The organism is Streptomyces hypolithicus (genome assembly GCF_052934925.1).
The window spans coordinates 1-54245 of the sequence record NZ_JBRFMQ010000002.1 but is presented as its reverse complement, the minus strand read 5'-3'; the positions used below and the strand labels follow the sequence as shown (position 1 = coordinate 54245).

The window sequence follows — 54245 nt, the reverse complement described above, 5'->3', positions numbered from 1 at the left end:
TAGGGATTCAGAGGCCGCGGGTGTCGGCGAGGTCGGCGGCCTGGTCGAGCATCCGCAGGGGGTGGCGGCCGTCTGCCCAGCTGTCGTTGAAGCCGGGCACGGAGTCGACGTGGTCGCCGAACTTGCGGCGGATCGCGTCCAGGACGACGGCGGCGGCGTCGGCTTCCACGCCGCTGTTGCCGCGGGCCTCGATCCGGATGGCTCCGAGCATGCAGCGGGCCCCGGCCTCGTCGACCAGGGCGCCGGAGCACCAGCCGCCGGTGAGCAGGCGGTGGTGCGCGCGCTGCAGAACGGCGGCGACCGGAGTCGGGTAGGGCGTCGGCGGCTGGAGCGTGGGGGTCAGCGGGAGGGTGACGACGTCGGCCAGGTCCACGGGCTCGATGTCGATGTGGGCGGTGTTGACCTCGTAGGCGACGCCGGCTTCCTCCAGCCGGACGGTCATCGCCGCGTTGATGAACGCCAGGCGTTCCTCGAGGGACAGGGCCGCCGGCGGCGCGGTGGCGGGGGTGGTCGGGGCGGGGGAGAGCGTGGTGTGAGGCATCGGCGCTCCAGGCAGGGCACGGCAACGGGCGCCACCGAAAGGGGATGTCGGTGACGTCCGTTGGGCAGGGAGGTGAGGTGCGCGGCCGGGTCTGTTGCAACTCGCCCACAGCGAAGCGTTGTTGCCGTTACGCGCGCGGGGCGGGCAGCCTGTACGCAGGCGGGCCGGACAGGGGAGAGGCCAGGATGAACTTCTTATTCGTGTGCGGCTGGTGCGACGAGGAGAATGTGGTGTTCTGCCCGCGCACGGGGTTCTGGGGAAACCGGTTCGAGGACCCCGAGGACTTCGACTGCTGGTCCTGCGGGGGCACGAGCACGACTCCCTACAGCCCGTGGACGCCCGCCGACTGACCTACAGGCTGGCGAGCAGTCCGGCGAGCGAGGCGAGGCCGGTGTTGATCGCCGGGGCGAGGCCGGTCGCGGCGAGGGTGAAGCCGAACAGGGCGCAGGCCGCGGCGGAGCCGACGCGGACGTAGCCGCCCTTGAGCAGGACGAACACGATGATGCCCAGCAGCACGGCGGCGGAGATGGAAAGGGCCACGACGGAGGTCTTCCTTCATGAGGTCGGGCGGGGGCCGGCCTGCTCGGGCAGGCCGGCCCCCGCCGGTGATGGGATGGTGATCAGGCGTTGTTGAGGCTCTTGATGGCCTCCAGCGCCTGGCGGGGCGAGACGACCTGGGACTCGCGGCTGCTCCCGGACTTGGTGCCGCGCTTGCCGCCACCGCCCTTGCCGCCCCCGCCACCGCGACGGCGAGAGCCGCCGCCGTCGTCGTCGTCCGTGGGCTCGGGCCAGAATTCGCCGGGCCGCACGGGCTCGTTCCAGTCGAACCACAGGCCACGCTTCTCCAGCTCACTGATCTCGTGGTCGGTGAGGTGGTTGACGTCGTCGGGAAACAGGGTGGCCAGGTCGGTGTCGAAGTCCGCGTAGAGCGAGCGCATGAGGACCGCGCGGCCGTTGTCGAGGACCATGACGGCGACGCCGCCGGTGCTCACGCCGTTCTCCGGGTCGGCCTCGCCGCGCATGGCCCGCTCGATCGCGGAACCTTCCTGCTGGGCGTAGCGGGCCGGGATGGTCGGCACGTCGTAGGCGTTCTCCATGGTGCCTTCCGCCGCCTTGCGGGTGGCGCCGGGCGAACCCATGTTGAAGATGGTCGGCCGGCTGTTCTGGCGGAGGTTGTCCTTCATCTCGGTGGAGAACCCGTTGTGCGCGAACGGTGACTGCCCGGCCGGGTTGAACCCGATGCCGTACTTGAGGCCGGTGACCGTAAGGTCATCGCCGTCGGTCTGGATGAACTCGCCGAAGTCGCTGTCCTGGGCTGCGGTCATGAACTCATCCGCGTACACGTTCAGCTGCCGGTAGGGGCAGCGGGAGTCGCCCGGCTTGTAGTCGTGCGGCTGCCCGTCGTGCGGCCAGGGCATCTCCGCCCTGATCTCGCACAACGCCTTCGCCGCGCGCAGCGAGCGGGCCATCCACAGGGCGTTCGAGCCCTGCCGGTCGATGTACTTCCCGAGCACGGTCGTCTTCTCGTCCTTGCGGACGGTGGAGAGCCACACCACCTGGCCGTCCAGGGACTGCGCGGCCATGTTGATCGCGAAGAACTGCGTCTTCCCGCTGCGGCTCACCCCGAGGATGAGGCCGTGGGCTGCGGCGTTCTTGTCGTGCTGGTACACCATGTTCTTCACCGGCTGGCCGGTGATGGTGAACCCGCACACGTACATGCCCTTGGCGTCGGGGGTCAGCAGCTCGCGGGTGGCGGGGAAGATCGCGGACAGCGGGGGCTTGTCGAAGGCGCTGATGAGGAACTCGGTGCCGTCGATGAGGACGAAGACGCACGAGTCGTCCTCGGGCAGGCCCAAGCCGCGGCAGACCTTGGCCAGGTCGATGCGCGGGCTGGCGGTGGAGTCGGCCATCTTCGCCCGGTAGAAGGTGACCCCGCGAACCTCGTCACGGGTGCGGTGCACCAGCTCGGAGCCGGGGGCACCGCCCTTGGCGGAGCCGACCTTGTCCGTCCAGCGCTCCTGGGGAGTCGGCTTGGTACGGCGCCGGGCATTGGCATCGGGGGTGATGCGGGCCTCCAGCCAGCCCGGCCCGCTCTGGCGGCCGGGCTGGACCGCGACGTCCAGGAGGACGACGTCGCTGGCGGGCACAGCGAACGGGGCGGCCACGGCCACCTCGGACAGACCGGTGATCGGCCGCCCGGTCTCCGAGGCGCGCAGCAGGATCGTCATGTCGTGCCGCATCCCGGGGTGCCGGGTGGCCTTGACGACGTGGGTACGGCCGGGCATCCCGGCGTTCTCCCACATCATCCGCACCTCGCGGGTGAGCAGGTCGGCGTCGTCGGCCACCGCCGCCTCAGCGGGCTCCGGGGCTTCGGCGGGCGCCAGCTGCGGGGCCGGGGCGGCGAGGGCCGGGCGGTGGCGGCGGCGGGCGTGCCGGGAGAACGGCATCACCAGGTAGCCGACCGCCGCCCATCCGGCGGCGAGCAGTCCGTCCAGCCCGTACGGGCCGAAGCCGGTGGTGTGTCCGGCGGCGGTGTCGATGGCGGCGGCCAGGACCAGCGGGGACCAGCGCAGGATCTTGCGTCCGGCGCCGTGCTCGTCGCTCTTGGCGGCCAGGAACCAGCCGCCGATCCCGGCGACGCCGGCCAGCTGGATCACCTGGTTGACGGGGTGGTCGGGGTAGAGGTTCGGGGCCACGGCCAGCACGGGCGCGGCGAGGGTGTAGGCGAGACGTTCGAGCACGACACTGCGCGGCGTGGACACCGTGGGCTCCTTCGGGAATGGGGACGGGCGGCCCCGCAGGAGTGCGGGGCCGCCCGGGGCGGGGTGGGGGAGGGGTGGGGTCAGCGGTCGAAGAAGCCCGGCCTGGGGGTCTTCTCACGCCGGTTGGAGCGGATGTCGTCCAGCGCCCCGTAGAGCCTGGAGTGGGTGCTCTTGGTCTCGTGGGTGAGGTCGGCGGTCTCCTGCGCGGTGTCGTGCAGCCGCTTGACCTGAACCGCGGCGCCGCCCAGGGCGACCGACACCAGGTTGGTCACCTCCACGAACCTGCCGTCCAGGCCGGCGTTCTCGATGTCGCGGGCGACGTTCTCGGTGCGGGTGGCGTTGGCCTGCATGCTGCGCCGCAGCGACTCCAGCTCGAGGGTGGCGTCGTCCATGGCCTTGCCGAGCTTGTCCAACTTGTTCTGCACGGCCTTGTAGCGGTTGTCGCCGTCGGCCGGGGCCGGGGCCGCGCCGGTAGTGCGGGGTGCGAGGTCGCTGCTCATCAGCGCCATTCCCTTCGTTGTTCTAGTCGTGGTGGGCGGCGGCCGACGCGTGCTTGAGGCCCGCGTCTTCCTTGGCGGCCATGTCCTGGCCGTAGACGCGGGCGACCTGGGTGGCCGCGAGCTTGGCGGCCTCCTTGGCGATGCCGCACTGTTCCGCGCACCGCTGCGCCTGCTCCTTCATCCGGGCCGCGGAGTCCGCGAGGTCGGTGATCAGGTTGGTGACGGCGGTGGAGATGTTGTGGTCGCCGACCAGGTCGGCGGCCATGTCCCGCAGCGCGTCGGCGACCTTGGCGAGCGCCTCCATCAGCGCTTCGGCGCGCTCCTGGTCGGAGGCGGCCTGGATGGCGATGTTCGCCATCTCCATCAAGAACTCGTCGAACGTGATGTCCGTGCGGTGCTGGGCGCTGAGATTGCCCTGTGCGGACGGCTTGCTGACCTGTGCGCTGCTCACGCTGCTCCCTTCGGTGCTGGTGGGTCGGCTGGTGGCGGGCCGCTCGGTGTGCGGCTCCGGTGCGGGCGGCAGGCCCTTGACGCCGGTCGTCACGGCCGCGGGGGCGTCGGGGACGGTGTCCGCGTCGACGATGTCGTCCTCGGTCTTGCCTGCGGGCTTCGGCGGGCGGGTCTCGTGCTCGGGCCACTCCACCGTCGGGGTGGGCGGCGGTCCGAACCGGCCCTGCGACGACCGGCCCGACCGGCCGCGCCGACCGGAACCCGCCGTACGACCGGCACGCCCCGCACGTCCGGTGCGGCCCGTGCGGCGGGTGCGACCCCGTCGTCCGGCCCGGCCCGAACCTCCGGCGCGGCGGCGGAACCGGCGGCGCTTCTTCGTGTCGCCGGACGCCCCGTCAGCGGCCTTGTCGTCCTTGCCGGGCTCACCGGCCGCCGGGGTGTCCTTTCCGGCCTTGGAGGCCCCGTCCGGAGCTTCCTTGGCGGTCTTGTCGTCCTTGCCGTCGGTGCCCTTTCCCTTGCTGTCCTTGTCCTTGGTCAGGCTCACCTTCTCCGTGCTGGCCTTGTCGGCCGTCGCGTCGGCGCGGCGCTTGTCCCAGCGGCGCTGGGCTCCCTCACCGACGGCCTGGCCCAGCGTGGTGCGGCCGGTGTCGGCCGACGCCGCGGCTTCCCGCTTCGCCTTCCGCGCCGTATCCCGCTCCGCCTTCTTCGCCCGGCGGTCCTCCCACTCCTTCTGCCGGTTGGCGCGCGCCTGGTCCCGGTTCTTGCCCCGGTCGGCGACACCGGCGGTGTGCCCGGCGCTGCGCCGCTCCTGACGCCCGGCCTGACGGACCCCGGCACGATCGGCGCGGCCACGGGCCCGCTCCGCACGGGCGTTGGACGCCGGGCTGTTGTGCTGCGCCCGGCCGCCGTCACCCTTCGAGCCGCCGCCCTTGCCGGAGCCGCCAGAGCCCGTCTGCGAGCCCTTCGAGCCCTTGGGTGACCCATCGCGCCCGGAACCGGGTGTACGGCCGCTGGAACCCCGGTCGGAGCCCTTCGAGCCGCCCTTGCCGCCCCCGGCCGCCCCGGACCCCGAACGCCCGGCGGATCCGCCGGAGTTGGAGCCGCGCGCCCCGGGCTTCGAGCCGGACCCCGAGTTGTTGCGGGACGGCCCGCTGCCGCTGCCGCCCCCGCCGCGCGGGGACCCGCCGCCACCGCCGGCCTTCGAGCGGCCCTTGTCCGCACCCAGGCCGGAGCCGGTGGACTGCATGCGGCTCGCGTCGGCCTTTCCGCGTGCCGCCGCCTTGTCGCCCTTCGCTTTCATCATCGCGGTGTGGAGCTTTCCGTTCTGCTCCATCATCGCGACTTCCTGCGCGGTGCGGCCCATCACCAGGGCCGCCTTCCGCGCTATTTCAGCCTCGCGGAAAGGCGCTTCGCTTTCGTGGTTGTACCGCGCCATTTCCAGCCGGAGTTCCAGCCAGTCACCGAGACGATCGGCGAGAGAACGAGGCTGGACGTATTCGCCTTCCTCGTATTCGCCTTCATCTTCTCCGGCTTCCGGCGGAGCAATTCCGTCCGAGCGCAACGCCATTGCCGGGTCCGGCGCGGCCGGAATCGTCGGCAATTGCATGGTCGTCTCTTCCGGCGACTCCGGGGGCGCGGCGCGAATGTCCTCCGGCGGTGGAATGGTGTCGATGAAATCCGGGATCGGCGGCAGCGTGTAGGTGGCATCGCCGCTCCAGGGGCCCTGGACCAGGGTTCCGCCACCGGTGTCGTCCGTTTCGTCGGACACGGTGCACCTCCCTTCAGGGGGTTGACAGATGGTGGGGTCTCGTGTGCACGCGTGTGCACGTGCACGTGTGCACGCATTACGCGAGGCGAAGGCCCCGCCGGAGTCCGGCGGGGCCTTCGTTGGTGGGGGTTCAGCTACGCGGGCCGTGCTGCTTGAGCACGGTGTCCGCGTACTGCATCAGGTGGTCGAACAGTCGCGGGTCGCCCGCGGCCCGCCTCTCCACCACGAGCTTGAAGAGGCGGCAGACCATCGTGAATCCGGCGATGACATCGCCGCGATTGGCCTTGACTTCCTTGGTGATTGCGGACCGAGTGAGGCGGAGCCAGAATTCCATCCGGCCGATCTCGCCGCGACTTTCGATCGCCTTGCGCTCTTCTTCCTGCAGCCAGTCGTTCCGCCCTTGAAGTGAGCGTTCGACGCTGCTGAGGGGGCGCGTCACGCCGACTCCCTGTTACCCAGGTCGTAAATCGACGTAGGAACACCATAGCCGGAATTCTGGCCCTGTCCACCCTGCTGCGGCGGATTCTGCGGAGCGGCCTGGAGCGACGGGGCGTTCTTCCGCTTCCTTTCCAGCTCCTTTTCCTTCCTCTTCGTGGCGGTATTCGAGACTGCCTCATCGTGGGCGCGGCGCTTGTGCGTGCTTTTCTCCAGGCCCTTGGTGACGTCTTCCACGCTCTTCAGCACGCCCTGGAGGGCGCGCTCGACGGGCAGGGCGCGCAGTCGGGCGTGGTAGAACCGGTCGCCGTCCACGCTGGTATTGCGGCAGTGGACGCGGGTCTCCAGGGCGAGGGCCTCCAGGTTCCTGCCGATGTCCAGCAGGACCCGCTGAACGTCGGCCAGGTACCGGGCGGTTGCCTCCGGGTTCTGCGCCACATCGCGCAGGGGTGCGTGATTCGGGTCGTTGCTGTTCATGCGGAAAGACCTCCAGGTCTCGGGGTTGCTGGTCCCCGAGGCTGTTGCGCGGGGTGGGGTGGTGCGGTTCGTGCCTGGCCCGCTGCCGCGCTCAGGGCGCGGTGCGGGCGAGCGGCCTGCCGGCCGTGGCCGTCACCGGTCCGCGCTCGGGGTGCGAGCGCGGACCGGTGGCGACTATGAGCGGCAGGGCGTCGTGCGGGCGGTCCGGTCAGCGGACCGTGTGCTGCTTGAGCGCGACGGCGATCTGTCCGGCGCGGTCCGTGGCGATGGACCCGCCCTCGGTCCGGACCGCCTTGGCGATGTTGGTCCGGTTCAGCGGCTCGTTCGCGGTCCGGAGCCGGTCCAGTGCGGTCCGCTCCAGGTCCGTGAGCGTGATGACCGTGCGGTCCGGACCGACTTCCTCCATCCGGTCCGGACCGATCGCGCCCTCCGGGGCCTCATCGACGGCCGGTCCGGACCGGTCCGGCTCCTGCGGCCCGGAGGTCACGTCGGCGGTCCGGACCGTCACCCCGCGCGCGCCCGTCGTGTTCTGCGTGGCGGGCACGGTCCGGGAACTGCGGTCCGGACCGGGGCCGGTCGGCAGATCAGCGGCCTGCGGTCGGTCCGGACCGGACCGTGGACCGCGTGACGGTCGGCCGGACCGGACCGGACCGTGTACCCGCCGTTCTGGACCGGGCGGACCGGAGTGAGGTTGTCCAGCGGTCCGTGCCGGTCCGTTCGGGTCAGGGTGAGGACGGCGGGGATGGCGGCCGGTCCGTGATCGTCGGCCCCGACCCGGGGCACGACGATCCTGTGCAGGGCCAGACCGGTCCGGACCGCCTTGCGGTCCGCGAGCTGCGCACCGGCTGCGGTCCAGGCCCGGTCCAGCGTGGTCAGCCTGGCGTCGGTGATCGCCAGGGACCAGGCGGTGAAGCTGTGGACCGGGTAGCGGACCCAGCGGACCGCCCCGATGGACGGGCGGGCCTTGGCGACCCGGCCGTCCTCACGGAGCTTGCGGCGGTGGATCAGCGAGGCGTACAGCTCCCACAGCACCATCCCGACGATGGACATCGCGGCGAACGCGACGGCCTTCGGCGTGAAGTTCCAGTAGGTCATCTGCTCCGTCCACGCCTGGGCGTTGACGTCCCAGACGCGGCTGCCGGCCACCGGCTCGCCCGAGGCGTGCCAGAAGTTCATGACCGCCGCGCCCAGAGCGAAGATCCACGTGCTGACGCGGTAGAGGGTTCCGGCGTCGCCGCCCTGGCGGGCCTGGTGGTACATCCAGCCGACGAACGCCGTCGACAGTTCCCAGGCGGCGGCGAACAGGATCGTGAACGGGACGACCCAGCCGAGGATGTCCTCCGCGAACCCGGCCTGCCCCGTCCACGCGACGGCCATCGGGGCGGTGATCGGACCGATCACCATCAACCGTTCCGCGTTCACCTTCACGAAGCTCTTGGCACGGTCGGCCACGGCCGGCTTCCCCGCGCGGGACTTCGCCTTCCGGGTCTCCTTCGTCTCCCTGCGCTCCTCGCGGGCCTGGAGCTTGAGGCGCCTGCGTTCCAGTGCCCGCTCGGTGCGGTCAGTGGCGCGCTTCATCCGGGCGGCGGCCTCAGCCACCATGTCGTCGGCGGCCTTGAGCGTGACGTCCGCGTCCGCTTCCCGCAGCCGGGCCTGAGCCAGTGCGTGCCCGGCCTCCTTGAGCTCCGCCTCCCGCTGGGTACGGGCCGCGGCCAGGATGCGGTCGGCTTCCTCACGGGCGGTGCGGGTCAGGCGCTCCGCGTCCTCGGTCGCTGTCGCCCGCAGCCGGCCGATGTCCTCCGTGGCCAGCGTGCGCGCACGAGCCGCATCCGCACGCGATGCCTCCCGCTCGCGGGCGGCATCCTCACGCAGCTCAGCGGCCACCTTCTCCGCCCCGGCCCGCACCTTCGCGGCCTGGTCGTCCGCGCTCGCGCGCAGCCGATCGGCTTCGCCCCGCGCCAGCTCCAGCGCCTGTTCGGCGTCGGTGGTGGCGCGGGTGCGGGTCTGGGCCGCGGTGCGCTCCGCACCGGCCAGCAGCTCGGTGCGCACACTCTCCGCGTCGGCGAGGGCCTTCGCTGCGGCCTGCGCGTCCTCGGTGCGGACCTGCTCCGCCTGGACGGCCGCCGTGGTGGTGACCTCCTGCGCCTGGCGGTTCGCGTCGGCGAGCAGTTGCTCGACAGCCGCGTTGGCGTCGGCGAGGACGCGTTCGGCCTCACCGGTCGCCGTCGCCGCGACGGTGTCGGCCTGGCGGCGCGCGTCGGTGAGCAGCTGCTCCGCCGTCGCGTCGGCGGCGGCGCGGACCTGGTCGGCGTCGGCGACCGCCGTGGTGGCGGCCTCCGTACGGACCCGGTCGGCTTCCTTCACCGCGTCAGCGATGATCTGCGCCTGCTCAGCGTTGACCGCCTCGGTGAACGAGGCGACCTCCGTACGGGCGCCTTCCATCAGTTCGGCGGCGAGCACCTGGCCGTCGGCGAGGATGCGGGCCGCGTCGTCGGCGGCCAGGTCCCGGAGGTCGGCGGCGCGGTCGGCGGCGTCGGCCAGGATCGGGTCGGCCTCCTCGAACACCATCGGCACGATGGTCTCGGGGGCGGCGGCCTGGGCGGGAATGGAGGCCGGCGTCGCCGGTGCCTTGGCGCGCCCGGCTCCTCGGGGCTTTGTGGTCGCCGCGGGCTGACGCCTGCGGCGGGTGGCGGGCTTGGTGGCCACGGGGTGTCCTCTCATACGTTCCGGCGCCTCCGTGCAAGAGGTCACCGCGGGTCGGCGTCGGTCGGTAGGGTCGTGACCAGGCCCTCCGGGGCCCCGGCAGCTCAAATGCCGGGGACTCGGAGGGCCGTCTGCGTGGAGCAGGTGGTCAGCGCGGGGCGGGCAGCGTGCTGCGGTCCTGCGCGAGGTGCTGGCGCAGCCAGGCGACGGCGGCCGGGGTCATCGCCCCGGTGTCCGGCTCGCTCAGCGGCGCGGTGTCGATGTCGTGCATCGCGTCCGTCGCCGGGAGCGGCCGCATGTAGTCGGGGGCGATCCCGGCGCGGGCCCGGTTGCCACTCAGCTCCGTCAGGTCGTAGAGGAGCTTTCCGCTGTGGACGTTCGTCCAGGACCGCTCCACCCGGCCGACGAACGTGTGGCCCGGCAGACCGAGCCAGAACCGTTCGACGTCGCGGAACAGGACCAGGTCGCCCTTGATGTAGTGGGTCTTCGGCTGAACGGCCTGCGTCTGCGGCTGCTGTGCCATGGGCTCTCCTCGTATCGCGTGCACCGGCGCGGGGCCGGGCGTCCGGGCTGTCCGGCTCTCAGTCACCGCCCGTCCCGGCCGCCAGAGGTTCGGCGGTCGGTGCGGGCGGATCAGGCAGCCGTCAGGCCGCGGCGACCGCGAGGGGCCGGTGCGGGGCGATGATCCGGCCGTCGGGCAGCAGCTCCCCGGTGTCCTCAAACAGCAGCAGGCCGTTGCACAGCAGGCTCCAGCCCTGCTCCGGGTGAGCCGCCACGATCTGCGCGGCCTCACGGTCCGAGCTGTCGGCCGACGGGCACTTCGGCGTGTGCGTGCACAAGGAGGACGGCAGCCGGGTGGTACCGGCTGCGGCCGTCGCGGTGTCGAGCTGGGTGCTGCTACGCATGGGCTCTCCTGCGGGGGTGCGGGCCCGAGACTCTCCCGGGCTGGAGGCGTGCGAAAGGTTGGCCGCCCGTCGTGCGGGCGGCCGACCTGGTCGAACAGCGTGGTGCGGGATGGAAGTTGGGTTTCCGTCCTGTGGTGCGGGCCGCTCAGCCGTGAGCACGGCGGCCGAAGTCGTGGTTCTCGTTGGTCCGGCGGAGCTCGTCTTCCAGGCGCTTCTGGTCGGCGTCCGTCATCCCGTCGCCGCCTTCGACCTCTGGGCCCGGTTGCGGGCGGCGCGGCGCTTCATCGCGCGCCGCTCGTTCTCGGTCAAGCCGCCCCAGACGCCCTCGTCCTGTCCGGACTCCAGCGCCCACTGGAGGCAGTGCTCCATGACGGGGCAGCGACGGCAGACAGCTTTGGCTTCCTCGATCTGCAGGAGCGCCGGGCCGGTGTTGCCGATGGGGAAGAACAGCTCGGGGTCCTCTTCGCGGCACGAAGCCTGGTGGCGCCAGTCCATGCCGATCACTTCCCCTGCCGGACGCGGCGCAGGGCCTCGTCCATGATCGGGTCGGAGTCTCCATCGTGCCGTGCGATGCTGGGCTGCATCAGGTCCTCCAGTTAGGTCCTGGACAGCCCCGGAGGGTCTCAAGTCACCGGGGCTGTCGTGCTGTTCAGGCTGTTCGTACGAGCAGCCACGGCCCCGGCCGTCCCGATCACTCGGGATGGCCGGGGCCGTGGGCGTTCGTCCGGGGTGGCTCAGCGCGCGGGGCGCTTGGGGTGGAGCGTGTCCAGCGGAACCGCGGGGCCCTCCGTCGGAGCGTCACCAGTGGGCACCACCCGGCGATTCTTGTCTGCGGCGGCCACGCGGGGCAGCACCGCGTTCCAGTCGGCCACGCGTCCGGCCGGCGTGCGCTCTGCACGAGCCCGCAGGGTCCGGTCGGTCTGCGGGCTGAACGCCTTGGGCAGCACCGCGGTGGCCTGGCGACTGGCGGCTTCCGTGATGGCGTCGGCCAGGGCCTGGCGCCATTGGGGGATCGTCAGGTCCCACTCGATGCGGCGGTTGCTGCTCCGGCAGTGGAGTGCGGCGGCGACGTCGGCCTTGCCGGTGTGGTGCGGGACCAGTTTCTGAACCTTGCTGTAGATGCCGGTGATGAGCACCCAGGTCTTGCAGTCCGTGCAGACCAGGACGGCCTTGAGCGGGTTGCGGAGGTCGATGTGCGAGGGCGGGAGCTGGGAGAGCTTGAGGGCGGGGAGGGTGCTGGCCCGCTTCCTGCGGGCTCGGTGGGGGCGTTCCTTGGCTGTGGGCATCGCGGCGGTGATGGCCATGGGGGATCTCCTCAGGTGCGAAGGGGATGGGGTGCGTTGCGGTGCTCTCTCCGCCCGTCAGGCCGCGCGGGAAGGTCCCGGCGTCCTGACGGACGGACAGCGCATAGCGCTGCGACGTGCAGTAGAGAGTCGAGAACCCGGGGATTTGCTCTTGCCATCAACCCGGCCCCCTCTTGCGAGGCGGACAACTTCCTACGGTCTTGCGGCCGGCGATGTGCCCAAAGGTGCAGGTACAGCACCGGCTACGCCCCGCATCCGGCTACTCACCGCTTGCTGGGCACTTCGATTAGAACCCCGCTATGCCCCCTCGGTCAACCTGTCTAGCTAAGTTGTTTTCAACACCCCGTCTGACCTGCATGTTTCTGGGTGTCTTTAAACGACCGCGAGTCTCGGCTTTCGAGGAACAACTAGACATGCGATGCTGTGCGCACCGGGCAGCGAGATCCGCTAGCCGCTCGACGCACACGGGAGGGGGAGCAGTGGCCACCAAGCAGAAGGAGCCGGGGAAGGTCGAACGGATCGCATCTGGGATCCGGGACAAGATCGAGCGAGGCGCACTCGCACCTGGGTCGCGCCTGCCTGGCGTGCCTCAGCTCCAGAAGGAACACGGCATCGCCTACCAGACCGCCCGGGAGATCTACGGCGCGCTGGAAGATGAGGGCCTCGTGTTCTCTCGCCGCGGCAAGGGAACCTACGTCTCGCTGGTGATCGACAAGATCGTGTCGGATAGGACCAGTCGGTACCTGCCCGGCTTCCGCGATGCCGGCGGTGCCGTCGGAGCGTTCGAGGCCGAGATGCGGGCGAAGGGTTTCGACATGAACAACGTCGTCACCATCGCCAAGGACGTGCCACCGAAGAAGGTGACCAGCATCTTCGAGATGCACCACCGGGCGAAGACCGTCAAGCGCGAGCGAGTCATGTCCGTGGGGTTGCCCGGCAACACCGAAGCACTCGAGGTCGTCCAAGTGGCGACTTCGTGGTTCCCCCCGGACGTCGTCGACGCCTGTCCCACACTCGCCGAAGCGAAAACCGGCGTAGGCGGCAGCAAGTCCCGCATGGCAGAGGCCGGATTCGCGCAGGTCCGCCTCCGGGAAGAGATCGAAGTACGTTCCCCCACCCGGGAAGAGGCGGCAGCTCTCGGCATCGCTGCCGAGCAGGCCGTCATGGAGATCACCCACATGGGACTGACGGCCGAAGGCCGGGTCGTGGAGATCTGCCTCCACGTACTGCCGCGCGCCAAGTGGCGACTGGCCTACGAGTGGGCCATAGACACGCCGGGAACCAGCTGACCAGCAAGAGACACCCAATCGCCCGACAAGACACCAGCAAGGAGCATCCAGCACATGGCTAGCAACCGAATCGACGACAGCGGCCTGATCCTGCGGGACGCGCGCACCCGGTACACCAAGGGGCAGCGCGAAGAGAACGGCGCCCACGGTGCGTTCGACGCCGAACTGCGCCGCACCGGCCGTAGCCCGCGCACGGAGGTCACCGTCAGCCGCGCCTCCGCGCCGGCTGACGTCGCTCAGCTCCTGGGCGTCGACGGCGACGTCGTTGTGCGCGCTCGCGAGATGTTCGACGGCGACCGCATCATCCAGATCGTCACCACGTACATCCCGGTCGACGTTGCGGAGGCCGCCGGCATCGAGCAGGAGGACACCGGCGTGGGCGGCATCATCAGCCGCATGAAGGAAGCCGGGTACGACCAGGGCGACACCGCCACCGAAGACGTCGAGCTCCGCCTGGCGACCTCCGATGAGTCCGCCCGTCTCGGTCTGCCCGAGGCTGCGGAGGTCCTGACCATCAACCACATCGGTGCGACGGCTGACGGCCGCGTCGTCGAAGTCACCCAGCACGTTCTGGGTAAGGGCTGGAAGCTGCGCTACGCCGCTCCGCTCGCCTGACACGTCTTCGCGAGCGGCGCCCCGGTCTCGCCGGGGCGCCGCAGCCGGCCCTTCTGGACTCCTGGAAACGGACCCCCGAATGAACACCGAGCGGCGCCTCAGCGCCTCCGAGCTGGTGGAAGAACTCCGCAGCTCTCTGGACGCGGCTAACGGGTGGATCCCTGCGCTCTCCGGCGCCGAAGTGCCGGTCGGGCTACTCAAGGACGCCGGACTCGCGGAAGTGGTGAGCGCCTTGCAGGAGTTCGCCGCCTCACCCGTCCCGGCCCCCGTGCGCCGCCAGCTGGAGTGCGCCGCCGAATCGGCGGCTTCGGCCCTTACTGGAGATGACGGCAGCGAGTACGGACACCTCGGGCTGGCGTACGCATACGTGCTCCAGGCCCGACGGGCCGCTTCGGAGATCGCTCCGTAGAACTCAGCAGAGCCCCGCTGATTCCGAACCTCGTGACCACCGTGAAGGAGAAGCCGTGAAGCATCTGCTGCACTCGGCTCCTCACCGATTCGACGGCCTCGGATGGAACTGGGCATGTGCCGTTCGCCTCCCCCTGGGACGTGGATCGACTCGTGTGAACGGCACACACCGTGCGCCCCCTGAGACGCTGCGCAAAGTGACGAGTGCCGGTGACATCTGGAATGTCACCGGCACTTGTCACCTCCGTGCGATCAAGGGGCCGTGCCATGCTCGGCCGCACAAGGGCCGGCCTCCGCTTCGCGGGCAACACCTCGGCGAAACGCAGGCTGCGCCGCTGGACCGTACGGGGAAGGGAAACGGCGATGGATGAGCGTCCCGACTGGGCACGCCGGATGATCGAAGAGCGCGCGGCACGCAACTGGTCGCAGGCCGACGCGGTACGTGCGCTGATGGTCCGGCTCCCCGACGACCAGGTCGTGAGCGAGCAGGACCTGCTCCGGCAGTGGAAGCGATGGGAAGCTGGCGACGCTCAGCCCGTCAAGTACAGGTCGGCCATCGCGCAGACCTTCGGCACGACGACCGGCGCATTCTTCCCCGAGCGATCCCGCCGTGACGGACGGGCAGAGATTTTGCAGGTCAGCGGCATGGACACCGTGGACATCATCGCCAGGCTGCGCGCGTCCGACGTCGATGTCGCGACGCTGGATGCGCTGCGGATCACGGCGGACCGGCTGTGCTGCGAGTACGCGTACCTGCCCGCTGAACAGCTGCTCCTGGAGGGCAAGGCGTGGCTCGCCCGCGTCGCCGGTCTTCAACACCAGCGGGTCAGCCTCGCGCAGCACCGCGAGATCATCGCCCTCGCCGGGAAGCTCAGCCTTCTGGTGGGCTGTGTCGAGTACGACTCCGGCCGGCCCCGCGACGCGGAGGCGACCCGGCAGGCCGCGCTGATGCTCGGTCAGGAGGCCGGGGAGCTGAGCGTGCAGGGCTGGGCGCACGAGATGCGCGCGTGGTTCGCGCTGACCCGGGGCGACTATCGCGGTGTCATCGCGGCCTCGGAGGCCGGCATCGCCGTGGCGCCGACCGAGGGCGTGGCCGCGCAGTTGTACGCACAGCAAGCCAAGGCATGGGCCCGGCTGGGCGACCGGTCGCAGACCGAAGTGGCGCTCGACAAGGGACGCCAGATCCTCGAACTCCAGCCGTACCCCGAGAGCATTGAGAACCATTTCGTGGTCGACCCCGCGAAATACGACTTCTACCGCATGGATGCGCTCAGGAAGTCTGGCGAAAACCGGCTCGCGGAGCAGCTGGCCAATGAGGTCATCCGGGCGGGCACGGATTTCGACGGGACGGAGCGGTCGCCCATGCGGATCGCGGAGGCCCGCGTCACTCTCGGCGTGGTCGCCGCGCGCGAAGGGGACCTGGACACTGCACTCGCCTACGGGGAGCGGGCCCTGGCGGGGGAGCGAAAGTCGCTGCCCTCGCTCGCGATGGTGGCCGCCGACCTCGGTCAGGCCCTCCAGACCCAGTACGCGCACGCGTCCGAGGCCCAGGCGTTCGTCGCCCATCTCCGCGAACTGCGAGGCGGCCAGTGACCCATCGACCGGCCCTGGCCCGGGGCCCGCTGACGGGCGCTCAGGGCTCGCCTCCCGCGTGGCGGGACGGTTCACGAACCGGCTTCCCGTCAGGTGGGAGGACCGGGATTACGGGTCGGCGAGCGCTGGATCTGCCGCTCGAAATCTGTTCCGGTTCAGGGGCACCAAGGGGTTCTACCTGCGCGTTCTCACGTCAGGAGCGGGACCGTCGTCAGCGGAGGGAGGGGAGCCGGATGGGGCCGATCGGTGTCTTGTGCGACGACACACTGGTTCTCGTTACCGAAGATCGTCGGGATCATGTATCTTTTTGGGAATCATTGCCTACGGTGGAGGTCCCGATGTCTGATCCGCTGAGGCGAATTGACGCCCTGGTGGAGGAGGACACCCTCCCCACACTCAAGGTCCGGCAGCAGCTTCGGCTCGCCGCCGGCCTCACCCAGACCGAAGTCGCTGAGGCCATCGGCGTCAAGCGTCTTGCGATCGCGCGCTGGGAGGCCGGAGCCACTCAGCCGCACCGCGGGAATCGCCGCGCGTACGCGCATCTCCTTCGGAAGCTCGCCGCGAAGTATCCGGATGCCGCCATCGAGGGGGCGTCTGATGAGGGATGACCTCGCGGTGCCGGCCGTTTCCGGGTTCGCCGACTCCGCCTTCGGTATCGAGGGGGTCGGGATGACCTAGGCCATCGGCCGCGCGCGCCAAAAGAGTGGACAGGAATCCACTTCGGCCTCGCGCGGCCCGTCTCGCCGCCCGGTCTCATAAACCAGGTCGGCCGCCCAGCCCCGGGTGACACCGGTTCCGGGCTCCAGCTCACTGAGCTGATGTTTCACCTACGCAGTACCCCGCCTTGGTAAGCGGGTCGCACCACCGGTCCGCGAGGACCGAGCAGTACCGCAGTCGCCCCTTGCCGGGGGCTTCCGCACCGTTCCACCGGCCCCGGGAAGGGCCGCGGAACAAATCACGTCCAGCGCGAGGGCTGTCCGCATCACCCGTCCGAATCGCCTCAAGGAAGGAAGCCCGCCTCTGGTTCTTCGTCCGGGGCCCGCTCCTCACGGAGGGGGCCCGACAACCACACGAACGGAAAGGCCGACCTTGAGGGCTCGGTCGGTCCACGCATATGGAAGCTGGTCTCTTCATAGTGCCCGATCTGGTGTCCCCCTGTCAGCTTGACTTTGCCCGTTTCACCCCGGTTCGGGGGTGGTGGGCTTCCCGCGTGACGGGATCACAGTCCGCTTCATTCCCCTTTATGCAGTTCGTACCGGAAGTTGGATTTCCGGTACGAAGCTACAAGCGCGGTGGTGTCGGCGCGGTCTCGCCGAGCTCGGTCGCGGCGTCGGCCGCCCGGCTCGTGCGCCCGCTCGCGGAGGTCGTCCACAACTCCGTCGACGGCAGTGTCCACGAGGGTTCCGTCCCGTGGGGCGGGACGGGTTCCAAGATTTCTGCCCGCCATGCGGGAGCCCGGGGGGTGATCCGGGCTGACCGGGCTCTGTCCACAGGCAGTTCGCTTGAGGCTGCCGGGATGATCTCTATCAACATTTCTTCGCCCGGGCAGGGGAGCGCCGGTTCGTCGTCGGCCGCCGGCCTGGAGGGGCTGCTGGTGACGCGTACCGGCAGCCGGAGCTGCCGGTGGCGTGGTTCTTGGTCAGCTTGCCGGGGCGGCCGCTTTCTGTTCCACGAAGGCCCATTGGCCTCCCGGTGCGGAGTACGGGGTGCCGGGTGGGATGGTCATCCACAGGGATCCGTCGTCCGCGATGAGGAGCAGTCCCTGGGCGTGCAGGGAGTGCAGGGAGTCCCGGGTTTCGTCCGGTTCGGCGCCCATGGTCTTCTTGGCGAGCCTGGTGAGATCGGTGTGGGCCAGGATCTGCTCGAGGTGGCGTGCGGCTGCGGTCGGGATGTTCGAGCCGTAGAGCTCGCGGTAGTCCAGCAGCGTGCGCATCGTCTCGGTCGGTCCGGAGTCCGGGCCGAAGGTCTCTGCGACCTTGGCGATGAGTTCTTCGTCGGTGCCTACGGGTGTGTTCCAGTCCTGGTAGTAGGCGCCGGGTGGGGCCAGGTCGTAGAGGGTCTTGGGCTGTCGTGGCCTGGGGGTCTTCACAGGGCGCGGGCCGATGCGTTCTGCGGCGGCGGCCCGGCGCACGGCTTCGCGGGCCCGGCGGGCTGCGGGGTCTTTCTTCGGTGCCATGCCCAGCACAACGACCGGTGCGGATGCCGGTTTCCGTCTGCCCGGCCGGTGTGCCGTGCACGTGGGGGAGTGGCCCTGTGATGGCGCGGGCCGCAGCGGCCGCGACGCTGCCGGACACGATTGCCCCGGCGCCGGATGCGGTGGCCGACGAGGTGGTCTTGCTGCCGGAGTTGTGGGTGCCGGAGGCGTCGCAGTGGCTGTCGTCATCGGCGGGCCGGGTCGCGCTGGACGGCTACTCCTGGATGCAGGCCGTCCACTGGGTCGCCGGGTCCGGGCTCTACGAGCCGCGGCGGCACCGGTCACACGGGCCTCGCAGCTTCGGGCCGACGACGGTGCGCGTCGCCCAGGAGCTCGCGGAGCTGTTCCCGTGCCGTCCGGGGATCGAGTACCTGGTGCGCCGCACCGGTCTGTCCGAGCGGTCGGTGGAGTACCACCTGGGGATGCTGCGGGAGGCCGGACTGCTCGCGTACGTGGTGCGCGGCACCCGGGTGCGCGGTGAGTCGGCGCAGGCGTCGGAGTTCGCGCGGATGGTCCCGCTCGAGTTCGACGTCGCGCTGGGCATCCGCACGGTGCTGCGGGACGACGCCGCGCCGCAGTACACGCGGGCGATGACCGGGATCGCTGAGGCGGGCCGCGAGCTGATGGCGAAACTGGCGAAGAAGGCGTCGCGGAAGGTCCGCAAGCCCCGCTCGAAGACGTCCTCGAAGACCCCGGCCAAGGGCGCCAGGAAGGGGGCTGAGCAGGGGGTTGCGACGCCTGTTTCGGGTGAGGCCCGTTGCACCCCAATGCAGGTGGGTTCCTCTGCGTCTTCCTCTGCGGGTACTACTTCCTTCCCCCCTGAGAACAAGCTCGCAAGCGGGCAGAGCGATTCCCCCACCCCGAAGAAGGTCAAGCGCGGCAGCCGAAACCTCAACAGCGTCGGGCGCCGTTTCCAGCTGGCCTCGGAGCTGATCCGACAGGTGCCGTGGATGGGCCGCGCTGCGGTGCCCCGGATCGCCTGGATCCTCAAGGAGGTTTCCGACGCGGGCTGGACGGCGGATGAGGTGATCGCCTTCCTGGACTCCGGCGACGCCCCGGGCACCGTGCACCGGCCGTCGGGGTTCCTCGCCGGCCGGCTCAAGACCGCGACGGCTGAGTGGCCGCACGCCGAAGGCCGCGCTCGCGCCGTCCAGGCGTACCGCGACTCCCGCCGCGCGGAGAAGGCCCGCCACCAGGAGTGGGAGGGCGACTGGACGCCGCCGCGCAGCGAGTCCGTCCGCCGCCTGGTCGCCGACGCGTTCACCCCCCAGCAGCCGCAGTACGACCTCCCGGACGGCCACCAGGACGCGGGCGAGACCGGCCCCGATGTGCCCGGCGAGGAAGAGCTCGAGGAGTTCCGGGCCACGGCCTGGCAGGAGTTCATGCTCGGCAGGCCCGACCAGGTCATCACGACGCTCGACACCCTCGGCCCGGCCGCCGCTGCGCAGATCTACGGCGCCGACCTGGTGCAGCGCGTACGCAAGCTGCTCAGCGGCACCTCACTGATGACCGTCGGACGCCGGTAGGAGGCCGTGATGACCGAGACCCTGAACACCACCACCAGCTGCAGCGAGGCGCCGGAGCTGTCCGGCGTCGACCTGGCCCGGGTCGCGCTGCACCAGGCGCGCGAGGCAGCCAAGGCCCGCGGCGAGGGCAGCACCCGCAAGACGAAACGCCGCACCCGCACCACGACGGTCCGGGGCGACGGCCGGGAGCCGACCGGGTTCGCCGCCGTGCTCCAGGGCCTGATGGCCGACCGGGCCTGGGACGTCCCGGCCGCCGGCGGGAGCATCCTGGACCAGTGGCCGGCCATCGCGGCCGACCTCTCACCGAAGCTGGCCGCGCACGTCACCGCCATCGCGTTCCACGCGGAGACGGGACAGCTGGACCTGCGCCCCGACTCACCCGCGTACGCCACCCAGCTGCGCCTGCTCGCCGCCCGGATCATCACCGTGGCCAATGAGGTAGCCGGAGCACAGACCGTCCGAACCGTCCGGGTACTGGCCGCCGGCCCAACCACGCTCCCCGCGCCCCGCACGACCGCCCCCGCACCCGGGCCCGCCGTACCGGCGAGGACCCGGGACATGGCCCCCGCAGGCTTCCACCGGGCGCTCACGGCCCACCAGGCCGTCCCGCGCACCAGGAAGATGCCCCCGGACATCGCACAGGCCGCACCACGGCAAGCCCACGTGCCGCGCGACCTCAGCCGCCGTGCCTGCCCAGAACCGGAGGCGACCCGTGATGACCAGCCAGCCCTGATCGATGCCGCCCTCGCCCAGCGGCGCCGTGACGCCGAAGCGGTACGCCTGCGCGCGCTGCACCGGGCCCGAGCCGAGCGGGCCGGACTCGCCCAGCTGCCCGCCCAGGTCCATCAGGCGACACGCCAGCTGGACCGGCTCGGCTGAGAGCCTGTCGGGTGGCTGATCATGCGTGATGCGTGACGGTCAGGAGCTGCCTTCCGGGCATGGCGACGGCCCCGGAATGATCACGTGGTGTGTGCCAGTGCGACAACTCCGAGGCCGTCAGCGGCCCATGCTATCCGTCCAGCTTGACCGATGAGATGTGGGAGATCATCCAGCCGCTCCTTCCCGTGCGTGACCTGCGAAATGGCGGCGGGGTCCGCAAGTACGAAGACCGGCTGGTGCTCGACTCGGTCCTCTACGTGCTGCGCTCGGGCTGCCAGTGGCGGATGCTCCCGCATGATCTGATGCCGTGGGACGCGGCCCACCGCTGGTTCACCAAGTGGCGCCGGGACGGCACCTGGGACCGTATCCACGACGAACTCCGCCGCCGGGTCCGGATCGGGGCCGGGCGCGATCCCGAGCCGTCGGCCGCCGTGATCGACGCCCAGTCGATCAAGACCAGCGAGGGCGGCGAGGCGCGTGGGTACGACGCGGGCAAGCGAACGACAGGGCGCAAGAGACACGTGATCGTGGACACGATGGGCCTGCTGCTCGTCGTCGCAGTCACCTCCGCGTCCGTGCAGGACCGGGCCGGAGGCCGCACCGTCCTGGCCCGTAAGCCTTCAGGGGTGCCGTTGATCTGGGCTGTTGCTCACGGGTCGGATGGGTCCGGGTAGGCTGCTGTTCGTGTCGGATCCGAGTCAGCCCAGCGTGGCCGAAGTCGTCGTGTTGAGGCGGGCGTTGTCGGCTTCCGAGGCGCGTGCGGATCAGTTGGCCGGGCTGGTGGAGAGCCTGTTGGTGCGGATCACCGAGCTGGAGGCCGCGCTCAACAAGGACTCGAAGAACTCCTCGATGCCGCCGTCGAAGGATGGGCTGGCGAAACGGAAGCGGGCCAGGCCGCCGCGTTCGGGTGGCGGGCGCCGGCCCGGTGGGCAGCCGGGGCACGAGGGTCACAGTCTGGAGCGGCGGATCCCGGACGAGGTCGTCCTGGTCGGGCCTCAGGAGTGTGGTGGCTGCCGGACAGACCTTTCCGGGCTCGGTCTTCCGTCGGCGGACGACGCCGAAGTGGCCTCCATCGCTCAGGTGTTGGACGTGCCGCCGGTGAAACTGCGTTGTATCGAGTACCGCACTCTCGAGCTCATCTGTCCCTCCTGTGCATCGGTCACCGCTGGTCGGCTGCCGGACAAGGTGTACGGGCCGGTCTGCTACGGGCCGAACGTGAAAGCGGCCACCGTCCTGCTCGCCGTGCGCGGCCACATGAGTGTCGAGCGGGCCGGGCAGATGATGCACGCCCTCCTCGACGCGGAGGTCTCCACCGGCTTCACCAGCGGACTGACCCGCCGTCTTGCCGCCGAACTCGAACCGTTCATGACCGAGTTGATCAGTCGGCTGCGGGCCGCACCGGTGCTGCACGCCGATGAGACGACGGCCACGGTGTCGGGGGATGAGGTCCGGTTCGCCGAACGGCAGGCGCTGTTGGCCGGGGAAACCCTGGACGAAGCACGTGCCGAGGCGGCTCCTGGATGGATGTACGTGCACACGGCGACCACCCCGGACGGGCTGGTCTTCCTCGGCGCCCACAAGCGTCGCTCGCACCAGGCCACCGACTCCCTCGGGATCCTTGGACACCATCAGGGTGTGCTGGTCACCGACCGTCTCGCGCTCTACGACAAGTACACCCGCACACCCGGCAGCCGGCAGCCGGCAGGTCTGCTGTGCTCACCTGCTGCGGGATCTGACCGGCATCATCGAGGGCGAACCCGCCACAGATCACGCCTGGGCGAAGGCGGCCCAGGACGCGCTCCGCGACTTCCACACCGCCGTCGAGATGGCCCGCACCACTGGCCAGACCGCGCTGGACGCGACGGTGGCCGACGAGCTCTACCAGCGTTACCGGCACGCCTACCTCGTCGGACTCGCTCAGAACACCGGACGCCGGACCAGCCAGAACAAGCGGCATCCGGCCTGGGTGATGGCCGAGACCCTCAAGAAGCACGTCGGCTGGACGAACAATCTCGCGGAGAGATCGCTTCGCATGGTGAAACTTCAGATGGCTGTCTCAGGCTGCTGGCGCCGAGTCGAGACCGCCGACTGGTACTGCACCGTGCGCTCCTACCTCGACACCGCCCGCAACCACGGCGCCAACCTCCTCGACGCCCTCCGCGACGCCTTCACCGGCAACCCCTGGATGCCCCCGCACCACGCATAACCCCTGAACACTTACCTTCCTGGGCTCTGTCGGATCGCTTCCCTGGCCTTGCGCGCTGAGCGGACGGGGGCCGCCGGAGCGGTGGCGGAGACATGGAGCGTCGGCGGCCACGGGCCGCCAGCGCGCGCGGCCCGCGTGAGCGGGCCGCCTTGATCCAGTAAAGAAACTCTTAACAGCTCCGTTGCCGCCCTTCATGGGCCCTGATCCGCGAGGCGTTCCGGCTTCTGCCTCCCCCGCCCATGCCGCTCCCATCTCCGTATGACCTGATCTAGTCATGAATGCGCCGATACGTTCCTCGGCTCGCCGGAAATTATCCACAGGGGCGCACTGATCTCAACACTGCGTCCGTCGTGCGGTCTGCACTCGATGCCTTGACGCTGCGCCTGGACGGCAAGCCCGCTGCCGACAACACGGTGAACCGGAAGCTCACTGTGTTCAGCAACTCCCTGCGGTACGCCGTGGAACGCGAGCTGCTGGCGGTGCTGCCGCTGGGCAAGGTGGACTGGACGGCCCCGGAGACGGATGACGAGATTGACTTCCGGTTCGTCCCCGGCCCCCAGTTGGCGAAGAAGCTGATCAGCGCTGTTGGCTCACAGGGCGGACGCGGCCCGCATCTGAAAGCATTCTTCGGCTGCCTCTACTACGCCGCCACCCGCCCGGCTGAGGCAACCAATCTCAAAGCAACGGACTTCGTCCTGCCGGAAGAGGGCTGGGGAGAACTCGTAATGTCCAGCAGCACACCTCGGGTCGGCTCCGGCTGGACGGACACTGGGGAGTCCTACGACTCACGCGGCTTGAAGAAGCGGGCGCGTAAGGCCACTCGTGCCGTTCCGATTCCGCCTGTTCTCGTGCGCCTGGTGCGCGAGCACATCAAGCAGTTCGGCACGGCTGAGGACGGCCGGCTGTTCCGCGCGGCGCGGGGAGGTCACCTGCTGTCCAAGGAGTACGGGGAGGTATGGAAGGTTGCTCGCCGCTCCGTACTCACCAAGGCCGAGGCGGCTTCTCCGCTCGCGGATGTGCCGTACTCCCTCCGCCACGCGGGCGTCTCCCTGTGGCTTGCATCGGGGGTCTCCCCGGCCGAGGTAGCACGCCGAGCGGGGCACAGCATCGCTGTTCTCTTCCGCTTCTACGCCAAGGCCATTCATCGCAACCAGGAACGCTCCAACCATCAGATCGAAAAGGCCCTCGACGAAGCAGATGAGGAGTAGAGGGGCCGTTAAGCGTCGTCGTGTGCCCAGTGCTGGCGGACGCGTCACAGAGACCGCAGTGCGGCAGTTCGCTGACAAGCGGATAGCGGAGGGGGGACGAAGCATGCGCTTCGTCCCCCCTCCGCTATTTCTTGCGTTGTTCTCGGCTCTCAGCGGTTCCGGCGCCGCCCGACGCCCGCCAACCACGCAGCGAAGAAGCCGCCTGGGATGGCGATAGCCGCAAAGATGACCACAGACTGGCCGAGATCACCATCTGCCGAGTTCAGCTGGTTATGGATGAGCATGCCCAGGAAGAAGATGAAGATCGCAGCCAGGGCCCCGATCGTCGTCGTTCCGCGACTGCTCATCGTTGTCCCAGCCCTTCCTAGTAGCACTTGACCCCGCGTGCCTTGCCCGCGTAGTTGAACTTCATCTCTACGCCGTGCTTGCACTTCTTGATGCCCTCGGCGCCGAGGGTCGCTATGTAAGCGTAGACGCCAGCAGCGACGGCGCCGCCAATGCCGCCGGTGATCGCGCCGATGAGGCCGGCCGCTGTTGCCGCTGTGCCGTAATTGATGGCGGTGGCCTGCGACTTGCTCATCTTGACGTAGACGTACCAGCCAAGGGTGACGCCTCGCTTGACCCTCGTGGGGCCGCCGTCCTCGGCCGGGATGTCACCCCGCACGACCTCGACGACGTCGGAGTTCTTGAACGCCTCGACAGCCTCCTCGTAGGTGTAACCCTGGGATGCCAGATCGAGCATGGCCCCGCCCTGGCTGTCGGTGGCCACAACCTCCGCGGGACGCTCCACAGGCTGCTCAGCGGCGGAAGCCGACGGTGCCACGGCGGCCAAGGTCGCCCCAGCAAGCAGGAGCGCACATGCCGACTTGAGCGTGCGGGACTTGGAAGTGAACAATCTTCCCCCTGAAAGACTTGCGCGGGATCGCCGCGCGTTCTTGGTCTCCAAACGTGGAGGTCAGCCACGCTTGAACGGATGCTGATGATCGCACAATGGTGATCACTGGTCATACTTACGCATCCACCCATGCGCCTGATCCAGCCATCTTGCTGGTGCGGAAGCCTCTCAAGGGCTGTTGTCGAGGGCGTCAGCTCCGCCCGCTCCACCGTCCCTTGACCAAAGAACTGGTGCTGGACACTGGCGGCATTGGAGCGTGTGGCCTGCCGTGCCGGACTACTGATGGGGGGCTCCGGGACAGGCCAGAATCTGGTCCACGCCTGGTCCACACACACTGGTCAACGGCGTGACAGAGGCAGATCAAGGTGAGACAGGAGTCATGCACAAGGGGTGCCCCTGAGACGGGACACCCCTTGTGACCTGCACCAGCTCTGACCTGGCGGTGGGTGTGGGATTTGAACCCACGGTGACATCGCTGCCACGACGGTTTTCAAGACCGTTCCCTTAGGCCGCTCGGGCAACCCACCTCGCGCCGCCGACTCGCGGTGGCGCGAGGACAGCCTAGCCGGTCAGCCGTCGTCGCCCTCGCGCTGGCCCAGGGTGACTTCGGCGGTCGCGGACTTGCCGTCGCGCTCGTAGGTCAGCGTGACCTTGTCGCCCGGCGTGTGGGTCCAGATCTCGCTGATCAGGGTCGGGCCGCTGTCGATCACCCGGTCGTCGAGCTTAATGATCACATCGCCCGGCTTCAGGCCTGCCTTGCCCGCCGGGCTGTTCGGCGGGACCGCCGCGGCGCCGCCCGTACCGCGGTCGGCGATGGTGGCGCCGTCGGCGCTCTTCGGGTCCATGGAGACGGTGGCACCGATCACCGGGTAGACCGGCTCGCCCGTCTTGATCAGCTGCTCCGCGACCGTCTTCGCCTGGTTGACCGGGATCGCGAAGCCGAGACCGATGGAGCCCGCCTGGGACTGGCCGAAACCCCCCGTGCCGGCCGACTGGATGGCCGAGTTGATGCCGATCACGGCGCCGCGGGAATCGAGCAGCGGGCCACCGGAGTTGCCGGGGTTGATCGACGCGTCAGTCTGCAGGGCGCTCATGTACGACGCCTTGCTGCCCTGGCCGTCGCCCGACGCCACCGGGCGGTTCTTCGCGCTGATGATGCCGGTCGTAACCGTGTTCGACAGGCCGAAGGGTGCGCCGATGGCGATGGTCGAGTCGCCCACCGCGACCTTCTCCGAGTTGCCCAGAGGGAGCGGGGCCAGACCGGAAGGGGCACTCTTCAGCTTCAGTACCGCCACGTCGTAGCCCTGTGCGCGGCCGACCACTTCGGCGTCGTACTTCTTGCCGTTGGGAAACGTCACGGACAGGTCGCCACCTTCGGCCGCCGACGCCACCACGTGGTTGTTGGTGACGATGTGGCCTTCCTTGTCGTACACGAAGCCGGTGCCCGTGCCGCCCTCACCGTCGCCGCCCTGCGCCTGAATGGTGACATCACAATGAGTGCCCAAAGGGCATCCACGTTGCGGAGCCCCATAAGAAACAGGGCCGGTTCCTGGCGGCGTATGACGCAGCACGATATGAGCTCTCGTCAGCAGCAGGAGGCGCCGCCAGCCTTCAGAACGCCGTTTTGGAAACGCCCCTCGGACCCAAAGGCAGCATGTGCTGGTCGGTTCTACCCACTCTGTCCCCACCCTCATTCGCCGTCCCGCACATACCGCCCCGGGGTGATCCGGCAAGGTTGCATAACCGTCGCCGCGAGGACGACACGGACGCGGCAGACCACAGCGCCTGACGACGGATCACTTTCCTCTGCCGCATCGCGCGGCGCGGGATTCGGCCAGGCCTGATGGCTTTGTGCCATTCACGGGCAACCCGCCTCCAACAGCACTGACGCCCGGCTACACAAGAAGGCTGCGGGTAGCGCACTGCCTACCCTGCGTGGTGAAGGCCGGTTGTGGGGGAGGTCTGAGGGTTGCTGACCATCAACGTGGCGGTGCTGCTCGCAGTCATCGTCGTCTTCCGGCTACGCCGGCGTACGGAGGCCCGGAGCCGATTGGACGAGAAGTTCACCGTGGTCATCGTCCTGGCGCTGGGCGTCCTCATCGCGCCGACTCCGGTGGGCCGGGGAATCCTGGACTTCCTGGGCCAGCTGGTGAGCGGCGCCTCGCAGTCTGGCCGCTGACCGCCGACCGGGCTGTCCACGGAGTTCTACCGGCGGTAGAATCGCTGGTATGAGTAAGCCGACGAGCATCAAGACCAGCGAGCAGGTGCGTGACCGGCTGCGCACACTTGCCGAGGAGCGCGGCACCACCATTACAGAGTTGCTGGAGGAGCTGGCGACCCGCGAGCCCACCGCTGTCGAGCGTGAGCAGCGCGCACTCCAGGCCGCCCGTGAGCTCGGTGTCGAGTACACGGAGCGGGTCGAGCAGGCTGGGCAGGATGCCTGGGCGAAGGTCCGCGCCCACCAGGATGGCGCCGCCGCGTGAATCTGACGGCCGTGCTGGACCACACCGCCTTGGCCGCCCTGTACCGGGCGGACCCGTTCTTCACCGGCTTGTACATCGAAGCCTCCCGCGGCACCGGTCGCGTGTTGATCCCCTCCCTGTCAGTCCTCGCCGCGGAGCGGCGGGTCACCGGCGCGGGCCGGCACGCCGCCTCGCTGCGGTTCGCGCAGGACGTGCCGTTCAGCACCGCGCACGCTGTGGACGCGATGGACTGGCCGAGCGTGGACTGGGCGGTGGCTCACGCGGCGGCGATTGCCTGGCAGGCGGTCAAGGCGGGTGAGCCCTTGACGGTTCTGTCGCTCGAGCCCGAGCTGTACGCGGGAACCGGCATCACCCCGCTGAACCCCACTTGACCGCGCCGCCCAGACCTCCAGCACCATCGAATGCCAGATGGCCTACGGCCGTTCCGGGGTGCCACGGCTTCCTCGATCTGGCTGCACGTTGGCTGCGACCGAACGCGGCACCCCGGCGGCGCTGTCCTTCACTCAGGAACGGCGCCGCCGTACGCCCCTTCCGGGGGAGCACTGCCACCGGATCAGCGGCAGCGGAGCGTCCAGCCCCGGACGGTGAGCCCGGTCGTGGGCAAAAGCGTCAAGTGCCCTGTGCCGGGGGCATGGATCCGCTGTGCTGGTACCCGTACAGCAGCGTCAATTTGGGGAGCGATGATGGCCGACATCCGTATGAGTGCAGACGTTCGTACCGTCCTGGGGCCGGACGGTGTCGCCCAGGCCGGCGCGGTCACCTCGCCAACGCGGTATGCCTGGTCTGCGAGACGAGGATCGACCCCACACAGCCGGCCAACGCCGTCGTCCGTCTCGGCGGCCCCGTCGCACACGTCCGGTACGCACATCTGCGCTGCCACGAGTCCGCCGTAGTGGAGATCCCCGCACCCCGCGGTCCGGCCCCGTCGACCGCCCCCGACGACGGCATGGCGATGCGGATGACCGCCGCGGCCATCGATCACGGCCGCGCCGTATTGCCCGTTCTCGTAGCCGAGATCGAGGCCCCGATCTTCATCCGTAACGGGGCCGGCTCCGAGCTCGCGGGAGCCTGACGCATCCGGCCGACCGGGCTGAAGCCGCGCTTGAGCAGGCGGGACGCGAGGACATCCAGTCGGGCTCCCTCCCGCCCGCCAGCCGCTGGGATGGCAGACCACGGGCGAACTGCACCCACGCATCACCGACGCGGCCCTCTTCCGCTGCTACGGCTGCCGAACGGGCATCGGGTGCGGCACCGGTTCGGTGTTCTCCGGGATGGCGAGCTCGTGCTGGCATGCGAAGCGCACGGTCCGGTCCAGTGGTCTGAGTACCGCCTGTCCGGACGTGCCGCACTGGGGGCATGCGGCGGCGTTCCCGTGCTGGTAGGCGAGGTGGAAGGCGGTCCACTCGGCACGGGTCAGGTTGCGTTGCGTGGTCATCTCTCCTCGCGTTCTACGCCGGTACTTCGGCGTGCAGGATGGTGGCGAACTTCTCCAGACCGACGGATTTGGACGCCTTCACCAAGACGACGTCGCCGCTCTTGAGCAGGTGGTTCAGGAGCGGCAGCAGCACGTCCGGGTCGTCGGCCGATTCGATGCGCAGCGGCGAGGACGGGCGCGCGGCTTCGGCGAGCGCGGTCATCTCCTCGGTGGTGCCCACAGTGACGAGGACGTTGATACCCAGGTCACCGACGAGTCGGCCGACGTCCGTGTGGGCCGCCTTGGCGGTGTCGCCGAGTTCCTTCATCTCTCCCAGGACGGCGACCGTCCGGCGGTCCTGGGCGAGGGAGGTGAGGGTTTCGAGTCCGGCGCGCATGGACTCGGAGTTGGCGTTGAACGCGTCGTTGATGATCGTCACTCCGTCCGCTCGCTCCAGGACCTGGAGCCGGCCCGCCGACACCGGCTCGGCGGCGGACAGCGCTTCGGCGATGCGCTCGGTGTCCATGCCCAGGGCGTGGACGGCCGCGGCGACCGCGAGGGCGTTGTGGACCTGGTGGGCGCCCAGCAGCCGCAGCTGAACGGGGGCCGATCCGCCCGGGGTGTGCAGGGTGAAGGACGCGCGGCCCGCGTTCACCTGGATGCCGATGGCGCGGACGGTTGCGCTCTCGCCCCTTCCGTACGTCACGACCGCGGCCGAGGTCCGGGAGGCCATGGCGGCCACCAGCTCGTCGTCGGCGTTGAGGACCGCGACACCGCCCTGGTCCGCCGCAGGCAGCGCCTCGACGAGCTCGCCCTTGGCCGTCGCGATCGCTTCCCTGCCGCCGAACTCCCCGACGTGGGCCGATCCGACGTTGAGGACGACGCCGATCTGCGGCGGGGTCAGCGACGCCAGATAGGCGATGTCGCCCTGGTGGCGGGCGCCCATCTCCAGGACCAGGTAGCGGGTGGACTCGTCGGCGCGCATCACGGTCAGCGGCAGGCCGATCTCGGTGTTGAACGATCCCGGGGTGGCGACGGTCTCCCCGTGATGGCTGAGGACCTGCGCGAGGAGGTCCTTGGTGCTGGTCTTGCCTGCCGAGCCGGTCAGCGCGATGATCTGCGCGCCGGTGCGGGTCAGGACGTGCTGTGCGAGACGGCCCAGGGCGGCGGTGACGTCGGGGACGACGACGGCGGGCACACCGACAGGGCGGGTGGCCAGCACGCAGCAGGCACCGGTGACCACCGCCTGGTCGACGAAGTCGTGGCCGTCCACGCGGGCGCCGGCCACCGCGACGAACATGCCGCCGACCCCGACCTCGCGGGAGTCACTGGCGCTGCGGCCGGTCACCCGCATCTGCGGGTCCGGGGCGTCGTGGAGGGCGCCGCCGGTGGCGTCGGCGATCTCGGCGAGCGTCAGCGTGATCACTGGGCGGTCCTTCCGGCGGTGAGCGGAGCGAAGGTGATGGCGCGTCCGGTGTAGGAGGCGGTCAGGCGGCTGAGCGGTACCCGGTCGTGGGTCTGTCCCCAGGCGGAGGGGTCGCGGATGAGGATGTCCGGATCGGCGCCGTCCTCGTAACCGCGGGCGATGACGAGGTGGCCGCCCTTGCGGCCGTCGTCGGGGAACTGCTCGGTGATCGAGATGATCAGCGGAGCGTCGGTGAGCCGGACGAGAAGGTCCCCGGCCGCGACGGGCTCCGCATGGCTGGGGACCTCGAAGCCGCCTGCCAGGTCGGCAATGCCGGCGTGGAGCCAACCCCGGTCGGTCAGGGCCTCGTGCTTGACGCCGAGCTTCAGAAGCTCGGTGACCGACGGCGCCTGGCGGCCGTAGGCGAGCAGGATCATCCGCAGCGCCGCCATGCCGCACGCCCGGTTGGACCACTCCATCCGGTCCCCCAGCGCCCACCCTCCATGGAGATCCCATTCGGCGGGATCGACGAGCTGGCGGACCATGGGCACATCGTGGGCGTAGGGCACAGCAGCAAACTCCTGATAACGCGTCAGGCAGCGGTCTCCCGCACGCCCGTTGACGCGGTCAGCACGGGAACGGGCAGGGGCACATCGTACGCGGGGCGGGTCAGCGCTTCGTGGAGGAAGGCCCTCACGACATCGGTGTGGCTCAACCCGCACAGGGCCGCGCCGGCGGTGAAGTTCGACTCCCGCGACATGCCCGGCGTGGTGTTCACCTCCAGCGCATACACCGTCCCGCTGCTGGTGACCATGAAGTCGATGCGGGCCGCGCTGCGGCAGCCCAGGCCGTCCCACAGCGTGCGGGCGTGCCGGGTCAGTGAGTCCAGCACCTGCGCGGGGAGGTCCGCCAGGGCGACGGACACGGTGCCCTTCGCGTCGGCGTCGAGCTTGGAGGCGGCGTCGTAGAACTCTCCGGAGTGAACTTGGGTGGCCAGCGGCGGGAACGCCAGCACCCCGCCCGGCAGCTGAAGCAGGCCGACGGTTACCGGCAGGCCGGTGACGTACTCCTCCACCAGGACCGGCGAGGGGTCCGTCGCCCAGGCGTATTCGAGAGCCGGCGCCAGCGCGGCTTCGTCGCGGACCAGGCTCATCCCCACACTGGAGCCGCCCAGAGCGGGTTTGACCATCACCGGCCGGCCGTCCCATCGCGGTGCCGCACCCGGTGTCCACGCCTGCCAGGCGGGGGTGGGGACACCGAGGCCCTCCATGGACTGCTTGCACAGGATCTTGTCGGCGGCGATGGCGGACGCGGCCACACCGCTGCCGCACAAGGGCGTGCGCAGGTAGTCCAGCAGCCCTTGGAGCCTGCCGTCTTCCCCGTAGGGGCCGTGCAGGTTGGACAGGGCCACGTCGAAGGTGAGGAGGTCCCGGATGAATCCCGGGTCGCACGGGTCGAGGATCTTGAAGCGCGCGCCGATCTCGATGAGCGATTCCGACAGTGCCGTGACCGACATCTGCTCGGTGGGGCTCTCGGCGATGTAGAGCCGGTCCTCGGCCGACAGGCCGCCGTAGATCAGCGCTACGTTCAGGCCCTCCGGGCGGCCGTGCTGCCAGGTCCGTAACACCTCGGCCTCACGGTTCACGGCCACGGTGTCGTCGGGGTCGATGAGGGAGGTCATACCAGTTCTCCTTGGTAGGTCTGCGTTACCGGGCCGCCGATCCAGAAGGCTTTCCCTCGGCGCTGGGAGTGCGGGCGCACCGTGAGCGGCGTGCCGGAGCGGTTGTGGACGGTGACCTGCTTGTCCGTGACGAGACCGCGCAGGGTCGCGATCACGACGGCGGCGACGGCTCCGCTGCCGCAGGACAGGGTCTCGGCCTCCACGCCCCGTTCGTAGGTGCGGATCTTCAGCTCCTGGACGCCTGCGGCCTGGACGAAGTTGACGTTCGATCCCAGCGGCGCGAGATCGGGGTGGTTGCGGACCAGGCGGCCGCACACTTCGGCGTCGATGCTGTCCACGTCCTCCACGACCGCCACCACGTGCTCGGTGCCGGTGTGCGCGGAGTCGAACCAGAACGGGCGGCCGTTCAGCACGGCCTGAACGCGCCGAAGGTCGACCTGGCCGGCTTCGGCAGTCACCCACACGCCGTCGTCACCCACCAGCGCCTCGTGCTTCACCCCGGCCATGACCAGGGTCATGGCCTTGAGGGAGTGGTCCGTGGCCGCGCACCAGGCAGCGCACCGCAGGGCGTTGCCGCACATGGTGGCGGTCGAACCGTCGGCGTTGAAGCAGGCGATGCCCAGGACGCCCGGCTCGGCGTGGAGGAGGGCGCTGATGACCAGCCCGTCCGCGCCGATCCCGGTACGCCGGGCGCACAGCTGTCTGGCCGTGTCCGACCAGTTCTTGTCCAGGTCCGTGCCGGTGCCGGTGAACAGGATGAAGTCGTTCCCGGCTCCGTGGACCTTGCGGAAGTTCAACACGGATCACTGCTCCTTCGATTGAAGCGGGTGAGGGGGCACCGGGTCCTGGGCCGCCGGTAGCGGATCGGGAGGTTTGTACGGGCGAGGGTCACGGCTGTGCCGTGACCAGGCACAGTTCGGCCCAGGTGCGCTTGCCCCAGGTGAAGGTGTCGGTGCCGGTGTTCGAGGCGAGGGCGGCGACGACCACAAGGCCCCGCCCGCTTTCGTCCTCGGAGCCGTCGGCGCGGGCCACTGCCTTCTTGGGGGACTTGTCGATGACGGCGATGCGTACGCGGTCGTCGGCGAGGCGGGTGACGGTGACACGAAGGCTGTGGCACCCGGTGTGCTTCACCGTGTTGCCGACGAACTCGGAGACGATGAGTTTTCCGTCGTCGCTCAGGGCGTCCAGATGCCACGTGGACAGCGCCAGGCAGACCAGTATCCGCGCCTTGCGGGCGCTCTCCGGCCGGCACGGCACGGTCTCGGTGTAGGCGGGGTGGCCGGTAGCCGAGGCGTGCACGGAAGCGTGCGTCATCGTCATGTGAGGGCCTTTGGACATGCGGTGTGGCCTCACCGGCGGGTGCCGGCGGGAGAGGGATGAAGGTGCGACGTGTAGTCGGGTCCGACGCACCAACCGATGGGCCGAACCCCGCTGCTGGGCGCCTGATGTTCAGTTCACCGCTCGTGAGCGTGGTGGTCGAGGCCGGATCAGCGGACACATCACCGGACACCGTGACGGGGCGGTAGTGTCCCCTCGCTGAGCGTGGCCGCAGTGACTACCGTGGTGGTCCAGGAAGCAGGAGTGCCCATGCCCGAACACGCCGCAGGCAACGAACGGTTGGTCGCCGCCCGGGTTCAGCACGGCTGGCACACCCAGGAAGAGTTCGCCGAGGTGTACGACACGACGGCGCGTGAGCTGCACGAGCAGGCCAGGATCTCGGTACGTCAGGTACGCAGGTGGGAATCGGGCGCCTCACGGTGGCCCAACCGCGACGCCCGGCGCGTCCTTACGGCGATGTTCGACTGCCCTCTGGAAGACCTCGGCTTCCGGCGCCCGGCCCGACCGGCGGGCCGGCGGGCGGCGGTACCCGGACCACAGGTGGAGTTGGAGGAGAACGTGCGTCGACGGACGTTCCTGGGAGGCGTCCTGGCGGGTTCCACCCCGGTGTTCGACCTGGCGGCCCTGGACCATCTCACCGCCGCGATGCGCGACGCCCGGCGCTACAGCGACGGCGAACTCCTCGAGCACCTGCGCACCGCACTGGACACCACGGCGCGCGCGGACGGCCGCACCGGACCGCACGAGGCGCTGCCCACCACGCTGGGCATCCTGGCCGCGATCAACACAACCGCCCGCGACGCCGGGGCCGGTATCCGCCACGACCTGCTGATCCTCGGCTCCCGCGGCGCGGAGCTGGCCGCCTGGCTCCACCGGGACGCCGGAGCCCCTGCCCAGGCCACCGCCTACTGGCACCACCAGGCCAAGGAATGGGCGACGCTGACCGGCGACGGTCCGATGCACGCCTATGTCCTGCTCCGCCAGGCGCAGGCCACCGACCGCGACGACCCCGCCCGGATGCGCGATCTGGCCCACGCCGCCGCGAACGGCCCCTGGACACTGCCCCCGCGCCCCCGCGCCGAAGCCCTCCAGCAAGAAGCCCGGGCACTCGCGCTGACCGGCGCCGACGTCGATGAGGTGAGACGGACCCTGGATAAGGCCCACGCCGCCCTCGACCAGGCCGCCCCAACCGCAGGCCCCGCCACCTGCACCGGACCGCTCGGTGACAGCTACACCACCGCCCGCCTCATGGTGCAAAGCGCGATCTGCTACCGCGAGGCGGGCGAAAGCGAACGGGCCATCACCCTGTTCCAGCAACACCTCGCCACCGACGCCTTCGCCCCACGCGACCGCGCGTTCTTCACCGCCCACCTGGCAGGCGCCCTCGCCGCGGCCGGCGAACCCGACGAAGCCGCGAACGCCGCGCTGCACTCCCTCGGCCTGGCCGCCGCCGCCCGCTTCGGCCAGGCCCTGACCGAACTGCAGCGCACCGCCACCAGCCTGCACCCGTACGGCGAGCGCCCCGCCGTCCGGGAACTCCACGAAAGACTCGCGGCGCTGACTGCGGCCTAACTGGTCAGGAACGCGCCGACCCGCTCGATGACCTCGCGCTGCCAGGCTTGCGACTGCGGGTCCAAATACTGCGGATCCTCATGGACGGCGAACCCATGCTGGGCACCGTCCAGCTCCACCAGTTCCGCGCCCGCGCCGAACACCGGCCGATACCGGCGGGAGGACTCGACAGGGACAAAGGTGTCCGCCGTGCCGTGCACCATCAGCACCGGTGCACGGACAGCCGCGAGGATGGCCGGGGTGTCGAGGTAGAACACCTCGTTGAGCAAGGCGCGGTTCAGCTCGAACGGGGACTTCTCCGTGTAGCCCTGCCGGCCCAGGACCTCCGCCGCCTCCTTGGACAGGTAGTCGCCGGTCCAGCCCGGGCGGGAAGTGACGTAGCGCTCCCGGTAGTCCAGCCGCGGGTTGAGCAGGACCAGCTTCGCAACGTCGCTGGGCCGGTGCGCGGCGTGCAGGGCGGCGGCGCCGCCGGAGAACGACGCGGCGATCACATGGACCGGTCCGGGGCCACCGGCCTGCTCCCGCAGGTGGTCGCAAGCCGCGCGGATGTCGTTGGCGACCGCGGCAATCGTCAGCTGCGACTCGGTTCCGGCGCTCGCTCCATGCGCACGCAGATCGAACCGCAGGCCGGCCACACCACGTTCGGCGAGGCCAGCAGCCAGCCGTGTGAAGAAGCCGCCCTCCTCGCGAGTGACACCCGAACCGTGCACCAGCACCGCCGCTCCCACCGGGGCCGGACCCGCAGGGGAGAACGTGCCGAACAACGCTGTGCCGTCAAGAGAATGAAACGCCGTCTCGTCATCGACCATGAAGCCGATGCTAGCCACCACCGCAACAGGACAAGGCGCTGCGGAGCCGGTCGGCCAGGATGCCGAAGGACCTGGAGACGAGGCTGTTCTGTCGGTCCCAGCCACCGAAAAGAGGCCGGTCGCCTATGGGCCCGACACGGACCCGGGCCCGCGGGAGAGGGCGGTGTCTATCCGTCCTTCTTCTGCTTCGAGTCGCGCTGCGCGTGGACGCTGATGCCCCCGGCCACGGGATTCGGCTGTTTCTGTGATCCTGCGCTGCTGCGGCCCGCGGTGTCGCCGCGGCCGCCGTGGGTCTGTATGCCGCGCAGTACTCCGGTGGCAGCGCCTGCGGTGCCGGTGACGGTGCGGGCGGCGCCGCCGGCGGTACGGGCGGTCACCCGGGCGACTTTCACCGCGTCGCCGATGCCGGGGGCTCGCCAGATGATGTAGAGGCAGACGCCGAGCGCGATGATGGTGACGGCGAGTCCGGTGATGACGGGCCCCTGGCCCCCGCCGCCGGTCTGCAGGGCGGCGGCGAGTCCCAGGACGATGACGATGACCGGCTCGATCAGGATCAGCGTGATCATGAATCCGGCCCAGCGGCGTACGTGGCCCCACAGGTCCTTGTCGACGAGGCCGGCGTAGACGACGACGCCGAGCAGGGCTCCGACGTACAGGCCGAGCGTCCGCAGGACCAGCAGGAGCCAGAGCGCCCCGCACAGCAGCAGTGTCGCGGCGGAGACGACGGCGAGCATCAGCGGCCCGCCGCCGACCTTGCCGGCCTTGAGGTCGGCGCCGAGGCTGTCGAACAGGCCGCCGGGGGTGGAGCCGAACGCGCTCACCATCACGTCGGTGACCGCGCTGGTCGCGGAGACGAGGGTGTACAGGATCAGGGGAGTGAACGCGGAGGCGAGCACGGCCAGCCAGAGCAGCCCGATCGCCTCTCCCATCGCGGTGGTCATCGGCACGCCGCGTACGGCGCGTTTGGCGACGGCCAGGAGCCACAGCACCAGGACCAGCACGGTGGAGGCGGCGAAGATCACCGCGTACTGCTGGAGGAAGCCGGTGCCGGTGAAGTCGACCGCGTTCCGGTCGGCCACCAGCTTCCCGAGCTGGCGGGCCGTCCAGTCGGCGGCGTCGGCTATCCCCTTCGCGAGGACGGTGAACGGGTCGGCGCTGTCGGTGCCGGGCACGCTGCGCGCCCCGCCGTCGCCTCCCTCGCAGTAGTCCTTGGCGGGGCCGCCGAGCGAGCTGCACGGGTCCTCATCGGCGTACAGCATCAGGCCCCCGGTCGTGGGTGTAAGTGGTGTGCGGGCACACGGAGTTCCTCATTCGGCGTGGTGACGGTCAGTGCATGGTGCGGCGTGCTTGGCGCAGGTGGGTCGCCGCGGTGGCTTCGGCCTGGCCGGCCAGGCCGAGCGCGGCCAGGGTCTGGTGGTGCTGGGGTCCGGGCTGGTTGAGCGTGGCGAGGGCGGCGGCCATCTGGTGCAGGGTGGTGGCCACCGCGTCGGAGAGGCGGGTGAGGTCGTCGACGGCCTGGCGGACGTGGTGCGGGTGGCTCCACTGAGCCCGCCCGGTTTTCACGTCCTGGACTAGGCGCTCGAAGGCGTCGGCGGCGATTTTGGCGTGCGCGGCTGGATTCTGCGGGGTCATCGGCCCTCCGGGCGGGGGTAGCGGATTGATGTGTCCGATGCGTCATCGCAGGTCGCAACGTGTCTGTGATGCGCCCGTGGCGGGCACATCGGCACATCACCGGGCGGTGGGGCGTCATGTCGTGCCGCATCGCGGCACGTCGGTGACGCACCGGGACAGGACGCTGGCACATCGGCGGCACATCACGACAGGGCGCCTTTGATGTCCGCCAGCCGGTATGCGGTCGGGCGTTTGGGGTCGACTTCGGCGCCCAGGCGGTCGGCGGGGATGTCGAGGTTCGCGGCCTTCAGCTGTGTCTTGAGGGTGCGCCCGACCATGAGGAGCCGGTTCTTCTGCCCGTCCCACCTGCCCCAGGCCGCCGGGTCGGCGGCCGCCAGGTGGTCGGCGAGCTGCCCGATGGTGAGGGCTTCGGGGTCACGGTGCGTGGCGAACGCGTCCAGCAGGAGGCGGGCGATCTCGGGCACGGCATCGGTGTCGGCGGGCTGCGCAGCGGCCGTCTCGAGGCGAGGGAGTCCAGCGGCGACGCGTTCGCGGGTGCGGCGGTCGGCCTCGGCCGGCGGCAGCGGAGAGACGTAACGCAGGACCGGGGTGCGGTGTCGGGGGGTGAGGCAGTAGAAGCGTCCGGCGTCCGCGGGGAAGCCCGGTTCGGGGGAGGGGACCAGGAGGTGGGGCAGCCATCCCCGGGAGATCGCGTCCGCCCGCCCGACCACGATCGGGACGTCGGCTGCCCGGCAGGGCAGCATGATCCGCACGCCGAACGCATCCGCGATGGCGTCTCCCAGGACGTCGGAGGTGGCGTCCTGGGTGACGAGCACGATGGTGATGAGGGCCTCGCGCCCGACGCGGAGCAGGGCGACCGCGAGCTCCTTGCCGCGCTTGGACAGTTGGGGGTACTCGTCCAGGACGGCGATGACCGCCGGCCCGCCCGGGGTCGGTATCCAGGTGTCCTGCATGGGCGGCATCGACGCGACGCGGGCCCGGGCCCGGGCCAGCAGCTTCTCGAGTACGGCTTCGGCTTCCTCGGGGGTGCGGGCGGTCATGACAGCCGCCGGGGCGAGGGCCTTCAGCCCGCGTTTGACCGGGTCGATGTCGACGATGACCGCGTCCCGGCAGGCGGTGACGTATTCGCCGATGGCCTGCACCATGCCGGTCTTGCCGCCGCCCGTGTCGGACACGATGATCACGTGCTGCCCGGCCAGGACGACGGGCGTCGTCTCGCCCTCGAGGGACAGTCCGAGACTGACCGGATCGGTGATGGCGCACGATCCGGGCAACCGCTCCGGGTAGGGCAGCGGGGTCGCGAACGGGTCCCGGGTGAGGACCTGCAGACTGACGAGGGCCGCGTCGTTCGGGTCGGCCGGCTGCGCCAGGACCCTCGATTCACCCACCCGCAGCGTCGTCGCCAAGGGTTTGAGGATGCTGACGAGCTGTCCGGCCGTGCCGGACTGCAGAACGAGCGGCACCTTCCACCCGTACGCCGTCTGCTCGGGGACCAGGACCTCGGAGACCCTCGCGTTCTCCTTCTTCAAGGCCAGGCGCACCGACTCCCTCGCCTGGCGCGGGTTGTTGCCCGCCTCCCGGATCGGGAACGGTTGCGGATCGGGATCCTCCAGCTCGGTGTGGGCGGGCGCGCTCGGCGGCACGAACAAAAGCTTGGGCACCGCGGGGCGCCGCCAGGTCGGGTTGCGGCCCTTGACCACGGCCATCACGACGAAGACGAAAACGGTCAGCGCGGTCACCGTGAAGGCGGCCAGGACGGACAACAACCACAGGCCCACCCACAGCGCCGGCCCGGCGAGCAGCAGGATCCCGGCGGTGAGGTGACGGCGGGAGCGGACCTGCCCGTAGCCGATCTGCAGCATCGACGGGGTGACCTCAAGATGCCGGAACTCCTGCTGCCCCATCCTCATCTGGAGCTGCGCCCACTGCATCATCCGGTAGCTGATGATCGGGGACGCCCCGTACCCGCCGCCGTACCCGTATCCCCGGCCCCGGTTCTGCTTCTGCAGTGCCATCTGCTGCATCTGCATGTACGTCTGCCGCTTCTGCTGGTCTTTGAGCAGGCCGATGTTCTGCTGGACCTCGGCGCTGCCCCGCTGCTTCAGCTGCCGCCACAAGCGGTACTGGTCGTTCAGCACCCGGTGGGCGATGTGCGTGTCCGTCAGGTCCTCGGCACGCCACCAGCGTCCCCACTCGGCGCGCAGATGACGCACCCCGGCGGCCAACGTGCCCCCGCCTTCGCTCCCGCTGCCGGACATGGTCGAACTGCCTTTCCCTCGTGCTCAGATGCTGCGGAGCAGGATGTCACCGACGGTGTTGCCGGAGGTCTGGATCAAGCCGAGCGCCATCCCGAGCAGCCCCGCGGACGCGCCCAGCCACACCCCGACCAGCGCACCCCGGATCACCGGGCTCTTGAGGTCGGCCCGCCCGGACTTGATCAGCCCCGCGTAGAGCGCCATCAGGCACAGCCCGGCGATCGCACCGCTCACGCCGACCTTCTCGCCGCCGGTCATCGCCGCCTTCTGCCCACCAGCAGAGACCGATGCCCCGGTGGCGTTCTCCAGCGCGTAGGTGCCGAGCCCGTCACCCAGGGCCGCGGCGGCACCGCCCATCGTGCCCAGGATGCCGCCGCCCAGGAACAGCAGGGCGGCCAGGGCGACTCCGGCGAAGAAGTGCATTTTGGGTGTCGGGTCGCCGCCGCGCCAGCGGCCGATCTGGTAGAAGAGGACGACCAGGCCGAGGGCGACCGCGCCGATTCCGCCGGCGGCGGCTCCCGTGTTGTTCATGACGATTACGCTCCTGTCAGCCAGTTGACCGCCACACGCCACAGAAGGCGCGCGACGCCGAAGATGACGCCCCACACGACCACGGCCGCGACCAGGCGCAGCAGATAGCCGGTGAAGGCGGTGTGCCAGGCCCGGGCCACAACGCGTCCCAGGCCGAACAGCACGGTGCGGATGAGGTCGACCAGCACGCTGCCGAGCGGACCGCCAATCGGCGTCAGCATGAGCAAGCCCAGGGCCAGCGCGGGCAGCAGAATCCACCCGAGCAGGGCGAAGGGCCCGTTCATGGCGATGGACCGCGCCACGCTCCCCGCAAGGCTGTCGCCGTTCCACGTCGCCAGCAGCGCGAGCGCGATGGCCGGCACGTTGTACTTCAGGCGCAGCCAGCGGATGTCCAGGCCGCGCTTCTCCGCTGCCGTCTCCGGGCTGGGCAGGTGGGAGACGACCGCTTCACCGATCGTGACGGCGATTTCGTGCGCGGCCGCGATGCCCTCCTGGCCGTGCGTCGCCCACGTATCGCTCCACTCCTCACGCACCCCCGTCCAACGCCCCGGCCCGGCACCCGAGCCGTCGTCGCCGGCCTCCGGGCCGGCGGTGCCCGCAGCCGATCCGGGGGCTGGTGTGAAGGAGGGCGGCGAACTCGGTGGGGGACCCGCCGCGGCCTCGGGAGACAGCGGCGCAGGCGAGCGCCACCAGTCCGGGTCCGGAGCCCGGCTGGCGTCGTCCGGACCAGGTCCGAACGAAGGCTCCGTGCGCGGGGCCGGGACCTCGGGAGGCAGCGGCTGACTCACCACGCGGGGGTTCGAACCGCCGCCGTCTATCTCTCCGTCCGCTGTCATTCGGTGCCGCCGGAGCCTGCGTACGTACCGACACCGAAACGGCGCCACAGCCAGGCACGGGCCCGCAGCTCGTCACCCCACACGCCGTACGGCGTCGGACCTTCTACGTCTACCGGCGCCGCCGGTGCGCTCACCACCGTGCTGGGCCTGGGGGCTGCGGAGCGGCGTACCGCGACGCCGACGGCTATGTCCGTCATCCTGAGCCGGTCCTCTCCGAAGGGGCCACCACGGTGCGTCCCGCCTCCAGCGGTTCCGGGCGCCGCATCGATCACATGTCGCAATCTAAGCTCTACACCACGTGAGGACACAGGAGTTCCACCAGGCAACTCCCGTGCCCCGCAGGCGCATTGACCCCTGTAGCAACATCAACCGGCGCATACCGGGATGACCTGCTACCGACGCGGGCGATGCCGCCGACCGAACCAAGAAGTACCCCGCCGAACTCCTTTCCTGCCGGAGCGCAGAAGAGGTCGTCCGCAGCCGCGGCGCTGATTCGCGGTCAGGGCGCCGACGGCTGGCCGGTGGGCGCGGCCTGGTCGGCGGGCTGGTCCAGCTGCTGCTGGCGGCGCCGCTGCTCGTTGCGGTGCTCTTCGACGCGCTGGGTGAACAGCTTCAGCGCCTCGCCTTCCCGGCCAGCGCCGCACTCGCTGTAGGGGCCGATGCCGAGGGGGACGGCGTTGGCCTCCTCCTCGATGGCGTCGGCGGCCTGCTGGAGGAAGTAGCTGCACTCGCGGAACTTGTAGCAGGCAGCTGAGGCAAAGCGCCTCGCCCCGAAGGCCCTGCGCGGTGCCCCTCCCGAGGCTTCCAAGCCTGGCCTGCAGAACGTCGTTCTGGAACCGAGTACGAGCGCAGTTCAGAACGGCGTTCTGAAAACATCAGTTCGGGACGTCTTCACTGAGGTACTTCCGGTCGGAGGCGCATACGCGACGCTGTTCCCTGTCCAGCCGGCGCTGCTGGATGCATGCGTGCAACCCGCCGACGACGATGAAGCTGAAGGCGACTACAACTCCAATGTTCAGGGCTTTTTCCATCGCTGGTCGCTGGCCCTCGGCTGCGAGGCCAGCGGAGAGCGCAGCAGCGCTGACCGCCCACACAGCCGTGGCCATGACCCCGGCCACGGCCCACAGCACCGCCACGTCACGGGGCGCCACATGCGTCGTTCGACGGGAAGTCCCAGCCCGGCGCGCATTGCCCGTACCGCGGAGTCGTCGCGTCGCGCCGCCACCTTCTTGGCAACCGCGCATGCGACGCATCCCAGGCCCAGCAACGCGGTCGGGCCAAGGATGACGAGGGGATCGACGGGCAGTTGCAGGAGGGCCATTGACATCACCGCGAAGGCCACCAGCCCCAAGGCTGCGGACAGCGCCTCCCACTTCGGATCCCACAACTGGTCAGCGCCATCTCGCCAGATCCTGCGGCAGCGCCGCACGGACCAGCCCGCTACTCCCCAGATCACCGCGCACATGACTACTGCTGCTGCATTCATGAGTATCCCCACCCTTGATATTGAAGACCCTCTACAGGACCGTGCCCGTCACCGCTCCCCAAGGCAACTGCGGGCACCTCCAAGACTCTGCCGGCAACAGGCGTAACGGCCTCGCCGGCTCCGCCGTGAGCATGCCGGAACTGGTGGCGCTCGTCACCCGGCTCCTGGCCAAGGATCCCGACGACCGCCCCGCCGACGCGTTCGAGGTCATGCTCGCCCTCCGCGAGATTGACCGGCGGTACTTTGACGAGGACTTGCCCACCCGCGGGCCGGACAGGTACGTCCGATCCGCCGTGAGCCCTCGCATCACGGCCTTCGGCGCAGTCACACAGCTTCTCCTCACCGACCGGAACCCCTGCCCGGACTGCGCTTCCACAGCCGGCGCGCACGTCACACCGGGCTGCGAATCCTGCCGAGGAACCGGCGAGGTCTCCGCAGAAACAGCCCACCGGATCCGGATTCCCCCAGGAGTAAGACCTGGGCAGCGACTGCGACTCAAAGGTCTGGGCTGGCCCGGTAGAAACGGTGGGGAGCCGGGGGACCTCTTCGTCGTCGTTCGGGTCGAGGGCGCAAACACCGACTGAATAGTCCGGCCCGATCACGGGCGGCGGGCGAGGACGTCGTCGATGCGGGAGGCGTCGGCCACCCAGGCCGCGGCGGCGGGCGCTATGAAGCCGAGCACGCTCTGGATGTCGTCGCGGCGGGCTTCGAGCGGCAGGTGCCAGATGCCTTCGTGGTGGGCGATGCGGTTGCGGAATTTGTGCAGGCGCTTGACCGGGTCTTCCACCGTGGTCAGGGCACGGTTGGGAGCGTGAGGGAAGGCGCCCGCCAGGTCGGGCCAGAGGCTGGTCTTGTACTGGCGGGCCAGCAGGAAGCGCCAGAACCCGAAGCTCAGCTCCGCGATGATCTTCCCGCGCGGGGTGGCCGTCCCGCTCCGGCCGGCGCGCTGCTGCGCCTGGACGATGTCAGCGCGAACATCCCCGACCCCGCCTCCGAGGACCTCCCCGGCGGGGCGGGCCGGACGACAGCCGGCACCGGCCGCGTCCGCTTCCCGCTCGTACGGTGGGCGCTCGCCCCGCGCACGACGTGGCAGGCACGACGCGCCTGGCCGCCGACTTCGGCGAGGGGATGGACGCCCGGACCGCGTGGGTGATGGCGCGCCTGGCCCGCCATCCGGATGAGCACGGCTACGCCATGGGCCACCTGGACGACGACAGCCGGGCCGCGGACTGAGCAGAGCTCAGGCGCCGGCCTTCTTCCCGCCGGCCTTCCGGGCCGCACAGACAGAGCGAAGGGGTGGCCTCAGGGGAGAGGCCGCCCCTTCGTGCGTCGTTCAGCGCAGGCGTCCGAGGTGGATGACGCTGACGCGGACCTGGCTGTCGCCGATCTCGTACATCACTCGGTAGCGGCCGACGTGGATACGCAGGACGTCGGTGCTGCCGAACGCGCCCTCGCGGTTCCTCGGCGAGGCGGTCGACGGCGGTGAACACCTGCCGGACTCCCGCGGGGTCGTCCTTGGCGAACTGCTCCGCCTGGGCGAGCGCCTCGGGTTCCCAGATGACCTCGTAGCTCACGCCTCGACTCCGCCGAAGACGCGTCGGTACGCCTCATCGTGCGGAACGCCGGCGCTCTCGCCGCGTTCCTGGCGCGCGCGGTAGGGCCAGGGCCTCATCGTGCGGAACAGGGCCCGCAGCTCCTGGAGCCAGGGCCCGCAGCTTCGAGGGCGTCGGCGGGGCTGACCAGTATCGCGATGGTCTGGCCGTGGTCGGTAATGGCGGCCGGTTCCCGGGTGGCGCTGACCTCGCGCGCGATGGCGCCCAGCCGGGCGCGGGCTTCCACGATCGAGTAGGTGCTCTCCGTCATCATGCACACCACCTTACGGAAGTGTGCACATTCCTGCCATCGAACAGACTTCGTACGCGATACGTACGCTGAACGTACGCACTCGGTGCGCTTCATGGGGTAGAGTATGGATCAGGAGGTGTTCCATGTCCGAGTTGTTCGACGCGGTCGACGCGCTGGTCGCGTCCCGCTCCACGCTCCCGCCACCGGCGGAGCGCAAGAGGCTGCGTGCCGCGCACGGCCTGACGATCGATGAGGTGGCAGGCGCGCTGAAGGTGCGCCGGGCCACGGTGTCCGGCTGGGAGTCCGGCAAGACCGAGCCCCGCCCGCCGGAGCGCGACGCCTACGCCCGGCTGCTGGAGCAGCTGGCGGAGCTCTACCTGCCGCCCCGGTCGTGCCCGTCCCTGACGCTGCGGTGCCGGCCACGTTCGCCGCCGCTCCCGCTCCGGCGGAAGCGCGGACTCTGTCCACAGGTCCGGCGTCCGAGGCTGCGGTCATGACTGCACCCGAGAACACCACCACCATCGCTCCCGTCGCCGCTGCTCCGGTGGCCGCGCCGCGCCCGGCGCCCACCACCAGGCCGACGTCGACGTCGCGCCGCCCCGGCGCGAAGAAGGCCGCCCCGGCCCCGGCCGCGACTGCGGCGGGCGAGATGGACCCGCGGTTCGAGAACGGTCCGCTGGCGGTCGTCGACGTCGAGGACGGGAAGGTGCTGGCGTACTGCGTCGGCGGCCTGGTCCTGGACGTGCCCGCCAAGTCCCTGCCGTCCCTGGTGGACTGGACGCTCAAGGAGGCCAAGCTCGGTCAGCCGAAGCTGTCCGGGCCGGGCAGGTCCGGCCGACCCGCTGATCGTGCTCACCGCGGCCGCGTGCGAGCGCTACCTCCCGGCGGCCCTCACCGAGGTCCTGGAGCGGATCGCCGGGCGGATCCCTGCCGTCCCAAGGTGGAGCTGGACGCTCAAGGAGAAGCTCGGTCAGCCGAAGCTGTCCGGGCCGGGCAGGCCGGCCGACCCGCTGATCGTGCTCACCGCGGCCGCGTGCGAGCGCTACGGTCTCCCGGTGGCCCTCACCGAGGAGGAGCGGATCGCCGGGCGGATCCCGGAGGGCCACAAGGTGATCAAGCAGCTGACCCGCGCCGACTGGCAGCTCACGAAGCGGGGGTTCGGGCCGTGGGCGCGGATCTACCGCCCCGCCCAGGGCTCGGACCGCCAGTGCGTCCAGCTGTGCATCCCGTCGTGGAACGCGCTGGACGTCCGGTTCTGGGGCACTGCCGGGCAGTTGCCGCCGGCGGAGCTCGCCCGCGTCCTGGGCGCCTACGCGTCCCGGGTGATGACGCCGCGCGGCTCCACCGCCGTGACCGGCCTCGAGCTCATGACCGCCCTGCACCCGCCGACCTACGCCGTGCGGGACGAGGAGACTGGCGCCCTGCGACGGGCCGACGACAAGACGCCCGGCTCGCTGGGCCTGGACCCGGTGGACTGCGCGCCGTGCGAAGCCCCCGACGGGCACCCCCTCCTCGCGGACCTGCCGCGCTTCCACGTGCGGGGCCCGGCGGAGAAGCTGTTCGAGGAGGCGTACGACTGGGCCCGCCCGCTCACCGACGACGAGTGCCTGCGCCGCAACCTCGTGGGCCTGGATGTCAACATGGCGTTCGCCGCCGGAGCGAACGGGCTGGTCGTCGGCCTCGGTGAGCACACGCACGTCAAGAGCCCCGTGTTCGACCCGAAGCTCCCGGGAAGCTGGCTGGTCGACCTCAGCCACGTCGACCTGTCGCGGGTGAAGGTCGGCAAGGAGTGGGTGGAGCTGGACGGCGCGCTGCTGCCCTCCCCGTTCACGCCGAAGGGCGACCGCCCGTCGGGGCCGGCCTGGTACGCGACGCCGACCATCGCCTACGCCCAGGAGCTCGGGTACGACGTGACGCCGACCGAGGCGTACGTCCGGTACGAGAACGGCCGCTACCTGGACGGCTGGTACAGCCGGCTGCGCGACGCCTACCTCACCACGATGGCCGACCTCGGCGTCGACGCCGACCTGTCGCCCGAGGACTTCCTTACGGCGATGGACGGCTACAAGAGCCGCGACCCGGAGATGGCCATCGTCGTCTCGGCGGTCAAGGCGACGGTGAAGGGCGGGCTGGGGAAGCTGCGCGAGCGGCCCCGCGGCGAGGGCTGGACGGCCGGCGAACGGTGGCGGGCCCTGGAGCGCCCGACGTGGCGGCCCGACATCCGCGCGGCGGTCATCTCCCGCACCCGGATCAACCTCCACCGCAAGATGGTCAAGCACGCGGCGTTCACCGGGCAGTACCCGGTGGCGATCCTCTCCGACTGCGTCGTCTACGCCGTCGACGGCGAGAGCCCGCTGGACTTCCTGCCCCGCGACCGCGAGGGCAAGCCGCTGCCGGGCGGCTTCAAGCTCGGGGTCAACCCCGGCCTGGTGAAGCACGAGGGCACGCAGACCACGCTGTGGGGTGAAGGTGCCCGGGAGCAGTTCAAGGCCCCTGAGCTCAACCTCGCTCGGTACATCAAGGACGGCACCGTCACCGACAAGGACAACGGGGAGTAGGGAGCGCGATGAACAAGGAGTTCGGGGACGGCCTCAACCAGGCGGTGCAGAAGGCGTTCACCCGCCCGGTGCCGAAGTCGGCCGGCGCGCAGATGCGGTACCTGGTCAAGCAGCACAAGGGCACCAAGGCGGTCGCCCAGATGCTGCGGGTCTCCCAGCGCACCGTCGAGCGGTACGTGAAGGAGCAGATCAAGAAGCCCCGTCCGGACCTCGCCGCGCGCCTGGAGCGCGAGGTGAAGGCCCGGTGGCAGCCGCAGATCCGGGCCAAGGCCCGGGAGAAGGCGGCGACGACCGGCGGCATCGTCATCGACGTCCACGCCCGCCTCGGCTACGCCGGAGCGTCGATGGACTCCACGGATGAGGACCGCGAACGGCACCTCACCGTGGCGCTCCCTCCCCAGTACGCGGCCCGCCTCTTCGACGCCCAGGAGCAGGGCGCCAGCGAAGACCAGCTGCGCGAGCTCACCGCCGAAGCCCTCAAGGAGGTCTACTTCCAGGACAGCGGCCGCCGCGCCGGCTCCCTCCAGGAGGTCCAGATCAACGACGTGCTGAACCTGGGATTCCAGCTGTAGCGGCCGTACCCGAACGGCTCGCGAGCCCCGGACCGATGATGCGGTCCGGGGCTCGCTCGCGTATCCGCGCAAAGGTCGGGCGGCCTGCTCCGGACTCTGTCCACAGGGGCGCCGTGGCCTCCTTGGTGGCATGAGCGATCACGAGCAGCAGCAGCCGGCCCCGCGCCGCGGCAAGGTCCTGGAGGCCCTCGCGCGGGCTGAGCGGAAGGTCTTCACCCGGCCCGCCCCGAAATCGGCAAATGCACAGGTGAAATTCCTCCTCACGCGATCGGCGGGGGCCACCAGGGCGCTGGCGGAGCGTCTGGGCATCTCGCGCCGGACGGTGGAGCGCTACCGCGCCGGGAAGCTGAAGACCCCACAGAAGCGTCTCCAGGCCGTCTTGGTGGAGGAGACGGAATCCGAGTGGCAACCGCAGGTCAGAGCACAGGCACGAGAGCGGGCGTCCACCTCCAGCGGCATGACGGTGGAGGTGACGGCGTACTTCGGATTCGAGGGCAAGGGCAGCTCGGATGACGGCCGGATCCGGAACATCACCACGCCGATCTCACCCACCTACGTGAAGCAGATCCTCGAACTCCAGGCGGCCGGTGCGACGGAGGAAGAGCTGCATCCGATTGTCGCCGCCGCCATCACCGAGTCGTATTTCACGGATTGGGGCACCCGCGCCCCTGGCCTGCGCGCAGATTTCACACACGTCCAGTCCATAGACTTCCGGTTCTGACCCGGCCAAATTCAGGGCCTGCTATAAACAATTCGGCGGGCCGCCGTACAGCGCTCTGGCGGCGGCCCGCTCCCGAATCCACACGATGAATGCGAGACCGACGATGACCCGGTTCTGGCCGCCCGGCACCCGACTGGTGAGCGCCCGGCGAGACCCGCCGACCGCTCGCCCCGCGCGTCGCCGCGCCCCGTGAGCCGGTCGACCCCGCCCGCATCGGCCGCCGCGTCGTGCGGCGCCGGGCGAAGGGCATGGACGCCGGCGCGGTCGCGGCGGCCCTTGAGGACGCCCGGTTCGACGCCCGGCAGAACTCGCGGCACGAGGACCTGGCCGAAGACGTCTGCGGCCGCGCGGAGCTCGCGGAGTGGGAGCGCCTGGACCAGCTGCTCGCCGCCGCGATGCCGGGCACCGTCTACGACCCGGACGCCGACGACGTCGTCCAGGCGGAGCTCGCCGCCGACGCCGCGGCCGCCGCCGCCCGAGAAGCCGAGCTGCGCGAAGCCGCCCTCATCGCGGCCCGCGCCGACGAGCTCCAGGCGCTGCGCGAGCTGGGCACGCTGAAGCAGACCGAGCCCCGCGACGGCGACGAAGCCGTACGCGACGAACTCACCCGGCGCGCCGGCGGCTACGTCCAGGCCGACGTCGACACCTGGCTCGCCCAGGCCGTACGCGACGAACTCACCCGCACCTCGGGCACTACCGCGACCAGGCCGCCCGCGAATCCGCGGCCGGCCTTCTGACGCCGCCGGTCCTCGCGCACGCCGCGCTGCTCGCCGAACTCGCCCGCCTGGTCCCCGGCGCCGACGTCGACGAGCTGGCGTTCGCGGCCACGCTCGCCACCACCGAGCCCGAAGCCGCCGCCGCACTCGGCGCGTTCCTCACCCGCGTCGAAGGAACCCAGACGTGAGCGACGGCCAGGAGCTGGGCGTCGTGGGCCGGGAAGAGCGCAGCGGCCGCCCGTCACCTTCGTCCGGCCGGCCCCACCACCGGCCGACCGCCCGCAAGCCCGGAACCGATGTCACGGTGACAGAAAGTGAGCGTGACACTGGTGTCACGCTCCCCTGGAAACGTGTCACGCCGGGTGTCACGCCACCGCGAATCTGCCCCTGTTTGTCCGTTTCTCGGGGCCGTAGTCTCCAGAGGCCGATTTCAGGGGTGGGGCGTGACACTCTCCAGAGGCCGATTTCAGGGTGTCACGTCCCGCGCACTCTGCCCCTGTTTGTCGTTTCTCGGGGCCGTAGAACTCTCCAGACCGATTTCAGGGGTGGGGCGTGACACTCAAGATCGAACGTCCCGCGCACTTGTGAGTAGTACGGAGCGTAGTCGCGGGGCGGGTTCGGGCGGAGTGCTCCCGGGCCCGCCTGCCCGGCGATACCTTGGTGGCACACGCCAGTTCTGCCCTCTGGAGTCCTCGATGAGCGAACAGCCGGCCCCTGCCGACACCGCCGCCCGGCAGCTGGAGCCCGCGGCCGCCGACGGGTTGCGCGCGTACGCGGCCAAGACCCGCGCGGATGCCGACCGGTTCGCCGCCGTCCTGGAGGACATCGCCACCAACGGCCTGCCCGACCCCGAGCAGTGCACCCCGTGGGAGGAGCTGCGCGAGGCCCACCTCACCCGCCTCGCAGCCCAGCGCCCGGCCGTCGCCTGATGCCCAGGCAGCACGGCCCGCGCCGCGCCCGGATCACGTTCTCCGACTCCGCCGCGAGCACGGCAGCGGAGCGCCCGGATCCAGCGAGGCGCCACGCCTCCGCGCCCTGGTCGTCACTCCGCCGCGAAGCAGCTGGAGAACCTGACCAGCCCCCGAGGCGCCGACGACGTCGAGCGCGTTCGGATCTTGTACTGGATTTCGGTTCTTCAGACCGTGGTCGTCGTCGCGTACATCGAGGTCTGACCCGACCTCCTGGACCGGGCCGACCGCGTGCTGCTCGCCCGGTTCGAAGAAGCCGGCGCCGACGGCGAGGACGGTGGGCTGCAGACCACCATGTTCATCGTTTGGTGAGGGATCGGGTTCATAACTTGGTGAGGGATCGCTCGCGTAAGAGGAAGACCTAGGACTGACCGACCAGATGACGAACGCGTTCTTCCCACCCGCCGTAGGCGAAGTACCTGCAGGCTGCGGAAGACCTCGCAGACGCGGACGGGCGGTCGACGGTTCTTGGTGCGCAGTAATCGCACGGCCGGGCGGAGCTTGCCGCCGCACCTGTCACCCCGAGCGCGCTTGATCCTTCCCGGCGCTGTGCGGCTCTCTGCGGCGTTCTGAGCCGCCGTAGGCGAAGTACCTGCAGGCTGCGGAAGACCTCGCAGACGCGGACCCCCGAGCGGTCGGGCGGTTCTTGGTGCGCAGTAATCGCACGGCCGGGCGGAGCTTGCCGCCGCACCTGTCACCCCGGCGCGCTTGCCTTCCCGGCTCGTCTGCGGCTCTCTGCGGCGTTCTGAGCGCCTCCAGGCTCCCGAGCGACGATCACGGGCCCCTCGTGCCCTCACAGCGGCGTACAGCGCCTCGGGCGGCCCGGAGTGCCTCCGCAGCTCCCGGTCGACTTGCCGCGGCTCGTCTCCGGCGCTGGTGTTCTCGTTCTCCCGGCCGCGAGCTCTGCTCTCAGGGGGGGGGAGAGTTCAACCCGCGCATAGGCACTACAACTACTTACCCACATTGGGGTGCAAGACGGGGGGCCTGGTTCCGACCCGCTCAGACGGTCCCAGCGGCCTCCCGGCGGTACCGGCAAACGGTGACTTCGTCCGCCGCCGGGGCGTTCCCGGCCGGGCACCCGGCCGGGAAGATGGCGCCGCAGCGGCCGGGGCTGCTCAGGGGCGCGGCGGTGGGTCAGCATCGGTTCACCGGCGGGCCGCCGGACCCCTGTGGCCAGTCGCACCTCTCCGGCGCCGATGTTCTCGCTCTCCCCGCCGCGAGCTCTGCTCTCAGGGGGAAGAGAGTTCAACCCGCACATAGGTACTACAAGTACCTAACTACATGGGGTGCAAGAAACGGCCCGGCCGCGGCCCCCTCAGGCGGCCCCCAGCGGCCTCCCGGCGAAGCCCCGGGCGGGGACCTCCAGCGCCTCCCCCTTCTGCCTGCTGCCCGTCGTGCTGCACGGGCTGCTGCTCCTGGTGGCGAAGGCTGCAAGGGCAGCGGAGGGGTGCAAGACCGGGTGCTGCAACGGTCGCCCGGCGCGCGGTGAAGCGTTCACCCGACCCGGGCGGCACACGGGTGCTGCACGGGTAGCAAGGCCGGCCTCACCGGTGCAGCGCGGGTGGCTGCTGCACCGGAGGCACCGACGTGGACGCGGGCTGCTGCAACCGGTCTGCTGCAAGGCCGGTCTCACCGGGCAGCGGCCTGCCTCCCTGCCCGGCCCTGCTCCAGCTGCTGCCGCCGGCGCCGCGTCGCGTCACCCAGACGTCCCTGAGCACGCCTGCGCCGCGCACTCGAAGTACACGTCGACGTCCACGCTGCTCTCGCGTCGGGCGACCTCGTACGCGCCCTTCATCGCCTCGAAGGCGGCCACCACGGGCAGGGTGACGTCCTTGAACGCCCCGGCCGCCGTGTCGAGGTAGTGGGCGAAGCCGAAGCAGTAGCTGTCGTCGCGTTCGTCCTCGAGCACACGCTGGCGAGCCTCACGGGCCGCCTCGAACCATCGCAGGCCGTCGTCCACGCCCAGGGCGTCCACGACGATCGCGAGAAACGGCGTCACCCGCTCCGCGCTCGCGGGCCAGCTGTCGGTGGGCGAGCCGAAGCGGTTGCCCAGCTCCTGGGTGAAGTGGAGGCGGAAGTCGTAAGTCACGCTCCACTCGTACCGCGCGGGCCGGCACTCGGGCGGGTGGCACGCGGCACCGCCCCCGAGGAACGCCCGTACGGGTCGCCCTGCCTGCGGCTTTCCCCTCCAGGGGAACGATGTACGCACTCGCTCCGGCGGCCTGCCTGTTGTTCTGGGAAACCAGAACAACACGGTTCCCCCAGTGCTACCGTCCGGCCGCGCGGAACGCCGCTGACCTGTGCTTTCCCCTGGAGGGGAACGGTGTGCGCGAATCTGGCCGGTCGCGGCAGACGAATGTCCCCCTGCTGCACATTCCTGTGCAGCAGGGGGACATTCCCCAGGTGGTTATCACCCGGGGGCGATAACCCGCGCTACCCGGCGGCCCGGACCGCCCTGAGCGGTGTCTGGGGCTGGCGCTTCGGCGGGCCCGTCTCGTACAGGGGGGCGGTGATCTCGGGCAGTTCGCCGGCCTCGATGCGCTCGGCGGCGTCCTGGATGGTTTCCTCCAGCTCCTCCTGAGTGGCGTAGGAGGCGACATACGGGTGGAGGTAGTAGGTGCGGTACTTGCGGTCCTCGGGCCGCAGCACCAGGTTCCGGCTCTCCAGCAGCGCCATCGCGGTGTTCGCGGAGTTGCGGGACAGGCCCACGCGGGCGCCCAGCTCGGCCTGGGAGGCGTTCACCTCACCGCCGGGCTCCTGGCGCTCGATGAGGACGCTCAGCAGCTCCATCGCGGCTTTCGTGAGGTCCAGTCGGTACAGCATTCCGAAACCGGCGCTCGCTTGGATCAGCATGCCTGCCCCTCCTTCTCGACACCCTCATCGTCGCTGTCCCCGGCCCCGAGCTCCAGTTGCACGCTGCGCGGCGCCGGCGGGGGCTTCACTTCGGGGAAGGCGCCCTCCGGCGCACCCCGGCGCAGGGCCTCCAGGATCTCGTGCTGGACGTCGCCGTTGCCCTCGAAGCCGAGCAGCGGGTTCACGAAGATCAGACCGGTGTCGACGCGCTGGAGCATGTGCCACTCCTCCAGCCGTCCGAGCGCGCGGGTCACGTTCGACCGCTCCACGCCCAGCTTGTCCGCGATCTTCTTGTGCGTGGCCCGGAGCCATCCCTCGCGTTGACGGCCGATGCACCACAGCAGGACCGCGGACTGGATCGGCGACATGCCGTGCTGGGCGATCAGCACCGCCAGGACATCGGCGAAGAAGTCGTTGGAGACCACGCTGTAGCCGGACCGCCCGTACATCTCGTGGGGCGCGCGGTACGTGTACCGGACGTTGACGTCCATCTGCTGCACCGGCCGCTTGCGGGTCGGCGGCTTGATGTCCTGCCCCAGCCGGGACGACAGGGTCTCGCGGAAGGCGCTGTCACCACCGGGCTGAACGGCGGTGATCCGGCCCTTGCTTCGGCCGGCGGCAGGGCGCCTGGGCTCGCGGGGCATCGACGAAGGTCCTGTCCTCGATCTTGACGGGTCGCGACGGACCCTAGCAGTTGTCCAACCCCACTTGGCAGATTTGTACAGGCTGGCGTGGCGCTTTGGTGTCGACGCCGACACACCGGATTTCGGGGAGGGTTCCCTAGAAACACGGCCTCACCTGCAACGATGCAAAGTTGTACAAGCTAGGTTGGCTAATACGGGTGCCGATGTGGCACCACCAACACATTTCCGCAGGTCAGTGTGTCAGCGCTGACACATCCCCTTCCGCAAAGTCGCAGGTCAGAGGCGGTTTCTCTCGACGGCCCTCTTTTCCCTAAGACGCACACGCGCGCGAAGGCCGCATCAGGGCCTCGCGTACGCGTGCCATCCGCGACCGACGGCAGGCCAGGCACCAGCACCCACGTGCGACGCTCCACCGTCCGGCCCTGGCGGTCACCACCCGCTCGCTCCCCGGCGGCCGCACCAAGGCCCCCAGCTGCGCCGCATGCGGCCGTTCCGCCGCTCCCGGGCCCCCGTGGTCGCCGGGCGCCTCCCCGGGGCTGAGGCGGCTTCGCGTGCGACTCCGCGAGCCCCGCCCGGACCGTAGGCGGCATCAGCGGCTCTGAGTCTCGGGTGGTGCCGGCCGCGACGGACAAGCACCGAATGGAGTGGCTGAGGCCGGTGGCCGGTTCCGCCGCGCGGCCTGGCGGCCACTCGGCTCGCGTACCTCCGCACCTTGAATTCAGCCTTTCGCGGCTCTGAGGTTCCGTTCTGTGGCCGGGGTCTCCAGGCTCCGGAATTCTGTAATCTGACGGTCGATGGTGGGAACGAATTCCGGGGTTTCCATTTGTTGGAACGAGCGCCCCGCTCCAGGTGGTTGGGGGGTGTCCCGTGTTTCCGCCAACGGTACATGCTGCATCTACCCGATGCACACGCTATACTGGAACCCACACCAACGAGTGACACCCACCCCCTCACAACCAGCTCGCCCGCGCAGCGGGCCCCAAGGTTCTGGAGGCGCAGCCGGAAGGACCGTCAGGCGGGGAAGCGCAGCGCACCCGCCGGGAGCGCCGCCGCGCTCCCCCAACTCCCGCACTAGAGGCCCCACAAGCCGCACCACCCCACCCCAACAGCCCGCCCGCGCACCGCGCGGCCAGCCGGGCGCGCAGCGGCCGGCCCCGCTGCCCCCCAGGAGCGCAGCGGAAGGGGGGGCCGTGCTCCGCACGGGCCAAAGGGAGCGCAGCGACCGCCCCCCTTGCACATCGCGCAGCGATGTGGTACCCGCTCCGCGG

At 70.3% G+C, this 54245-nt stretch carries 58 protein-coding genes, 1 tRNA gene and 5 pseudogenes; 25 read left to right on the top strand and 39 right to left on the bottom strand.

All coding sequences use genetic code 11. The annotated features are described in order from the left end of the window. Nucleotides 1–7 precede the first annotated feature (7 nt). Nucleotides 8–541, bottom strand: coding sequence for a DUF6197 family protein (locus tag ACU6WZ_RS28740; protein ID WP_447034435.1), 534 nt, complete (start codon nucleotides 539–541; stop codon nucleotides 8–10). A 185-nt stretch (nucleotides 542–726) separates the two neighbouring features. Between ACU6WZ_RS28740 and ACU6WZ_RS28735 the strand changes: the two genes are divergently transcribed. Then, nucleotides 727–891, top strand: a complete 165-nt coding sequence (locus tag ACU6WZ_RS28735) for a hypothetical protein (RefSeq protein ID WP_447034434.1) — start codon at nucleotides 727–729, stop codon at nucleotides 889–891. Nucleotide 892: 1 nt separating this feature from the next. On the opposite strand, the gene ACU6WZ_RS28730 is transcribed toward ACU6WZ_RS28735, so the two are convergent. The 12 genes from ACU6WZ_RS28730 to ACU6WZ_RS28675 form a co-directional block, all read right to left on the bottom strand. Then, nucleotides 893–1081, bottom strand: coding sequence for a hypothetical protein (locus ACU6WZ_RS28730; RefSeq protein WP_447034432.1), 189 nt, complete (start codon nucleotides 1079–1081; stop codon nucleotides 893–895). 80 nt (nucleotides 1082–1161) lie between these two features. Beyond that, a complete protein-coding gene (locus tag ACU6WZ_RS28725) occupies nucleotides 1162–3303 on the bottom strand; it encodes a chromosome segregation protein ParM (protein ID WP_447034430.1) in 2142 nt (713 codons plus the stop codon). A gap of 80 nt (nucleotides 3304–3383) precedes the next feature. Continuing rightward, the gene (locus ACU6WZ_RS28720) at nucleotides 3384–3803 is read right to left on the bottom strand and encodes a conjugal transfer protein TraB (protein ID WP_447034428.1); all 420 of its coding nucleotides are present in this window, start codon (nucleotides 3801–3803) and stop codon (nucleotides 3384–3386) included. 22 nt (nucleotides 3804–3825) lie between these two features. Then, nucleotides 3826–6021, bottom strand: coding sequence for an ATP/GTP-binding protein (locus ACU6WZ_RS28715; protein ID WP_447034426.1), 2196 nt, complete (start codon nucleotides 6019–6021; stop codon nucleotides 3826–3828). Nucleotides 6022–6151: 130 nt separating this feature from the next. Continuing rightward, the gene (locus tag ACU6WZ_RS28710; protein WP_447034425.1) at nucleotides 6152–6460 is read right to left on the bottom strand and encodes a hypothetical protein; all 309 of its coding nucleotides are present in this window, start codon (nucleotides 6458–6460) and stop codon (nucleotides 6152–6154) included. Further along, complete coding sequence (locus ACU6WZ_RS28705) at nucleotides 6457–6933, bottom strand: hypothetical protein (RefSeq protein WP_447034424.1); 477 nt, start codon at nucleotides 6931–6933, stop codon at nucleotides 6457–6459. Before ACU6WZ_RS28705 ends, ACU6WZ_RS28710 begins: the two co-directional genes overlap by 4 nt. Before the next feature lie 208 nt (nucleotides 6934–7141). Next, entirely contained in the window at nucleotides 7142–7477 is a 336-nt protein-coding gene (locus ACU6WZ_RS28700; RefSeq protein ID WP_447034423.1) for a hypothetical protein, read from the bottom strand. After that, the gene (locus tag ACU6WZ_RS28695; RefSeq protein WP_447034422.1) at nucleotides 7438–9639 is read right to left on the bottom strand and encodes a hypothetical protein; all 2202 of its coding nucleotides are present in this window, start codon (nucleotides 9637–9639) and stop codon (nucleotides 7438–7440) included. The genes ACU6WZ_RS28700 and ACU6WZ_RS28695 overlap by 40 nt, the downstream gene beginning before the upstream one ends. Nucleotides 9640–9784: 145 nt before the next feature. Beyond that, on the bottom strand, nucleotides 9785–10159 hold the full coding sequence (locus ACU6WZ_RS28690) for a hypothetical protein (protein WP_447034421.1): 375 nt from the start codon (nucleotides 10157–10159) through the stop codon (nucleotides 9785–9787). A gap of 121 nt (nucleotides 10160–10280) precedes the next feature. Further along, the gene (locus ACU6WZ_RS28685; protein WP_447034526.1) at nucleotides 10281–10475 is read right to left on the bottom strand and encodes a DUF5999 family protein; all 195 of its coding nucleotides are present in this window, start codon (nucleotides 10473–10475) and stop codon (nucleotides 10281–10283) included. A 294-nt stretch (nucleotides 10476–10769) separates the two neighbouring features. Next, on the bottom strand, nucleotides 10770–11036 hold the full coding sequence (locus tag ACU6WZ_RS28680) for a WhiB family transcriptional regulator (protein ID WP_447034420.1): 267 nt from the start codon (nucleotides 11034–11036) through the stop codon (nucleotides 10770–10772). A gap of 239 nt (nucleotides 11037–11275) precedes the next feature. Beyond that, the gene (locus tag ACU6WZ_RS28675; RefSeq protein WP_447034418.1) at nucleotides 11276–11845 is read right to left on the bottom strand and encodes a hypothetical protein; all 570 of its coding nucleotides are present in this window, start codon (nucleotides 11843–11845) and stop codon (nucleotides 11276–11278) included. A gap of 479 nt (nucleotides 11846–12324) precedes the next feature. Here ACU6WZ_RS28675 and ACU6WZ_RS28670 point away from each other — a divergent pair, with 479 nt between their 5' ends. The 5 genes from ACU6WZ_RS28670 to ACU6WZ_RS28650 all read left to right on the top strand — a co-directional run bounded on the left by ACU6WZ_RS28670 (nucleotide 12325) and on the right by ACU6WZ_RS28650 (nucleotide 16358). After that, entirely contained in the window at nucleotides 12325–13134 is an 810-nt protein-coding gene (locus ACU6WZ_RS28670; RefSeq protein WP_447034416.1) for a GntR family transcriptional regulator, read from the top strand. Between the two features lie 54 nt (nucleotides 13135–13188). Beyond that, nucleotides 13189–13749: a UTRA domain-containing protein gene (locus ACU6WZ_RS28665; RefSeq protein ID WP_447034414.1), complete on the top strand. Its 561-nt coding sequence runs from the start codon at nucleotides 13189–13191 to the stop codon at nucleotides 13747–13749. 79 nt (nucleotides 13750–13828) lie between these two features. Beyond that, nucleotides 13829–14158 carry a hypothetical protein gene (locus ACU6WZ_RS28660; protein WP_447034413.1) on the top strand — a complete coding sequence of 110 codons (330 nt, stop codon included), beginning with the start codon at nucleotides 13829–13831 and terminating at the stop codon, nucleotides 14156–14158. A gap of 362 nt (nucleotides 14159–14520) precedes the next feature. Further along, nucleotides 14521–15750 (top strand): NsdA family TPR-like regulatory protein, encoded by a 1230-nt coding sequence (locus ACU6WZ_RS28655; protein ID WP_447034524.1) that lies wholly within the window; start codon nucleotides 14521–14523, stop codon nucleotides 15748–15750. A gap of 338 nt (nucleotides 15751–16088) precedes the next feature. Next, nucleotides 16089–16358: a helix-turn-helix transcriptional regulator gene (locus ACU6WZ_RS28650; protein WP_447034411.1), complete on the top strand. Its 270-nt coding sequence runs from the start codon at nucleotides 16089–16091 to the stop codon at nucleotides 16356–16358. A 1031-nt stretch (nucleotides 16359–17389) separates the two neighbouring features. Here ACU6WZ_RS28650 and ACU6WZ_RS28645 read toward each other — a convergent pair. Further along, nucleotides 17390–17926 (bottom strand): hypothetical protein, encoded by a 537-nt coding sequence (locus ACU6WZ_RS28645; protein WP_434600190.1) that lies wholly within the window; start codon nucleotides 17924–17926, stop codon nucleotides 17390–17392. 80 nt (nucleotides 17927–18006) lie between these two features. Between ACU6WZ_RS28645 and ACU6WZ_RS28640 the strand changes: the two genes are divergently transcribed. From ACU6WZ_RS28640 to ACU6WZ_RS28615, 6 genes and pseudogenes are all read left to right on the top strand, one after another. Beyond that, nucleotides 18007–19470, top strand: a complete 1464-nt coding sequence (locus ACU6WZ_RS28640) for a helix-turn-helix domain-containing protein (protein ID WP_447034409.1) — start codon at nucleotides 18007–18009, stop codon at nucleotides 19468–19470. 9 nt (nucleotides 19471–19479) lie between these two features. Continuing rightward, a complete protein-coding gene (locus ACU6WZ_RS28635; protein ID WP_447034408.1) occupies nucleotides 19480–20349 on the top strand; it encodes a DciA family protein in 870 nt (289 codons plus the stop codon). 89 nt (nucleotides 20350–20438) lie between these two features. Then, nucleotides 20439–20987, top strand: a pseudogene (locus tag ACU6WZ_RS28630) (IS5 family transposase); the annotation flags it as partial. 22 nt (nucleotides 20988–21009) lie between these two features. Then, nucleotides 21010–21975 (top strand): annotated as a pseudogene (locus ACU6WZ_RS28625) (DUF6444 domain-containing protein); the annotation flags it as partial. A 1-nt stretch (nucleotide 21976) separates the two neighbouring features. Further along, nucleotides 21977–22555 carry an IS66 family transposase gene (locus ACU6WZ_RS28620; protein ID WP_514132740.1) on the top strand — a complete coding sequence of 193 codons (579 nt, stop codon included), beginning with the start codon at nucleotides 21977–21979 and terminating at the stop codon, nucleotides 22553–22555. A gap of 371 nt (nucleotides 22556–22926) precedes the next feature. Then, nucleotides 22927–23763 carry a tyrosine-type recombinase/integrase gene (locus tag ACU6WZ_RS28615; RefSeq protein WP_447034406.1) on the top strand — a complete coding sequence of 279 codons (837 nt, stop codon included), beginning with the start codon at nucleotides 22927–22929 and terminating at the stop codon, nucleotides 23761–23763. A 149-nt stretch (nucleotides 23764–23912) separates the two neighbouring features. Here the strand turns inward: ACU6WZ_RS28615 and ACU6WZ_RS28610 are convergent, their stop codons facing one another. From ACU6WZ_RS28610 to ACU6WZ_RS28595, 4 genes and pseudogenes are all read right to left on the bottom strand, one after another. Continuing rightward, nucleotides 23913–24110, bottom strand: coding sequence for a hypothetical protein (locus ACU6WZ_RS28610; protein WP_447034405.1), 198 nt, complete (start codon nucleotides 24108–24110; stop codon nucleotides 23913–23915). Between the two features lie 17 nt (nucleotides 24111–24127). Further along, entirely contained in the window at nucleotides 24128–24532 is a 405-nt protein-coding gene (locus ACU6WZ_RS28605) for a hypothetical protein (protein WP_447034404.1), read from the bottom strand. 563 nt (nucleotides 24533–25095) lie between these two features. Then, nucleotides 25096–25185, bottom strand: a tRNA-Ser gene (locus ACU6WZ_RS28600). Between the two features lie 42 nt (nucleotides 25186–25227). After that, nucleotides 25228–26145: pseudogene (locus ACU6WZ_RS28595) on the bottom strand (S1C family serine protease); the annotation flags it as partial. A gap of 482 nt (nucleotides 26146–26627) precedes the next feature. Between ACU6WZ_RS28595 and ACU6WZ_RS28590 the strand changes: the two are divergent. From ACU6WZ_RS28590 to ACU6WZ_RS28575, 4 genes are all read left to right on the top strand, one after another. Next, on the top strand, nucleotides 26628–26837 hold the full coding sequence (locus ACU6WZ_RS28590) for a hypothetical protein (RefSeq protein WP_447034403.1): 210 nt from the start codon (nucleotides 26628–26630) through the stop codon (nucleotides 26835–26837). 49 nt (nucleotides 26838–26886) lie between these two features. Then, nucleotides 26887–27141 carry a hypothetical protein gene (locus ACU6WZ_RS28585; RefSeq protein WP_447034402.1) on the top strand — a complete coding sequence of 85 codons (255 nt, stop codon included), beginning with the start codon at nucleotides 26887–26889 and terminating at the stop codon, nucleotides 27139–27141. Then, on the top strand, nucleotides 27138–27512 hold the full coding sequence (locus ACU6WZ_RS28580) for a PIN domain-containing protein (protein ID WP_447034400.1): 375 nt from the start codon (nucleotides 27138–27140) through the stop codon (nucleotides 27510–27512). Before ACU6WZ_RS28585 ends, ACU6WZ_RS28580 begins: the two co-directional genes overlap by 4 nt. Nucleotides 27513–28033: 521 nt before the next feature. Next, nucleotides 28034–28213, top strand: a complete 180-nt coding sequence (locus ACU6WZ_RS28575) for a hypothetical protein (protein WP_447034399.1) — start codon at nucleotides 28034–28036, stop codon at nucleotides 28211–28213. A gap of 147 nt (nucleotides 28214–28360) precedes the next feature. Here ACU6WZ_RS28575 and ACU6WZ_RS28570 read toward each other — a convergent pair whose 3' ends face one another. From ACU6WZ_RS28570 to ACU6WZ_RS28545, 6 genes are all read right to left on the bottom strand, one after another. Beyond that, entirely contained in the window at nucleotides 28361–28576 is a 216-nt protein-coding gene (locus ACU6WZ_RS28570) for a hypothetical protein (RefSeq protein ID WP_447034397.1), read from the bottom strand. A 13-nt stretch (nucleotides 28577–28589) separates the two neighbouring features. After that, a complete protein-coding gene (locus ACU6WZ_RS28565) occupies nucleotides 28590–29981 on the bottom strand; it encodes a UDP-N-acetylmuramoyl-tripeptide--D-alanyl-D-alanine ligase (RefSeq protein ID WP_447034395.1) in 1392 nt (463 codons plus the stop codon). Further along, a complete protein-coding gene (locus tag ACU6WZ_RS28560; protein ID WP_447034393.1) occupies nucleotides 29978–30505 on the bottom strand; it encodes a cysteine peptidase family C39 domain-containing protein in 528 nt (175 codons plus the stop codon). The genes ACU6WZ_RS28565 and ACU6WZ_RS28560 overlap by 4 nt, the downstream gene beginning before the upstream one ends. 47 nt (nucleotides 30506–30552) lie before the next feature. Continuing rightward, entirely contained in the window at nucleotides 30553–31641 is a 1089-nt protein-coding gene (locus tag ACU6WZ_RS28555; RefSeq protein WP_447034391.1) for a D-alanine--D-alanine ligase family protein, read from the bottom strand. Beyond that, nucleotides 31638–32441, bottom strand: coding sequence for a diaminopimelate epimerase (gene dapF, locus ACU6WZ_RS28550; protein WP_447034389.1), 804 nt, complete (start codon nucleotides 32439–32441; stop codon nucleotides 31638–31640). Before dapF ends, ACU6WZ_RS28555 begins: the two co-directional genes overlap by 4 nt. A gap of 88 nt (nucleotides 32442–32529) precedes the next feature. Further along, complete coding sequence (locus ACU6WZ_RS28545; protein WP_447034387.1) at nucleotides 32530–32961, bottom strand: ATP-binding protein; 432 nt, start codon at nucleotides 32959–32961, stop codon at nucleotides 32530–32532. 267 nt (nucleotides 32962–33228) lie between these two features. Here ACU6WZ_RS28545 and ACU6WZ_RS28540 point away from each other — a divergent pair, with 267 nt between their 5' ends. Further along, complete coding sequence (locus tag ACU6WZ_RS28540; RefSeq protein WP_447034386.1) at nucleotides 33229–34551, top strand: helix-turn-helix domain-containing protein; 1323 nt, start codon at nucleotides 33229–33231, stop codon at nucleotides 34549–34551. Here the strand turns inward: ACU6WZ_RS28540 and ACU6WZ_RS28535 are convergent. From ACU6WZ_RS28535 to ACU6WZ_RS28495, 9 genes are all read right to left on the bottom strand, one after another. Further along, a complete protein-coding gene (locus ACU6WZ_RS28535; protein WP_447034384.1) occupies nucleotides 34548–35360 on the bottom strand; it encodes an alpha/beta hydrolase in 813 nt (270 codons plus the stop codon). The two genes, ACU6WZ_RS28540 and ACU6WZ_RS28535, sit on opposite strands and share 4 nt — an antisense overlap. A gap of 167 nt (nucleotides 35361–35527) precedes the next feature. After that, a complete protein-coding gene (locus tag ACU6WZ_RS28530) occupies nucleotides 35528–36619 on the bottom strand; it encodes a hypothetical protein (protein ID WP_447034383.1) in 1092 nt (363 codons plus the stop codon). Nucleotides 36620–36686: 67 nt separating this feature from the next. After that, on the bottom strand, nucleotides 36687–36992 hold the full coding sequence (locus tag ACU6WZ_RS28525) for a hypothetical protein (RefSeq protein WP_447034381.1): 306 nt from the start codon (nucleotides 36990–36992) through the stop codon (nucleotides 36687–36689). Between the two features lie 182 nt (nucleotides 36993–37174). Beyond that, on the bottom strand, nucleotides 37175–39250 hold the full coding sequence (locus ACU6WZ_RS28520; protein WP_447034379.1) for a hypothetical protein: 2076 nt from the start codon (nucleotides 39248–39250) through the stop codon (nucleotides 37175–37177). 24 nt (nucleotides 39251–39274) lie between these two features. Then, nucleotides 39275–39778, bottom strand: a complete 504-nt coding sequence (locus tag ACU6WZ_RS28515; RefSeq protein ID WP_447034377.1) for a hypothetical protein — start codon at nucleotides 39776–39778, stop codon at nucleotides 39275–39277. A gap of 5 nt (nucleotides 39779–39783) precedes the next feature. Next, nucleotides 39784–40566 carry a hypothetical protein gene (locus ACU6WZ_RS28510; protein ID WP_447034376.1) on the bottom strand — a complete coding sequence of 261 codons (783 nt, stop codon included), beginning with the start codon at nucleotides 40564–40566 and terminating at the stop codon, nucleotides 39784–39786. Nucleotides 40567–40610: 44 nt separating this feature from the next. Further along, nucleotides 40611–40811: a hypothetical protein gene (locus tag ACU6WZ_RS28505; protein WP_447034374.1), complete on the bottom strand. Its 201-nt coding sequence runs from the start codon at nucleotides 40809–40811 to the stop codon at nucleotides 40611–40613. Between the two features lie 302 nt (nucleotides 40812–41113). Further along, nucleotides 41114–41422 (bottom strand): hypothetical protein, encoded by a 309-nt coding sequence (locus ACU6WZ_RS28500; RefSeq protein ID WP_447034372.1) that lies wholly within the window; start codon nucleotides 41420–41422, stop codon nucleotides 41114–41116. Between the two features lie 67 nt (nucleotides 41423–41489). Continuing rightward, nucleotides 41490–41750, bottom strand: coding sequence for a hypothetical protein (locus ACU6WZ_RS28495; RefSeq protein ID WP_447034370.1), 261 nt, complete (start codon nucleotides 41748–41750; stop codon nucleotides 41490–41492). Nucleotides 41751–42114: 364 nt separating this feature from the next. On the opposite strand from ACU6WZ_RS28495, the gene ACU6WZ_RS28490 reads away from it, so the two are divergent. Then, a complete protein-coding gene (locus ACU6WZ_RS28490; protein WP_447034369.1) occupies nucleotides 42115–42684 on the top strand; it encodes a DnaJ C-terminal domain-containing protein in 570 nt (189 codons plus the stop codon). A 14-nt stretch (nucleotides 42685–42698) separates the two neighbouring features. Here the strand turns inward: ACU6WZ_RS28490 and ACU6WZ_RS28485 are convergent, their stop codons facing one another. Then, the gene (locus ACU6WZ_RS28485; protein WP_447034367.1) at nucleotides 42699–42887 is read right to left on the bottom strand and encodes a hypothetical protein; all 189 of its coding nucleotides are present in this window, start codon (nucleotides 42885–42887) and stop codon (nucleotides 42699–42701) included. Nucleotides 42888–43186: 299 nt separating this feature from the next. Here ACU6WZ_RS28485 and ACU6WZ_RS28480 point away from each other — a divergent pair, with 299 nt between their 5' ends. Beyond that, on the top strand, nucleotides 43187–43333 hold the full coding sequence (locus tag ACU6WZ_RS28480; RefSeq protein ID WP_447034366.1) for a hypothetical protein: 147 nt from the start codon (nucleotides 43187–43189) through the stop codon (nucleotides 43331–43333). A 100-nt stretch (nucleotides 43334–43433) separates the two neighbouring features. On the opposite strand, the gene ACU6WZ_RS28475 is transcribed toward ACU6WZ_RS28480, so the two are convergent. Then, the gene (locus ACU6WZ_RS28475; protein ID WP_447034520.1) at nucleotides 43434–43526 is read right to left on the bottom strand and encodes a hypothetical protein; all 93 of its coding nucleotides are present in this window, start codon (nucleotides 43524–43526) and stop codon (nucleotides 43434–43436) included. A 242-nt stretch (nucleotides 43527–43768) separates the two neighbouring features. Next, entirely contained in the window at nucleotides 43769–43966 is a 198-nt protein-coding gene (locus ACU6WZ_RS28470; RefSeq protein WP_447034364.1) for a type II toxin-antitoxin system Phd/YefM family antitoxin, read from the bottom strand. Nucleotides 43967–44088: 122 nt separating this feature from the next. Between ACU6WZ_RS28470 and tap the strand changes: the two are divergent. From tap to ACU6WZ_RS28440, 6 genes and pseudogenes are all read left to right on the top strand, one after another. Then, nucleotides 44089–46503: pseudogene (tap, locus tag ACU6WZ_RS28465) on the top strand (telomere-associated protein Tap). Nucleotides 46504–46511: 8 nt separating this feature from the next. Next, complete coding sequence (tpg, locus tag ACU6WZ_RS28460; protein ID WP_447034363.1) at nucleotides 46512–47075, top strand: telomere-protecting terminal protein Tpg; 564 nt, start codon at nucleotides 46512–46514, stop codon at nucleotides 47073–47075. A 130-nt stretch (nucleotides 47076–47205) separates the two neighbouring features. Beyond that, nucleotides 47206–47796 carry a telomere-protecting terminal protein Tpg gene (gene tpg, locus ACU6WZ_RS28455; protein WP_447034362.1) on the top strand — a complete coding sequence of 197 codons (591 nt, stop codon included), beginning with the start codon at nucleotides 47206–47208 and terminating at the stop codon, nucleotides 47794–47796. 248 nt (nucleotides 47797–48044) lie between these two features. After that, nucleotides 48045–48533: a hypothetical protein gene (locus ACU6WZ_RS28450; RefSeq protein ID WP_447034361.1), complete on the top strand. Its 489-nt coding sequence runs from the start codon at nucleotides 48045–48047 to the stop codon at nucleotides 48531–48533. A gap of 674 nt (nucleotides 48534–49207) precedes the next feature. Beyond that, nucleotides 49208–49441 (top strand): hypothetical protein, encoded by a 234-nt coding sequence (locus ACU6WZ_RS28445; protein ID WP_382948735.1) that lies wholly within the window; start codon nucleotides 49208–49210, stop codon nucleotides 49439–49441. Beyond that, nucleotides 49441–49684: pseudogene (locus ACU6WZ_RS28440) on the top strand (hypothetical protein). The gene ACU6WZ_RS28445 and the pseudogene ACU6WZ_RS28440 overlap by 1 nt, the downstream one beginning before the upstream one ends. A gap of 1492 nt (nucleotides 49685–51176) precedes the next feature. Here ACU6WZ_RS28440 and ACU6WZ_RS28435 read toward each other — a convergent pair. The 3 genes from ACU6WZ_RS28435 to ACU6WZ_RS28425 form a co-directional block, all read right to left on the bottom strand. Then, entirely contained in the window at nucleotides 51177–51569 is a 393-nt protein-coding gene (locus ACU6WZ_RS28435; protein WP_447034360.1) for a hypothetical protein, read from the bottom strand. Nucleotides 51570–51913: 344 nt separating this feature from the next. Next, the gene (locus ACU6WZ_RS28430) at nucleotides 51914–52333 is read right to left on the bottom strand and encodes a hypothetical protein (RefSeq protein WP_447034358.1); all 420 of its coding nucleotides are present in this window, start codon (nucleotides 52331–52333) and stop codon (nucleotides 51914–51916) included. After that, complete coding sequence (locus ACU6WZ_RS28425) at nucleotides 52327–52977, bottom strand: replication/maintenance protein RepL (protein WP_447034357.1); 651 nt, start codon at nucleotides 52975–52977, stop codon at nucleotides 52327–52329. The genes ACU6WZ_RS28430 and ACU6WZ_RS28425 overlap by 7 nt, the downstream gene beginning before the upstream one ends. Nucleotides 52978–54245: the final 1268 nt, after the last annotated feature.

Coding starts and splice junctions, on each gene's coding strand:
- ACU6WZ_RS28740 (WP_447034435.1), bottom strand. CDS start 541: ATGCCTCACACCACGCTCTCCCCCGCCCCGACCACCCCCGCCACCGCG.
- ACU6WZ_RS28735 (WP_447034434.1), top strand. CDS start 727: ATGAACTTCTTATTCGTGTGCGGCTGGTGCGACGAGGAGAATGTGGTG.
- ACU6WZ_RS28720 (WP_447034428.1), bottom strand. CDS start 3,803: ATGAGCAGCGACCTCGCACCCCGCACTACCGGCGCGGCCCCGGCCCCG.
- ACU6WZ_RS28705 (WP_447034424.1), bottom strand. CDS start 6,933: ATGAACAGCAACGACCCGAATCACGCACCCCTGCGCGATGTGGCGCAG.
- ACU6WZ_RS28690 (WP_447034421.1), bottom strand. CDS start 10,159: ATGGCACAGCAGCCGCAGACGCAGGCCGTTCAGCCGAAGACCCACTAC.
- ACU6WZ_RS28680 (WP_447034420.1), bottom strand. CDS start 11,036: ATGGACTGGCGCCACCAGGCTTCGTGCCGCGAAGAGGACCCCGAGCTG.
- ACU6WZ_RS28675 (WP_447034418.1), bottom strand. CDS start 11,845: ATGGCCATCACCGCCGCGATGCCCACAGCCAAGGAACGCCCCCACCGA.
- ACU6WZ_RS28665 (WP_447034414.1), top strand. CDS start 13,189: ATGGCTAGCAACCGAATCGACGACAGCGGCCTGATCCTGCGGGACGCG.
- ACU6WZ_RS28660 (WP_447034413.1), top strand. CDS start 13,829: ATGAACACCGAGCGGCGCCTCAGCGCCTCCGAGCTGGTGGAAGAACTC.
- ACU6WZ_RS28655 (WP_447034524.1), top strand. CDS start 14,521: ATGGATGAGCGTCCCGACTGGGCACGCCGGATGATCGAAGAGCGCGCG.
- ACU6WZ_RS28650 (WP_447034411.1), top strand. CDS start 16,089: ATGTCTGATCCGCTGAGGCGAATTGACGCCCTGGTGGAGGAGGACACC.
- ACU6WZ_RS28645 (WP_434600190.1), bottom strand. CDS start 17,926: ATGGCACCGAAGAAAGACCCCGCAGCCCGCCGGGCCCGCGAAGCCGTG.
- ACU6WZ_RS28640 (WP_447034409.1), top strand. CDS start 18,007: ATGGCGCGGGCCGCAGCGGCCGCGACGCTGCCGGACACGATTGCCCCG.
- ACU6WZ_RS28635 (WP_447034408.1), top strand. CDS start 19,480: ATGACCGAGACCCTGAACACCACCACCAGCTGCAGCGAGGCGCCGGAG.
- ACU6WZ_RS28610 (WP_447034405.1), bottom strand. CDS start 24,110: ATGAGCAGTCGCGGAACGACGACGATCGGGGCCCTGGCTGCGATCTTC.
- ACU6WZ_RS28585 (WP_447034402.1), top strand. CDS start 26,887: ATGAGTAAGCCGACGAGCATCAAGACCAGCGAGCAGGTGCGTGACCGG.
- ACU6WZ_RS28570 (WP_447034397.1), bottom strand. CDS start 28,576: ATGACCACGCAACGCAACCTGACCCGTGCCGAGTGGACCGCCTTCCAC.
- ACU6WZ_RS28560 (WP_447034393.1), bottom strand. CDS start 30,505: ATGGTCCGCCAGCTCGTCGATCCCGCCGAATGGGATCTCCATGGAGGG.
- ACU6WZ_RS28555 (WP_447034391.1), bottom strand. CDS start 31,641: ATGACCTCCCTCATCGACCCCGACGACACCGTGGCCGTGAACCGTGAG.
- ACU6WZ_RS28545 (WP_447034387.1), bottom strand. CDS start 32,961: ATGACGATGACGCACGCTTCCGTGCACGCCTCGGCTACCGGCCACCCC.
- ACU6WZ_RS28540 (WP_447034386.1), top strand. CDS start 33,229: ATGCCCGAACACGCCGCAGGCAACGAACGGTTGGTCGCCGCCCGGGTT.
- ACU6WZ_RS28535 (WP_447034384.1), bottom strand. CDS start 35,360: ATGGTCGATGACGAGACGGCGTTTCATTCTCTTGACGGCACAGCGTTG.
- ACU6WZ_RS28530 (WP_447034383.1), bottom strand. CDS start 36,619: ATGCTGTACGCCGATGAGGACCCGTGCAGCTCGCTCGGCGGCCCCGCC.
- ACU6WZ_RS28525 (WP_447034381.1), bottom strand. CDS start 36,992: ATGACCCCGCAGAATCCAGCCGCGCACGCCAAAATCGCCGCCGACGCC.
- ACU6WZ_RS28520 (WP_447034379.1), bottom strand. CDS start 39,250: ATGTCCGGCAGCGGGAGCGAAGGCGGGGGCACGTTGGCCGCCGGGGTG.
- ACU6WZ_RS28515 (WP_447034377.1), bottom strand. CDS start 39,778: ATGAACAACACGGGAGCCGCCGCCGGCGGAATCGGCGCGGTCGCCCTC.
- ACU6WZ_RS28505 (WP_447034374.1), bottom strand. CDS start 40,811: ATGACGGACATAGCCGTCGGCGTCGCGGTACGCCGCTCCGCAGCCCCC.
- ACU6WZ_RS28470 (WP_447034364.1), bottom strand. CDS start 43,966: ATGATGACGGAGAGCACCTACTCGATCGTGGAAGCCCGCGCCCGGCTG.
- tpg (WP_447034363.1), top strand. CDS start 46,512: ATGAACAAGGAGTTCGGGGACGGCCTCAACCAGGCGGTGCAGAAGGCG.
- tpg (WP_447034362.1), top strand. CDS start 47,206: ATGAGCGATCACGAGCAGCAGCAGCCGGCCCCGCGCCGCGGCAAGGTC.
- ACU6WZ_RS28450 (WP_447034361.1), top strand. CDS start 48,045: ATGGACGCCGGCGCGGTCGCGGCGGCCCTTGAGGACGCCCGGTTCGAC.
- ACU6WZ_RS28445 (WP_382948735.1), top strand. CDS start 49,208: ATGAGCGAACAGCCGGCCCCTGCCGACACCGCCGCCCGGCAGCTGGAG.
- ACU6WZ_RS28430 (WP_447034358.1), bottom strand. CDS start 52,333: ATGCTGATCCAAGCGAGCGCCGGTTTCGGAATGCTGTACCGACTGGAC.
- ACU6WZ_RS28425 (WP_447034357.1), bottom strand. CDS start 52,977: ATGCCCCGCGAGCCCAGGCGCCCTGCCGCCGGCCGAAGCAAGGGCCGG.